Here is a 56,503-nt window from a genome sequence, read left to right as displayed (position 1 = left end):
GTGACGATGGCCACCGGGTAGCCGTCGAGCTTCTTGCGCAGGCGATGGATGTAGATCTCGATAGCGTCGGGGCTAGCCTCCTCGTCCAGGCCGAACACCTGGGACGCCAGCTGCTCCTTGCTCATCACCCGCCCCGGCCGAGCAATCAGCGCCTCCAGTACGCCCTGTTCGCGGGAGGTCAGGGCCAGCAGGTCATCGCCCAGGCTGAAGCGCCGGGTATCCAGGTCATAGACCAGCGGGCCACAGCGCTGCTGGCGTTCACCCCCAAGCACGCTGCGCCGCAACAAGGCCTTGACCCGCGCCTCCAACTCGGTCAGCTCGAAGGGTTTGGCCAGGTAGTCGTCGGCGCCAAGGTTCAGGCCATGCACACGATCCTTCACGTCGCTGCGCGCGGTCAGCATCAGCACAGGCAGGGTCTTGCCACGGGCGCGCAAGCGGGCCAGCACCTCGAAGCCGTCCAGGCGTGGCAACCCCACGTCGAGCACGGCCACGGCGTAGTCTTCGCTGGCCAGGGCCAGGTCGGCGGCCACCCCATCGTGCAGCACGTCCACCGTCAGGCCGTTGCTTTTCAAGGCCTGGGCAACGCTTTCAGCCAGTTGCAGGTGGTCTTCGACCAGCAGCACACGCATCGATTTTTCCCCGCTCGGTTCTGGGTCAGTGGCGCGGAGTGTACCGCCCCCGGGCGACCTGTGAAGCCCCTTGTAACAATCCTGTTGCATTGAAAGGTTAGCGAAAGGTTCGTTACCTAGCATCGCTTCACGGCCCACCTCGCGTGCCGTGAAAAGCACCTTTAAAGGTGCAGTCCAAATAAGAACAATAACGGAGTCACTCGACGATGCTGTCCATGCAGCCGCAGGCGCTCACGCCTACCCGACGTTTGCCCACCCGCCCCCACGCCATTGCCAGCGCCTTCGCCCTTGCCGGCGTCGCACCGCTGAGCCAGGCCGCCTTCTTCGAAGACAGCACGGCCACCTTCGAAACCCGCAACATGTACTTCAACCGCGACTTCCGCGATGGCACCAGCAGCCAGCAGTCCAAGCGCGATGAATGGGCGCAGGGTTTCATACTCAATTTCGAGTCCGGCTATACCGACGGCACCGTAGGCTTCGGCCTCGATGCGCTGGGCATGCTCGGCATCAAGCTCGACTCCAGTCCCGACCGCACCGGTAGCGGCCTGTTGCCAACCCATGATGATGGCAAGGCCGCGAACGAGTACTCCAAACTCGGCCTGACCGGCAAGGTGAAGATTTCCCAGACCGAACTGAAGCTCGGCACCCTGATCCCGGAACTGCCGACCCTGCAGGCCAACGACGGGCGCATCCTGCCGCAGACCTTCGAAGGCGGCCTGCTGACCTCCAAGGAGATCAAGAACCTGACCTTCACTGGCGGGCGCATGGAGAAAGCCAAGGACCGCGATAACACCAACAAGGAAGACATCGCCCTCAACAACAAGAACAACCGCTTCCTCGGCAGCGTGGCCGGCGAGCACTACGACCTGGCCGGCCTGGACTACCAGTTCAGCGACCGCATCACCGGCAGCTACCATTTCGCCCAGCTCGATGAAGTCTACCGCCAGCACTTCGTTGGCCTGGTCGCAACCCAACCTTGGGGCCCGGGCACCTTCGGCGCCGACCTGCGCCTGTCGATCAGCGACGACCAGGGCCAGGCCCGTGGCGGCAAGATCGACAACACTGCGGCCAACGGCATGCTCAGCTATGCCCTCAAGGGCCACAAGTTCAGCGCCGCCTACCAGCATCTGTCCGGCGACAGTGCCTTCCCCTACGTCGATGGCTCCGACCCCTATCTGGTCAACTTCGTGCAGATCAACGACTTCGCCGGCGCCGACGAACGCTCCTGGCAAGTGCGCTACGACTTCAACTTCGCCCAGTTGGGCATCCCCGGCCTGACTTTCATGACCCGTTACCTGCGCGGTGACAATGTCAGCCTGGCCGATGGCGGCGAAGGCAAGGAGTGGGAACGCAATACCGAGTTCAAGTACGTGGTGCAAAGCGGAGCGTTGAAAAACGTCGCCGTGCGTCTGCGTAACGCCACCTTCCGCTCGAATTTTGCCCGCGATGCCGACGAAGTGCGGCTGCTGGTGAGCTACAGCGTGGCCCTGTGGTAACCCATAAAAACAACACCTACGGAGATAGACGATGACCTTTTCACTGCGCCGCCTCGTCCTCGCCACCGGCTGCTTGCTGCTGGCGGGCCATGCCCTCGCTGCTGAACCGAAACGCCCTGAATGCATCGCCCCGGCCTCCCCCGGTGGCGGCTTCGACCTGACCTGCAAGCTGGTGCAGAGCGCCCTGGTCAACGAGAAGATCCTCAGCAAACCCATGCGCGTGACCTACATGCCAGGCGGCGTGGGCGCGGTGGCCTACAACGCCGTGGTCGCCCAGCGCCCGGCTGATGCCGGGACCCTCGTGGCATGGTCCAGCGGTTCGCTGCTGAATCTGGCCCAAGGCAAGTTCGGCCGCTTCGACGAAAACGCCGTGCGCTGGCTGGCGGCGGTGGGCACCAGCTACGGCGCCATCGCGGTGAAGAACGACTCGCCCTACAAGTCCCTCGACGACCTGGTCGCCGCGCTGAAGAAAGACCCGAGCAAAGTAGTGATCGGCTCCGGCGGCACCGTCGGCAGCCAGGACTGGATGCAGACCGCCCTGATCGCCAAGGCCGCCGGCATCAACCCACGCGACCTGCGCTACGTGGCCCTGGAGGGCGGCGGTGAAATCGCCACCGCACTGCTCGGCGGGCACATCCAGGTCGGCAGTACCGACATCTCCGACTCCATGCCGCACATCCAGAGCGGCGACATGCGCATCCTCGCGGTGTTCTCCGAGAACCGCCTGGGCGAGTCGTCGATGAAAGACATCCCCACCGCCAAGGAGCAGGGCTACGACATCGTCTGGCCAGTGGTGCGCGGCTTCTACCTGGGACCGAAGGTCAGCGACGAGGACTATGCCTGGTGGAAGGCTTCGTTCGACAAACTGCTGACGTCCGAGGAGTTCGCCAAGCTGCGTGACCAACGCGAGTTGTTCCCCTTCGCCATGACTGGCGAGGAACTGGACGGCTACGTGAAGAAACAGGTCGCCGACTACAAGAGCCTGGCCAGGGAATTCGGGCTGATCCAGTAACCGCCCTACACCGGCTCTAGCGTGAAACCTAAGGAGTGGGCTTGCCCGCTCCTACAAGGACTGCGCCCAAACTGGCGCCACAGAGGATTTCCTCCATGATCCTGCAACGCATCTTCGCCCTGGCCTTGTTGGCGGTCTGTGCCGCCCTGGCGGTCATGGCCTGGCCTTACCAGGCCGCGTTTTCCTACGAACCGGTAGGCCCACGCGCCTACCCCCTGTTGATGCTCGGCCTGATGAGCCTGGCCCTGCTCTACCTGATCTTCCGGCCGACGCCGATCGTGCACAAGGACGACGAGCCAGAGTTGGACCGCCAGACCCTGACCAAGATCGGGCTCTGCGTAGGCCTGCTGCTGGTCTTCGCCGCGACCTTCGAGCCGCTGGGCTTCATCCTCGCCAGTATCCTCGCCGGTGTCCCCATGGCCCGGCTGTACGGCGGACGCTGGCTGCACAGCGCGATCATCGTCGCGGCGATGAGCCTGTTCCTGTACTGGCTGTTCGACCATGTGATGGATGTGCCCCTGCCCCTCGGCCTGCTTGACGTTCTGGAGAACTGACACATGGATACCTTGAGCTACCTGGGCCAGGGCTTCGGCGTCGCCCTTAGCCCGTACAACCTGGCCACCGCCCTGGCCGGCACCCTGATCGGCACCGTGGTCGGCCTGCTGCCGGGCCTGGGCCCGATCAATGGCGTGGCGCTGCTGATCCCTATCGCCTTCGCCCTGGGTCTGCCGCCGGAGTCGGCGCTGATCCTGCTGGCAGCGGTCTACCTGGGCTGCGAGTATGGCGGTCGGATCAGTTCGATCCTGCTGAACATCCCCGGCGAAGCCTCCACCGTGATGACCACCCTCGACGGCTACCCCATGGCCCGCCAAGGCCTGGCCGGCGTGGCCCTGTCGCTGTCGGCCTGGAGTTCGTTCATCGGTGCCTTCATCGCCACCTGCGGCATGGTCCTGTTCGCGCCGCTGCTGGCGAAATGGGCGATCGCCTTCGGCCCGGCTGAGTACTTCGTGCTAATGGTCTTCGCCATCGTCTGCCTCGGCGGCATGGCAGGCGACAAGCCACTGAAGACCTTCATCGCCGCACTGATCGGCCTGTTCCTCTCCAGCGTCGGCATCGATGCCAACAGCGGCGTATACCGTTTCACCGGTGACAGCGTGCACTTGGCCGACGGCATCCAGTTCGTGGTACTGGTACTGGGCCTGTTCTCCATCAGCGAGATCCTCCTGCTCCTGGAGAAGACCCACCACGGCCACGAAGCGGTCAAAGCCACTGGGCGCATGCTGTTCAACCTCAAGGAAGCAGCCTCGGTATTCGCCGTCAACATCCGTTGCGGCCTGCTCGGCTTCATCATGGGCGTGCTGCCTGGCGCCGGCGCGACCTTGGCCAGCGCCGTGGCCTACATGACCGAAAAACGCATCGCCGGCACCAAAGGCACCTTCGGCAAGGGCGACAAACGTGGCCTGGCCGCACCGGAAACCGCCATCGGTGCCTCCTGCTGCGGCGCCCTGGTGCCAATGCTGACCCTCGGCGTACCGGGCTCGGGCACCACCGCCGTAATGATCGGCGCCTTGACCCTGTACAACATCACCCCCGGCCCACTGCTGTTCGAACAGCAGCCCGACATCGTCTGGGGCCTGATCGCCTCGCTGTTCATCGCCAACATCATGCTGGTGATCCTGAACATCCCGATGATCCGCATCTTCACCCGCATCCTCGCCGTGCCGAACTGGGCGCTGGTGCCGGTGATCGCCATCATCACCGCGATCGGTGTCTACGCCGTGCACGCCACTACCTTCGACCTGTTCCTCATGGTCGGCATCGGTATCCTCGGCTACATCCTGCGCAAGCTGGACTTCCCACTGTCGCCGATCCTGCTTGGCTTCATCCTCGGCGGTCTGATGGAACAGAACCTGCGCCGTGCCCTGTCGATCTCCAATGGCGAGCTGGGCATCCTCTGGTCGAGCCCGATCAGCATGTCGGTATGGGGCCTGACCCTGTGCATGCTGAGCCTGCCGCTGCTGCGCATCTGGCGCCGACGCGCCCAGCAACGCCGTGCCCTGGCTGATGTCTGAGCGGTCACTGCCACTGTACTGGGCAACCGGGCTGGTCGGCCTTGCAGGCGGGTTTCTCGCCAGCAAGGTAGGCTGGCCGCTGCCCTGGATGGTTGGCTCGTTGCTGTCGATCATCCTGGTGCGCTGCCTGACCCCCTGGCAGCTCACGGAAATCCCCAATGGCCGCAAATGCGGCCAATGGATCATCGGTATCGGCATCGGCCTGCACTTCACCCCGGCGGTGATCGAACAGGTCGCCAGCCACTTCGGCCTGATCTTCTTCGGCGCACTGCTCACTACCCTATCCAGCGTGATCGGTGTCTGGTTGCTGCGGCGCACAGGCGAAGACCGTGCCACGGCGTTCTTCGCCAGCATGCCGGGTGGTTCGGGAGAGATGGTCAACCTCGGCGCGCGCAACGGCGCGGTGCTCAGCCAGGTCGCTGCGGCCCAGAGCCTACGAGTACTGGCAGTGGTGCTGTGCGTGCCGGCGGTGTTCAAGTTCCTTCTCGGCGATGGCGTGCCGCTGAGCCATGCGGGCAGCGTCAGTTGGGGCTGGCTGGCGCTGATCGCACCGCTGGGGGTTGCCTGTGCGCTGCTCTGGCAACGCTTGCATCAACCCAACCCCTGGTTGTTCGGGCCCTTGCTGGTGGCCGCGGTCGCGAGCCTCGCCGGCAACCTGCAGATCGCCCTGCCCGATGGCGCCAGCCAGATCGGCCAATGGCTGATCGGCAGCGGCCTGGCCTGCCACTTCAACCGTGCGTTCTTTCGTCGCGCACCGTCCTTCCTTGGCCGCACCCTGGTGGCCACAGGCCTGAGCATGGTGATCGCGGCCAGCGCGGCCTGGGTGCTCAGTGGCCTGACCTCGCTGGACCTGCGTTCGCTGACCTTGGGCATGATGCCAGGCGGTATTGCCGAGATGAGCCTGACGGCGGAGACCCTACAACTGTCGGTGCCGCTGGTCACGGCCTTGCAGGTGATGCGTCTGTTGTTCGTGTTGTTTCTGGCGGAGCCGTTGTTTCGGCATTGGGTTGGTGGACAGCCTGAGGCCGATAGGGACGGAAAAAAGGGTAATTGAGGGTGGTTTGGCGGTTTGTGGTTGACCCTGACCCTGACCCTGACATCGAGAGCATATCCATTTGCTTTGGTGGCCTTGAGTCACCAAAGCAAATGGATGTTCACCCCACCCGCAACGCCAATACCCCAGTACGAAACAGGCCAATATCACTCGGTCGACGTGAGGTAACGCATCGCCCCAGCCCACCATCAAGCGTCAAGCCAAGGGCGGCAAAGCCCATTCGATAGGCGCAATCCCACGCTGCTGAAGAAAGCTGTTGGTCCGGCTGAAGTGCCCGCAACCAAAGAATCCACGGTAGGCCGACAGCGGCGACGGGTGCACCGACTTGAGGATCAGGTGCTTGGTCCCGTCGATCAGCTTCTGTTTGCTCTGGGCATGCGATCCCCAAAGCAGGAACACGACATCGGACCGCTGCTCGCTGACCACCTGGATGATCCGGTCAGTGAAGATCTGCCAGCCCTTGTTGGCATGGGAGGCCGCATTGCCCCTTTCCACGGTCATGGTGGTGTTGAGCAGCAAGACACCCTGGTCGGCCCAGCTCTGCAGGTAGCCATGGTTGGGGATGCCGATGTTCAGGTCGCGCTGCAGCTCTTTGTAGATGTTTACCAACGATGGCGGTGTGGGAACGCCCGGCTGCACCGAGAAGCACAGGCCGTGGGCCTGCCCCGGGCCGTGGTACGGGTCCTGGCCGAGGATGACCACCTTGACGTTGTCCAGCGGCGTGGAGTTGAGGGCGTTGAAGATCAGGGGCCCAGGTGGGTAGATCTGCTTGCCGGCGGCGTACTCCTGGCGCAGGAATTCACGCAGTTGCTGCATGTAGGGCTGGTCGAACTCGGCGCGCAACGCGGCCTTCCAGCTTGGTTCGAGTTTGATGCGGTCGTCGTCAGTCATGGGGCCATCCGTAAACAATGGCGCGACACTAGGAAAGCTGCTGCGCCTTGTCAATCGATCCGACCGACGACCGGCAGGATTGCAGGGGCAAGCCATACTTGTGCGCATAGCTCCAGCGAGGTTGTCCATGTCTATCCATTGCGAGGTGCACATCGGCGTCGATGGTGCGCGTATCGGCATCGCCACCCTGGATGCACCCAAGGCACTCAATGCCCTGAACCTACGAATGATCGAGGTGCTCGATGAACAGCTACGGGCCTGGGCCAACGACCCAGGCATCGTCTGTGTGCTGTTGCGCGGCAATGGCCCAAAAGCGTTCTGCGCCGGGGGCGATGTACGCAGCCTGGCCCAGGCCTGCCGCGAGAAGCCGGGCGACGTGCCAACGCTGGCCGCACGCTTCTTCGCCGCCGAGTACCGACTCGACTATCACCTGCACACCTTCCCCAAGCCACTGCTGTGCTGGGGCCATGGCCATGTGCTGGGCGGCGGCATGGGGCTGCTGCAAGGTGCCAGTGTGCGCATCGTCACACCAAGCACTCGCCTGGCCATGCCCGAGATCAGCATCGGCCTGTACCCGGATGTCGGCGCCAGTTGGTTCCTCGCCCGTCTGCCCGGCAAACTGGGACTGTTCCTCGGCCTGACCGGCGCGCCGATCAACGCTCGCGATGCCTTGGACCTGGACCTGGCCGACCGGTTTCTCGGCGAACAACAGCAGGACGCCCTGACCGAGGAACTGCTGCAACTGAATTGGCAGGAACAGACGATCCTGCAACTGAACAGTCTGCTCAAGGCGGAACAACACCGCGCCTGCGCCGAGCTGCCGGAGCCGCAATGGCTGCCACGGCGGGCACTGATCGACGAACTGCTGGATGTGGCTGACCCAGTCGCCGCGTGGCGCGCGTTGTCCGGCCTGCGCCGGCACCCCGACCCGCTGCTGGCCGAGGCCGGGCAACGCCTGCATGAGGGCAGCCCGCTGACTGCGCGCCTGGTCTGGGAACAGATCCGCCGGGCGCGCTACCTGTCGCTGGCCCAGGTGTTCCAGATGGAATACGCGATGAGCCTGAATTGCTGCCGCCACCCCGAGTTCAGCGAAGGCGTGCGCGCCCGCCTGCTGGACAAGGACAACCTGCCGCGCTGGCACTGGCCGGATATCGCCCAGGTGCCCGCAGCGGTGGTCGAGGCGCACTTCAGCAAGGTGTGGGAAGGCCGCCATCCGCTGGCGGACCTGGCCTGACTTCAGCGTTGCCAGTTGCGGTTGGCGGGCCGTCCATCACGGCGCTGGCCGTGCAGGCTGCGATCATCCTGATAGCGGCGATCGTTGCGGTAGTCATGGCGATTGCGGTCACGGCCATAGTCGTAGCGCTGCCGGTCACTGTTGTAGCGATGGTCGTAACGAGGGCCATCCTGCCAATGACGGTTCACCCCAGGCGGCGGATAAGGCTTGTAGTGAGGCACGGGCGCAGGCCGGTAGTAACGGACCGGCGGACTGTAGTAATGGCGTGGCTGGGGTGCGACATAGTAGCCGCGGTTGTAGGGATAGGCCGGCCGGTAGTAACCCGGATAGACATAGCGATCAGCGGTATAGTACTGCGTGCGGTAGTAGCCACTACCGCCGTAGGGAACACAAGCGGTGGTGATCAGGCCCAACAATGCGATCAACAGAATTCGAGGGTGCATGGCGGCCTCCCGGACCGCTTGAGTGCCTGGCCCAGCGGCGCTGGCAGGCGTCGGACAACAAGCGTTCGTCGACACTGAATCAGACCTTCGCCCTGGGGTGCAGTGCCCTTCTTGCAATAAATTGATACAAGGCCCTTTTTCTTTCCGCGCTGTTTTCGCTTTTCCGTCTTCACCCACCAGCACAGAGATGCCCAGATCCGACCATGAATGACACCCAGCACTGCCCCGCCTGTGGCGCCCTCAACCACTGCAGTCTGGCCGATCCGCGCAGCGCCACGCACAGTTGCTGGTGCTATGGCGTGAGTATCGACCCGGCGGTGCTGGAAGCCTTGCCCGCCGAGCTGCGCGACAAGGCCTGCCTGTGCCCGCGCTGCGCCGCCGTCGAAGAGCAGCTCAGGGCAGCGCAAAACCCGCCAGCCCGGTAGACTGCCTCTCCCTTTCAATACATGTCCCTATGCGCCTCGACCGTTTCCTCGGCAATCTGCCCTGCTACAACCGCCAGCAAGTCCGCCTGTTGCTGGTGGAGCGGCGCGTGCATGTGGATGGCCAGGTGGTCGCGGATCCGCGCATGGAAGTGCGAGCGTTCAGCCGCATTGAGGTCGATGGCCAACTGCTGCAAGCCGGGCGCCCTGCGCGCTACCTCATGCTGCACAAGCCCGCCGGCTGCGTCAGCGCCACCCAGGACCCTCAGCACCGCACCGTGCTCGACCTGCTGCCGGCCGACCAGCGCGACGACCTACATATCGCAGGCCGCCTGGACTACAACACCACCGGCCTGATGCTGCTGACCAACGACGGGCAATGGTCGCGCCGCCTGACCCAACCCCGGACCAAGTTGCCCAAAATCTACTACGTGGAAACCGAAGACGAGATCGGCGCGCATTGCATCGACAAATTCCGCGAAGGGTTCTACTTCGCCTTCGAAGACCTGACCACCCTACCCGCCGACCTGACCCTGCTGGGCCCACGCCAGGCACGCTTGTCCATCGTCGAAGGGCGTTACCACCAGGTCAAGCGCATGTTCGGCCACTTCGATAACAAGGTGCTGCGCCTGCACCGGGAGAGCATGGGGCCGCTGGTACTGGACCCACGGCTAGCGCCTGGGGAATTCCGGGCACTGAGCGAAGAAGAGATCGCTGCGGTCTGATGCCTCACTGACTGCCTGCAAAGCGGTCGTCCCCTCAAATACAGGGTCAAGGCATACAGCACCGGCCTACCGCCCAGCGTTTTTTTCAACGAACCCCCTAAATGGCACTTGCAGGTTGGCCAGCCGCCTGCTTGAATCCAAATCGTCAGTCTGCATGTGACTCATCGGTCACGACCGCAGTCCAAGACGCCTTTTTGCCGACTACCCGAGGCCTCGAAGCAGCGGGGTACGGCAGATTGCCCGCCTACAACAATACCCGTCGACCACGCGTACCAAGGATCGACAAAGGGCCCCGGTTCTCTTCTAGGCGTATGCCTACCTGTCATAAAGAACGTGCACCCTAGGTGACGCGAATACCCTTTTTGCGCCAGGAGTCGACGACATGAGGCCAGAAATTGCTGTACTTGATCTACAAGGTCAGTATCGGGTTTACACGGAGTTCCATCGCGCGGATGCCGCTGAGAAGACAATCATCCTGGTCAACGGCTCCCTGGCCACGACGGCCTCCTTTGCCCAAACCGTGCGCAGTCTGCACCCACAGTTCAACGTGGTGCTCTACGATCAGCCCTATGCCGGAAAGTCCAAGCCGCACAACCGCCATGAGCGCCTGCTGACCAAGGAAACCGAGGCACACATCCTCCTGGAGCTGATCGAGCATTTCCACGCCGATCACGTAATGTCCTTTTCCTGGGGAGGGGCCTGTACCCTGCTGGCCTTGGCGCACCAGCCACGGCAGGTGAAGAAGGCCGTGGTCAGCTCCTTCTCACCCGTGATCAACGAACCCATGCGCGATTACCTGGAGCGTGGCAGCCGGTACCTGAGCACCTGCGACCGTTATCAGGTCGGCAACCTGGTCAACGACACCATCGGCAAGCATCTGCCCTCGCTGTTCAAGCGCTTCAACTACCGGCACGTCAGCAGCCTGGACAGCCACGAGTACGCCCAGATGCACTTCCACATCAACCAAGTGCTCAACCATGACCTGGCCAGGGCACTCAAGGGCGCACGCAACATCGATATCCCGGTGCTGTTCGTCAACGGAGACCGCGACGAGTACACCACCGTCGAGGATGCGCGGCAGTTCAAGGAGCATGTGCGCAACAGCCACTTCAGCGAGATCCGCGGTGCCGGTCACTTCCTCGACATGGAGCACAAAGCCGCCTGCGAGGCCACCCGCGAGGCATTCCTGGGTTTCCTCAAGCCGGCTACGGTCCGCGAGTCCCGCCCACGCAACCACTACATGCAGGGCCACCATGCGCTGGCCATCTGATGGGCAAGGCAGCCTGCAGCGTGCCCCGTACCCACGCGCTGCAGGTCACCGACAGGCTTTTTTTGCGCCCAAGGCTTCTCATGGCCAGACGGTTCTGGTAAAAAGTCGGGCTCCGAAGCGGGTATAGTTTATTGGTAAAACTATAGCTTCCCAAGCTATTGAGGAGGGTTCGATTCCCTCTACCCGCTCCACCTCCTCCCCTTGCTCCAGCAAACTTTTCGAGCGCCGTCAGCCATGATCGGCTGCGGTACCCGCTCAATCCATAATATTCCGTGAAAACAGAGCCCTGCCCCAAAGCCCCACCGGCTCAGGCCCTACTGTGCGTGATGGTCATGCCTCAGAACACGTCGATGGGATATTCGGTGATAACCCGAAACTGATCTTGAGTGCCACCAGTACTCGCATCTCCACGGTGCCAGGCCAGGCGCAGGCGTACTGCAAGATCCTTCGCCGGTCCCGACTGAACCACGTACTTCGCTTCGGCATCAGTTTCGAACTCACTGTCATCCGCCCCGTATTTGTTGAGGTACGCGCCGGACTTCACGTTCGTTCCGTCGATGTCTTTGCCATTCAGGTAGCGCAGCATGAACGTCAATCCTGGAACGCCGAAAGCCGCCATGTTGACGTCATAACGCAACTGCCATGATTTCTCGCCTGGGCCATTGAAGTCTGAATACTGGACGGAGTTGGGGAGGTAAATAGATCCTCCAGCGCGTCCTGTATCACCGAATCCGACGTAATCGAAGGGCTGGTCACCATGGATGGATTGATGCGCCAGCGTCAGGGTATGGGCCGAGAACCTGTACGCCACCTGCATGCCTACGGCTGTCGTGTTGATCGTTCCGGCACCGGCCTGGCCGCTGTCTGTGGTGCGATATAGGTTGAAGTCAAAGGCCAGGCCTTGATTCTCGCCCAGCGGCAGGGCGTAGTTGAGGTTCCCGTAATACTGGTCCCAGACATCCTTGAAGCGACTGGCATATAGGCTTGCGCTCAAGCCTTGGCTGAATGCGTACTTGCCGCCGACATAGCTGACCGAAGGTGTCGCGACATGGGCGTACGTCGCCCAGAGTTCGCCATCGCTATTGGTGTTGACCTGATCCGTGCCTGCCGTGAAATGCCCGGCATCCAAGGACAAACGAGCGAAATCATTGCTCACCAGATGCAGGCCTGTAGCGGTTTGAGGAAATAGTCGGCTCGTGCTCTGGGCGAAAACGGGTGCAGTCGGGATCATTTCCCCATAGCGCAAGACCGTTGACCCGAATCGTGCTTTGATAGCGCCACCGGCTCGCCCGTACTCGTCATCCGGATGTCGGTCATCGCCGACCGGAAGATTGCCGGTTCCGCTTCGGCCACTCCCGGCATCGAGCTTCAGGCCCCAGTAGCCAAAAAGATCAACCCCGAACCCCACCGGCCCTGGCGTGAAACCAGATTGGAAAGTAGCCAGAAAAGCCTGGGTCCAGTCGACTTGGTCAGAGCGGTGCTCGCCCTGGCTTGTGTTGTAGTAATAGTTCTTTGCCAACACAGTCAGCGTGCCAAACTTCTCAGGCTCTTCAGCGCCCTGCTGCTCGGCCGCAACCACAAGTGTGGACTGGGAGACTATCAAAGCCCATAAAGACGGCAGAAGGAAAAAAACCTTCACTTTCGATCTGATGGAATGAACCGGACTGGAAACCAGAGCCAAAGCCCCAAGACTTTCAATCAAAACCATGACTACCTCTTTCACGCTTTGTTTATTGTTAATCCGGGCGCAAGAGGAAGCGCCCGAACGTTATCACGCTCAGAGAATTTATTGCCGTTTGCATATAGACGCCCGCACCAGGCGATGACCAAGCCATTGCCCGATTTTGCTTGAGGGCTACACTTGGTACGCAACGTCAAATTGGCTGTGGCACACACCCAGCCCGGGAACTACTCAAACTTTTCTATTTACCAAGAAATGCATAAGCATAACTAACGACACTTGCATCCTCAGCGTACCTCCCTAAAAAAGAAACACCAACGGAGAGCCCTCCGCCTATGTTCCCGGCCGGAACGGTAATTTCAGGAAAGCCGGTGGCCGAAGCAATGTAAGACGCCGCGTAGGTATCGTCGGACTTGCAGATATAACTGTCATCCTTCTGCCCGTGCACTACCGAAGGAGGGCAATTAATCGTGGCAAACATAAGCGTATCGATACCTGGGCTACGCATCAGACGTTGAAGGTCGTCGCGAAGGTCAGGGATCTTTCTGGAGAGAATGGAGATATAGCCTGGCGTATCCGTCTCAGCGCTTCTGGCGATGGCTTCAAGCGCGGCCAAACGCTTGGGATTCATCCTGTATCCGTTTGGCCTGGATTGCTCGGCACTTGCCTGCTCAAGGAACTGCAGCAGCGTCCTGGGCTGTCCGCCAGGCAACGAGGAGAGATAACGCTCAAACTGCGGCTTGAACTCACTATCGCCTACAGGCCCCAGCACCTCCGCCCACAGATTTTCATAGGCCCGGGGCAGTCTGATGCTGATTACCTTCGCGCCTTTTTCCTTGAGTCTTTCCTGAGCCGCCAGGAAGACCTTGTCCACTTCAGGGTTAGCGCCTTCAAAGTTGGACACCACACCGACTGTCTTGCCACTCAACGCATTCGGGCTAAGCGACTTCACGAATTCGATGCGCTCCGAATCAATGTTCTGGGTGGCAGCATCGTTGGGGTCTTGGCCTTTAAGCGCATCGAGAACAATGGCCTGGTCGTAAACGCCCTTCGTGATGACGCCTGGTGTATCAAAGGTGAGGGACAACGGAATGACACCGCTCCGGCTGATCAGGCCCAATGAGGGCCGCAAACCGACGGTTCCCGTCACACTCGCCGGCCCTCGAATCGAACCACTGGTGTCAGACCCCAGGGCAAACGGAGCAAAGCTGGCGGCGACTGCTGCAGCCGAGCCGCTGCTCGAGCCCGAGGCGTCTCGCTTGGTGTTTAAGGGGTTGAGCGTCTGTCCGCCCAGTGAGCTGTAGCCGAACCAGCCAAAGGACGCGGCCAGTTCGGACATGTTCGCTTTACCAAGCAGGATCGCGCCGCTGTCGAGCAAACGCTGGATGGCGAACGCATCCTGTACCGGGATGGAAGCGCGAAGAACGTAGGAGCCTCCACTGGTGACGATACCGCGCGAATCGAAGTTGTCTTTCGCCAGGAAGGGGATGCCCGACAGCGCGCCACGTTTGAATTGAGGGTTGCGCGAACGCTCAGCGTCCCATGCCTTGGCCTGCTGAAGCGCCTGGGCGTTTACGCTGATCACCGCATTAATGTGCTGTCCTTGGCGATTGTTCTTCCGGATATTTTCCTGGAAGTGGCGCACCAGCTGTTCCGAGGTCACCTGTCCATTATCGAGGGATTGACGGAGTTGCAATAGACTCATCGAGTCGATGTCAGCCGTCATTGCCTGTGAATTAACTGCCGCGAGCATTAATACAGCCCCCATGACTCTATGCTTGTAGACCATAGTCAATCCCAACGTTGGTGAAAGCAGGTTACCGGCGCCCTGGTGCCGGGCGCTTGTCCAATAACAAGTCAGCGATACTGAAACCCGAGCACGGGCAGCCCGCACAGAAACGATCGTGAGCCAGCCTTGCGTCTTTCATGCTTCGGCGCTACCGCACCGACTATTCAAGAACCCGACTGTGGAGCTGAAGTCTCAATCACCGTTGGCTACCAGGAGATGATTCTTCGACAGGTATTCACGGGCCACCTTCTCGATGGATTCCCTGCCCACATCCACACGTGAATTCAGCGCTGCCATGATGTCGCTGGTGAGGGTCGCGGACAGCTTGTTGAGCGCTTGAGCGACATCAGGATTCGACTCCAGGAACTTGGTGCGAACCACCGGGGTCAGCGCATAACTCGGGAAAAAGCCTTTGTCGTCGTTGAGGATCACAAATCCAAAGGCTGGTACACGACCATCCGTGGACAACACCAAGGCAATGTCAGCCTGCCCCTCACGAAGTGCCTGGTAGGTCAGGCCGCCATCCATACGGATGATATCGTCACGTTCGAACTTGAACTCGTAGAGATCCTGAAGAGGCCGCAGGCCGTCGGGGCGGGAATAGAACTCGGCGTTCGACGCGAACTTCAAGTGCTCGCCTCCCTGAACGCGACTCGCCAGATCACTCAACGATGCAATACCTTTTGCGGCGGCCTCTTCCTTCCGCATCGCGAAAGCATAGGTATTGTTGGCCCTGGAAGGCTGTAGCCAAGTCAATCCTTTCGCAGCGTCGAGGCTTTTAACTCGCTCGTAGGTTTCCTCTGCATCGAGGCGCTCTTCGACTTTGTTATAAATGATCAGCGATGTACCGGTGTACTCCCAGTAGATATCCACCTGGCCATTCTCCTGCGCAGAGCGCAAAACCGAGGACCCCAGGTCTGGGCGCTTGTCCACTCGATAACCTTGATCGCGGAGCAACTGTGCCGTCATCTCGGCGACCAATTGCTGCTCGGTGAACTTCTTACCCCCCACCACAACCGCTGGCTGGGCGGCCTGCACAGCCCCCAGGAATGCCATCGTAAAAAGCGCGACAAGACCTCGTATGAACATACAGCACCTATTCGTTATAAGTTGTTATCAGGACTATCGCGCCGCCAGTCGCAATCCACGGGATACCGTCGCGTACTGAACGAAGCTGCACAGCAGATCCACTGCAATGGCCAGGCCTGCCGTCGATACAGCGCCGGCGAGCATCATGCCGTAGTTGTTCAAGTCAATCCCGGTGAAGATGAGCTCACCCAAACCACCACCGCCGACCAGAAAGGCGAGCGGCGCCGTGCCTACGTTGATGGCCAGGGCCGTGCGAACACCCGCGAAAATCACGTTGAGCGCATTCGGAATCTCGACCTTGAACAAGGTCTCGCGAGGCGTCATTCCCATCGCTTCGGCGGCCTCGACGAGATGACGCGGTACAGTCCGCAACCCTTCGTAGGTATTCACCGTGATCGGCAACAGTGTGGCGACCCACAACGCGAAAATTGCGGCAGGCCCACCCACGCCCACGAAACTCATGGCCAGGGCGAGCAAGGCGAGCTTGGGTATCGCTTGCCCGACGTTCAGCACCTGCATGACCGCCAACGCATACTTCTGGTTTTTCGGACGGCTCATCCAGATACCGACTGGCAGCGCCACGATCAAAGCCAAGGCACTGCTGACCGCAACGATGTGCATATGCTGGATGGAGAGATAAACGATTTCACTCCAGTAGCCCTGAAGCCATTCCCACATTTGGGCGACATTGTTCATCACTGCACCACCGGCGTCGTATTCTCGACCAAGCGAGCGAGAATGTCCTGCTGGTGCACAAAGCCTACGAACTTGCCGTTCTTGTCATTGCACACGGCCCAGTCGCGTCCTTGGCCCAGCAACTGCGACAACACTTGGCGCAAGTCGTCCGTATGTAGAACGACCAAAGGTGTGAACGAAGAGGCTCCGCCATTGCTACCCACCACCTGCATTTGCTCTTGAGGTGGCGTCTGCCGCGCGATATCACCTGCTCGTAGAAGCCTCAGGCGCTTCATGATGCGATCACCGCCCATGAAGTTGGCGACGAACTCACTCGCCGGGCGGGCCAGCAGGTCATCCGGAGTACCAAACTGCTCGACCCGGCCGGCATTGAACAAGGCCACGCAGTCAGCCATCTTCACCGCTTCATCAATATCATGGCTGACGAAGAGGACAGTCTTGCCCACTTGGCGCTGAATGCGCATGAACTCATCTTGAATGATGTCCCGGTTGATCGGGTCAATGGCCCCGAAAGGCTCGTCCATCAGCATGACGGGAGGGTCGGCAGCCAGTGCGCGAGCGACGCCTACACGTTGCTGCTGGCCTCCAGAAAGTTCGCAAGGAAAGCGTCGAGAGAATGTCGACGGCTCCAATGCAACCACTTCCAGAAGCTCAGCGGCGCGCTTGCGACTCTTGGTCTTATCCCAGCCCAAGAGATCAGGAACGACACAAATGTTGTCTTCCACGGTCATGTTCGGGAAGAGCCCTACCTGCTGAATGACATAGCCGATCGACCGGCGCAACGTCACCGTGTCGAGTTCGGCGGTGTCACGGCCACCGATCAAGATGCGTCCGGAGGTTGGAGAGATCAGCCGGTTGATCATTTTCAGCGTGGTTGTTTTACCGCACCCCGAAGGGCCGAGAAGTACACAGATCTGCCCTTCCTCCACGGTGAAGGAAACATCTTCCACAGCCGTGACAGAGCCGAATTTCTTATTCAAATTATTAATCTGGATCACACTGTGGCTTCCTTCATGCTCGGGTTATTCAGTTTGACAAGCCCTTTCGGAGTCAACACACGCTGCAGGACGGACAAGGCATAATCAGCGGCTACCGCAATGATGCTGATCAATATCGCCCCTGCTAGCAGTTGGCGCGTATCGGTTTGGGAAATGCCACGCACAATTAAACTTCCCAGGCCGCCCGCGCCGATATAAGCGGCGATCGCCGCGATACCAATATTGATAACCGTCGCAACACGCACGCCGGCCATGATCAGCGGGATCGCCAACGGCAGCTCCACCTTCCAAAGTCTCTGCCAGGACGACATGCCCATGCCCCTGGCTGCCTCGCGAAGAGCCGGGTCGACGTTGGAAATAGCTGTGTGGGTATTGCGGATGATGGGGAGCTGGGAATAGAGGAAGAGCGCAATGATCGCAGGCACCACCCCAATCCCCTGCCCGATGATAGAGAGGATGGGGATCATCAGCCCAAAAAGCGCGGCTGAAGGGATCGTCATCAACATCGCCGCAAACGATAGAACCCAACGGCTGGTACGAGGGTGCTGAGAAATGAAGATGCCTACTGGCACACCTGTCAAGATTGCCAGTCCGACGGCCACGAAGACGATAAACAGGTGTTGCCCGAGTAATTGAGCGACAAGCTCAACGTTCGAGAGAATGAAACTCAGCGTTTCCATTTTTATGCCTTTCTCCGCAAGATTCTTGTGATTTCCGGAGTCATCTGGGAGCGGATGCCGGATTGATAGTGACCTTACCCCGCCCTCCTCCTTGGGCTGAGCTTCAGGTTCGACGACCTTTATCAAAAAATCGACATTACGCTGACTGCACCGCTCTGGCGCAGGCCCAGCAGAACCGCGCCATGGAGGGCTCCAGGGTGGAGGCTGGAAAAAGATCCCACAGATGCCTCAGGCTGCATTGCAAGACATAAGCAGAGTTGCCCGAAAGCCAGCACTGTATAGTTACTAAGCCACCTAACTTACGTCGCAACAAGGTAATGACGGGAGCTTAAGAAGCAGGAAAGTTGACGGGATGGAACAACCGCAAATCAAGAAATCGTTCTGCTAGCGCTCAGGCCTGGCCCATATCAAATTTCCGCCGCTCTTCGCCTGGGCTACAGCCCCAGGCTTTCCGGTACGCACTGCCCAAATGGGAGGCAGATACAAATCCGCATGAATAGGCGATAGACGCAATGGACTTGCTACTTTCCCGGAGTAGCCTGCGCGCCTCCGTCAAGCGCAGCTCAAGGTAGAAACGCTGAGGCGTCATGCCGAAATGCTGGTGCCATAGCCTTTCCAGCTGACGCTGGGAAAGATTGCAGCTCTCTGCCACCTGTTCAATGCTGATGACATGCTCAAAGTTATCTTCCATATGAGCGATCGCCGCCGTGATCCGTCGGTCGTGAACGCCAAACCGCCACTGAATGGACATCCGTTGCTGTTCTTCCGGCCCTCTGATTCTGGCATGCAGGAATTGTTCAGCAACGGCTGCTGCGAGCTTTCCACCGTAATCAACCGATATCTGAGCGAGCATCAGATCGATTGCTGCCGTGCCCCCGGCGCAGGTCCAGCGGTTGTAGTGATTGACGTACAGCTCACGGGTAACTTCGATAGTGGGAAACTCTTCTGCAAACTGGTTTATCGATTCCCAGTGCAGGGTACATTTTTTACCTTCCAGCAACCCTGCCCGGGCCAGAATGAAAGTTCCGGTGCTAAAAGCGCCTACGGTTCTACCCTTCGATGCCGTCTTCTGCAGGAATCGAATCATTCTGGGTGGGCGCTGGTGCTCGATATCCAGGCTTGCAAGTACGAATACACGATCAAGCTCGGGCGCGTTCTCCAGCGACTCGGTATTGATCTCGACACCGCTGCTCGAACTCACGGTTCCGCCCGTTTCGGATAGCAAGCACCACTCATAAAGGGGCTTTCCAGCCAGTCTGTTCGCCGCCCGCAATGGCTCGCTGGCTCCAGCCAGGGCCATCATGGAAAACTGCGGAAGAATGAGCAATCCGATTCGTTTGGGTGCTTCACATTGCGCATTGGCGATCGCTGAGTTGAGCATATCTTCTTTCTTTGAAGCTTCTTGGGGGCGAGATACGCGGAACATTTGCATACCGCCTGGATGGCACGCCAGCCAAGTGGGCGACTTCACTGGGCCATACGGTTCTGGTCGCAGCGCAACGGCAGGTGAATACTGCCAACTGACTCAAGACGAGCAATGTGGACTGCGCTCGCACTTAGCGACCTACAGGGGGAGTTGGCAGGCCAAGAATGGGGGGAAGGTACAATGGGGGGTGCGGGGAGGCAAGCGCTTTTCCGCTACGAGGCCCGAAACTCTAGGCCTCGCAGTTCACGCGTTGAGGCTCAGATATACCGGCGCACAGCTTCGTCGATGTTCTCAATGATGGCCTGGAAAACCGGATGGTCGGCCTGGTTTTGCTGGCCATGCTGCATGTCCGACAGAATAAGCACACCATCACCCGCATCACCGGGGTAGATGCGATGCAGACGTTCGGACTCGCTTGGCATGTGCAGGGTGTTTTGGGCGCCATGGATGATCAGTGCCGGCGGGAAGCCCTGGGCACCCTCGATCGCCTGCTCAGGATCGAACGCAACGTAGGACGTGTACGATTTCGCGGTGACATGGGTGCAGCCTGGCCAGCGGTCGGCTCCGCCTGCCTCGGTGTAGCCTCCCAGTTGAAGATCCACGTACTGCTGAGTCGCTGGGTCGAGCGGATAGTAGCCCAGGCGGGTCGCCTCGGTGCCGGTGTCGAATGGCGGAATCGGATCATCGCCGTTGAGTTCGCGGATAGCCGCGTCGGCGCCCTTCGCATCCGCACGCAGCGATTGCAAATCCCGAATGCTGGTGTAGCTCATCGGCACCCAGAACCTGATCTGCTCCTTGCCGCTTTTGGCCAGCTCGGAGACCGCAGCGAGGCTCGCGACCGAGCCCATTGCCCAGGAGGCCACTACGGGCATCTCACCAAAGTTTTCCCGTGCCCAGGCCACAGCGCCCAAGACCTCATCCTTCTGGTCCTGCAAGCTCACATTGGTCACGGTGATGTCGCCAACTTTGTGAGTATTACGAATGTCCTTGTTCGAGAAGAACCCGGCCACGTCGTAGGTCATCACTCGGTACCCCCTGGCCGCCAAGGCACGACCAAACAGCTGGCCATACATGGAAACCCCACCGGTGAAGCCAGAGTTGAAGACAACAGGCGGCAGTTTTCCAGAAGTTTCGTTGACGCTCTCGGGCTGGAATACTGTGCCTTTCAAGCGCACGGTTTCACCAGCGAAGTTAACGTCAAATTCAATGTCCTGCGTCGATACTTTATTGTTCATGTTTTTCCCGCTTCTCACTCTGGCTTAATCAAGATTGAATAATGTGGATACTGATCCACTAAGAATCTGTTTCGCAGGTACCGAGTTCTGTAGCGATAACGACTCGGCCAGGCGCTGGACAAACTCGAACGCCCTTATTGCATCAAAGTTACGTTCGAACGCTATTCCCCTACTGTCCGTCCCAACATGGGGCGCATCGCTAGCCTGAAGAATCAGCCTATCCGGCCCCAATTCGGACAAAAGGCGCGCAGCGAACGGAACGACTTTTTCCACTTCAATGGAGGTTCGATAACCAGGCCCCTTGAACCAGACGTTGCCGCGCTTTTTCGCCTCCTGTAGCAAAGAAGAAAAAGCCTCCGACTCCGCCCCCCTGGATGCCTGACAAGTTCCAAGGTGGTCGATCATCACTCGGATATGGCGAGGGATCTGCCTGAGCACCAGCAGGTTTGTCTCTGCGTCCTGGGCATATACATGAACGTGCTGGTGGTCACGAATGCGCTCATACAGGGCGTTCCAGACAGCCCCGCTATAGGCGCCCGTACCGATAGATTCAGGCTTCGCATCGTGCAAGACGATCCTCACCCCCGCGACCTGAGGATGACCCAGCCGAACATCCGTAGCATATTGCGGGTCCGCTTTGATCGTGCCGACCAGCCGAATTGCGCCATAAACAGCAGGGTTGCCTGCTTGCAGGACTTTCAGCTCTTCAAATGAAGCGAACACATTTTCGGAGTCAGGCAGAATACTCAGGTGAACGTTGTTCAAGAACCTCGGAACAAAACCAGACCGCTGCAACTGCCCCAGATAATCCGTGAGCGAATGCGGTTTCGGCATACTGTAGGGGAGCTTCCCCTGGACGTTAGCCAGATCCGCTTCTGTATAAAAATGAACATGACTATCGATAACAGATCTTTCGTTTTGCATGGCTGGCTTCCCGCTGTGTTGGCAAAACGATAAACGCAATTTTGCGACGACAACTCCCGTCAACCCGACGGGTCATATCATTTTTTCGCCATCGACTCGGTTTTCACTCTGGCAGGTCTCGGTACATGGCGCTCCTGCAGTCTCATGGCCGGTCATGGCTTTTTTACAGGAGAGACCCGGCTTGAATGCACCTCGCGAAAATCCACTTGCAACCGGCCCGGCTTAAGGCGCAAATAACCCCGCCCCTGTGAAGCACTCGAAAGGACCCGTGCATGTTTCTCTCCCGCTGGCTGCCCGGCTTGGCCAACCTGCTGCACTACCGCCGTGAATGGTTCCATGCCGACGTCCAGGCGGGCCTGTCGGTAGCCGCCATCCAGATTCCCATTGCCATCGCCTATGCGCAGATCGTTGGCCTGCCACCGCAGTACGGCCTGTACGCCTGCATCCTGCCGATGATCGTCTATGCCCTGGTTGGCAGTTCGCGGCAGTTGATGGTTGGCCCGGACGCAGCCACCTGCGCCATGGTCGCCGGAGCCGTGGCGCCCTTGGCCATGGGCGATCTGCAGCGCCTGGCGCAGTTGTCAGTGATCGTCACCGTCCTGGTCGGGGTGATGCTGATCGCCGCCGGGGTGGCGCGGGCCGGGTTCATTGCCAGCTTCTTCTCGCGGCCGATCCTGATCGGCTACCTGAACGGTATCGGCTTGAGTCTGCTGGCCGGGCAGTTGGGCAAGGTGGTGGGGTTCAAGATCGAAGGCGATGGCTTCATCCTCAGCCTGATCAATTTTTACCAACGCCTGGGCGAGATCCACTGGCTGACCTTGGTCATTGGCCTAGCCGGACTGGCCTTGCTGATCTGGCTGCCGCGCCGCCATCCGCGTCTGCCGGCGGCGCTGGTGACGGTGGCGGTGTTCACCCTGCTGGTCGGTGTGTTCGGCTTGGACCGCTTCGGCGTCGCGGTCCTCGGCCCAGTGCCTTCCGGCATGCCGACACTGGCCTGGCCACAAAGCAATCTCGCTGAGATGAAGAGCCTGCTGCGCGATGCCCTGGGTATCGCCACCGTCAGCTTCTGCAGCGCCATGCTCACCGCACGCAGCTTCGCCGCGCGTCACGGCTACGCCATCAACGCCAACCACGAGTTCGTCGCCCTCGGTGTGAGCAACCTGGCTGCCGGGGTGTCCCAGGGCTTCGCCATCAGCGGCGCCGACTCACGCACTGCGGTCAACGACATGGTTGGCGGCAAGAGCCAACTGGTGGGCATCATCGCTGCCCTGGTGATCGCCCTGATCCTGCTGCTGTTCACCGCCCCCATGGCCTGGATCCCCCAGGCCGTGCTCGGCGCGGTGCTGCTGATGGCCGGCTGGGGACTGATCGATGTGAAATCGCTGGGCAAAATCTACCGGCTCAGCCGCTTCGAATTCTGGCTGTGCCTGTTGACCACGGTCGGCGTGCTGGGCCTGGGGGTGTTGCCGGGCATTATCTTCGCCGTGACCTTGGCCATCCTGCGCCTGCTCTACAGCATCTACCAGCCGACCGATGCCGTGCTCGGCTGGGTGCCGGGCATCGAAGGCCAGGTCGACATCAACCGCCACAAGGACGCCCGCACCGTACCGGGCCTGGTGGTATACCGCTTCGACGATGCCATCCTGTTCTTCAATGCCGACTACTTCAAAATGCGCCTACTCGACGCCGTGCAACGTGAAGCCGAGCCCCGCGCCGTACTGTTCGACGCCGAAGCCGTGACCAGCATCGATGTCAGCGGCATCTCCGCCCTGCGCGAAGTCCGCGATACCCTGGCCGCCCAAGGCATCCACTTCGCCATCGCCCGGGCACGGGGACGCTTCCTGCGCATGCTGGTGCGCTCCGGCCTGGCCAGGGAGATGGAGGAAGGCTTGCTGTTCGGCTCGGTGCGGGCCGGGATACGAGCGTACCGGGTGTGGCGCAATCGGACTCGGCGCGAGGCGGTGAGCGACTGAAGGAAAACACCGGTGTCATTCGGGGAGGCTCCTATCTAGGCACACAGGCCTCCGGCACCGCCGCGCTGCCCTTCCCGATCAAGCTGATCAACCCACACGGCAAGCTGCCGCGCCATTGCAGGTAATCATGCCCGGCAGGGTACTCCACCTGTTCGACCGCATACCCCTTGGCCAGCAACACATCACGCATATGCCGGGTGGTGTCGAGGATCTTCGGCCCCTCGAACAGGCCGGAGTGCAGGTAGAAGCGCAACGGCTGGCGCGCTGCCTTGACGTACTCGCGGGTCAGCCAGCCCGGCTCCATGCCTTCCGGGGCCCACCAGTAAGACCCCGAGAGACTCAGCACATTGCCGAACAGCTCCGGATGCTTGAGGCCCAGGTAAGTCGAGGCCAAGCCACCATAGCTGGACCCGGCGATCACGGTGCGCGAAGCGGGGGCCGAGAGGCCATGGCCCCGCGCCCAGGGCATCAACTCTTCAGCCATGAAGCGGGCGAACCGCGGGTTTGGGGGTAGTTCCTGCTGGCGGCTGAGGTCGGTTGGGTTGGCGATGATCAGGGCGGCGGTCGGTGGGATCAGGCCGTCGGCAATCAGGTTGTCCAGCAAGGTCGGGGTCGGCACCTGACGTGTGTAGGCATGGGCGTCGAACAGCACCAGTAGGCTCTGGTCGGCCTTGCCCGGGCGCCAGCCCGCCGGGCGGTACAGGTAGACATCGCGCTCGTTGCCCAGCAACTTGCTGGCCAGGCGCTGGCGCTCCAGGCTGCCGCGCGCCACGCCTGGCCGCTCAGCCACCCAGGGTTGCGGCGCAGCGTCGGGCAGTTCCAGGCGCGAGCGCGACAGCCAAGGGTCGCCGCTGGCATCGGCGAAGGTGTTGGGGTTGAGCGGATCGCGCCGGGTGGTGGCGAGTATCACCCGGCGATCATCGGATGACGGTACATCGGCGGCCATCTGGTAGCTCAAGCGAGCGCCGGCCGGCACTTCGAAACTGCGGTACCAGACGTCGCTGTCACCCAGCCGTAGCAGCGGATCATGGTTGCCCGAGGGTGCGCCGAATACCCGCACATTGTCGCGGGCACCCCGCCAGAGGAAGGTCACCAAGCGCTGTTGCGGCTTGCCTGGGATGGCCTCGACCAGTGGCGTGCCCTGGTCGGCGCGGGCTTGCCAGAAGGCATCCGTGTCCTTGCCCGCTTCGAGTTCACGGACCAGTTCGCGCAAGACCGGGCTGGCCAGCGGTGCAGCCCTATGACGCTGCGCGCTGGCTGCCTGCACCTGGTTCAGGCTCAAGCTGAAACGGGCATCAGGGCGGATCTTCAGTGCCTCGGCGCGCAGGCCATAGTCGCCGTCATGATCGACGACGAACATGAAGTCCCGTGGCTGGTCCAGGCCATCGATCAGCAGGCGCAGCGGACGGCCCTGGCCATCGAGCAAACGCAGGCTGATATCACCCTCCACCCGACCCCGTACAAAATCCCCGGCCTTGAGCGCCAGGCGCCAGACTGGCTGGCCCCCGGCGGTATCGCCGCTGACGGTCTGCCCAGGTTGCAGTAGCGGGCGGCCCGCAGCCATAGCGCTGCCAGCGCAGGTCGCGGCCAGGACCAGGGCGCAGCCCAGGCGTGTGAATCTGTGCATGATCACCTCAGAAGTCGATACTGGCGGAAAGCTTGAGGGTGCGCGGCTCGCTGACCGTGGCGTAGCCGTCGTTGAACACACCGGCCCAGTAGGCTCGGTTCTCCACGTTCTCCAGGCTGGCGCGCAGCATCACCGCCTTGCTCAAGACCTTAGTGCTGTAACGCGCGCCCAGGTCGTATCGGGTCCACTGCGGGATCTTCAACTGGTTGGCGCTATCCAGGTACTGCGAGCTACTGTGGATGCCCAGGGCAGTCAGGGTCAGGCCCTCGACCCAGGGAGTGTCCCACTCGGCGCCGAGGTTGGCCGACCAAGCCGGCACACCGCGTGCGGTGTTGCCATCGAAGGTACCGTCGGCCGTGCGAGTAAGTTCAGCGCGGGTGTAGGTCACGCCACCGAGCAGGCGCACATTCGGGGTGAGCGAGCCGAACATGTTCCACTCGACGCCACGGTTGCGCTGCTCGGCATCGTCGGTGTACCGGTTGCTGGCACTGTCGAGCATCATGCTCGGTTTCTCGATCTGAAACACCGCCAGGGTATGGGTGAACTCGCCCAGGTCCCACTTGACCCCGGCTTCCACCTGCTTGGCCTTGTACGGAGCGAACTGCTCACCATAGTTGGCGGCCGCCTGGTCAGTGACCATGCCTCCTTGGGTCAAGCCCTCGATGTAGTTGGCGTACAGCGAGACCGGCGCGTCCCACGGTTTGAGCACCAGGCCCAGGGCCGGGGTCAGCTTGCGCTCGTCATAGGATGGATTGCTCATTTTCTGCCGCACCCGCTGCGACCGTACGCCCAAGGTCAACAGGACGCGCTCGTCGATAAAGCCCAGGGTGTCGGCCACGGCGAAGCTGGACAGGGTGTTGTCACCGGTCTTGTCGCTGGAGCCATGGTCGCCGGCAATGACCGGCTTGCCCGGATGATAGATGTTGGTCACGTACTTGGGACCTGTGACCGTAGCCGCACGGCCGATGTTCTGATGCAGCAGCGTGGTACTGAGCACCATTTGGTGACTGACCGAGCCGGTCATGAAGTTGCCGCGCACACCGGCTTCGGTGGAAAGGCTGTGGGTGTAGCCGGCCTGGTTATAGGTTTCGCCGCTAGCATCGCCGTTGGCGTTGGTGACGATCACCCGGGTGCCGTTGAGAAACCCCTTGTAGCGAGTGCGTGCGCTGCCGACGCTGGCAAAGGCGGTCCAATCGTCGTTGAGGTCGTATTCGCCGCGCAGCACCACGGCCTTGCTGACCTGCTTGGCATCGATACCCTCGAGGATATTGGTGTCAGGCTTGGGCGCCTTGGTCACGTAGCCCAGCTTGCTGAAGCCGGCCATCATCGGGCTGCCGTTGTCGAGCTTCTCATGGGTTTCGTAGGCATCCAGCTCGAGCTTCCAGCCGTCACCACGATAATCCAAGCCCAGGGAGGCCAGGGTGCGGTCCTTGGATTGCCCATCCACACCAGTGTCACCGCTGCCATAGACGCCGTTGAAGCGAATACCGAAACGTTGCTCGTCCCCCAAACGCCGGCCCAGGTCGATGTGCTCGGCCCAGTAGCCGTCGGAGACATAACTGGTGGTCAGGCGGGTCAGTGGCGCCTCGGCAGCGCGCTTGGGCACCAGGTTGATCACCCCGCCGACACCCCCATTGGGCGCCATGCCGGTGAGCAACGCGCCCGGCCCTTTGAGCACTTCGACCCGTTCGAGGAACTCGGTCGGCACATGGCCATCCGGCGCCAGGCCATAGAGGCCGTTGAGCGCCAGTTCGGTCGAGTCCAGCGCATAGCCGCGGATCATGAAGTTCTCGTAAGCATGCCCTTCGCCGGTGCTGAAGCGGATCGACGGGTCATTGCGCAATACAGCGCCAACGGTGCCGCTCTGCTGGTTCTCGATGTTCTGCGAGGTGTAGGCACTGATGTTGAATGGGGTGTCCATGATGTCGCGGTTGCCCAGCATACCCACCCGTGCGCCACGGGCAACCTGGCCGCCACTGTAGGCCTCCGGCAGGTCACTGCCCAGGCCGTTGGCGTCGATGTTGGTGGCACCGAGCGTCAGCGCGCCTTCCTCGGCCGTGCTGCGCAGGATGATCACGCCGTTCTCCTCGACCGCCGCCAGGTCACTGCCGAGCAGCAGTTGCTGGAGTGCCTGCAGCACCGTGTAGCGGCCCTGCAAGGCCGGAGCACTGCGCCCGGCGAGCAAACGGCTGTCAGCGGCGATGGCCACGCCGGATTCATGGGCCAGCGCATGCACCGTGGCTTCGAGGGACTGGCTCGGCAGGTCCAGGGCAATGGGCCGACTGTCGGCCAGGGCTACGGCAGTCGGCAACAGGCTGGCACTGCCCAGAGCGCAGGCCAGCGCCAGGCGACGCAGGGTGCCGGGGAACAGCGCGAGAGCGGCCGGGCGGGTGGCCTGGGCGGAGAAAAGCGACATGGTCTGTCCTTGCAGAAAGAGGGGTTCACTGCTGATGACGGCGTCGCAGCGCTTTACCCCTCAAAACTTTTTCGCCGATTTCAGCGCCGCTGCACCAGACGCCGCTGGCCTTGATCGACCAGGCGGACCGGCAGCACCCTCGGTAGCGCCTCGAGCAGCACCTGGGGCTGATGGCTAGGGAAACTGCCCGTCAGATGCAGGCTGGCGGCCGCAGGATCGACCACCAGGGGCTGCTCTACGTAGGCATTGAGCTCGGCAATCACCTCGTCCAATGGCGTATCGGTGAAAGACCACCAGCCGCGTTGCCAGTAGCGCACGTCAGGGCCGAACTGAGCGCCCTGCTGCAGCGGACCGAGACGGCCCTGGTCGTCGAGGCCGATGCGTTCTCCAGCCTGCAACACCTGTTCGCGCCCCTGCAGGTCACGTACCTGGACCCGTCCGCGGGCCACCGCCACCTGCACCCCGACACCCCGGTCCGTGACGCTGAACGCCGTACCCAGCACCTGCACCATGCCCAGGCGGGTACTGACCAGGAATGGCCGCAACAACTCGTGGGCGACGTCGAAGTAGGCATTGCCATGCAACAGCAACACCTCGCGCTGACCATGGCTGTAGCGCACGCGCAGGTTGGTTTCGGCGGCAACCAGCAGTTGGCTGCCGTCCGGTAGGCCGAGGCTGCGCGACGCCTCGGCATGGGCGGTCTGCAGGTCTTGCTCGAAAGGCTGGGTACGCTTGAACATCCAGCCCAGCCAGCCACCGGCGGCCAGCACCACGGCCAGCGCTCCGCCCTGACGCAGCACGCGCCGACGACCCGGGTCATAAGGTTCAGGCTGCACTGCACCGCGCAGTTGCGGGGCCAGGCGGTGTACCAATTGCCAACGCTGTTCGGCCTCCTGCCAGGCCAGTTCATGCTCCTCGCTCTTACTTCGCCAGCGCTGCACCTGGCCGCTGACCTGTCGCACACGGTCAAGATCGTCGCTGTGCAGCGCCGCCAGGTAGGCCAGTGCCTGCTGCACTTTGCGCGGAGAAACCGGCTCAGCCATGGCGGCCAGCCAGACGCAGTTCCGACAGGTCGAACACGGCACGGGCGATGTGCAACTCCACCGACTTGGCCGAGAGCCCCAGGGCCTCGCACACTTCACGGTGGCTCTGCCCGTGCAGACGCACCCGCACGAACACCTCGCGGCGCAGGCGCGGCATGCGTTCGATGCGCTCGATCAGTTGCTGCAACTGCTCGCGGGCGATGATGATCTCTTCCACACTCGGGCTCAGCAGCTCGGCCCGGTTCAGCCAGTCCTCCAGCGCGGCCAGCTCGGTGCTGCGCCGCCGGTACTGGTCGATGCACAGGTTGCGCGCGGCCTGGAACAACAACGCCCGGGCATTGAGCACCGGGGCGTTCAAGGCATGAGCATAGGCCTGGGCGAAGCTGGACTGGGCAATGTCAGCAGCATCGTGGGGGTTGCGCAGGCGGCCACAGAGGTAGCGGCGCAGGTCACTGTAATTGACCAGCAAGTCGTGGACGACCGCCTGGAAGGCCGGCGTGCCGCGGGTCCAGGGCATGGAAAGGGCAGTCATTGAGCGTGAGGTGAATGAATATCACTAATAGGAATTCATATCATTCTCACACATGTGATCCTACGCTTGCCAGCACCTCAATAACCGAGGCTGCGCAACAGTTGCGCTTCGCTCCGCTCGACGGGGCGCCCGTAGTAACGCAGCAAGGCACCGGCGCGGTTGGTGAAGAGGCCATCCACTCCGGCGGCCATGGCCTTCTCGAAGTCCACGGGTTCGTCCAGGGTGTAGACGTGCACCAGCAGGCCTTTGTCATGGCTGAGCTGGTTCATCCAGGGCTGGATCAGGTCGGCATAACTCTGTTCGCCACCGCCGGTGCGCGCCGCCGAGGGGCCAGTGCCGATGGCGCCAGCTTGTACCGCGAAGTCCAGCCATTCTTCGAATTCCGCGCGGTCCCTGGGTTGCTGGCGGGCGTAGAACGCCGCCTTGTCGTCCTCACCCGATTCGGCAAAGCTCTGCCCCGAAGCCGGTTCGATATAACCCTTGCCGACCCACAGCAACAGGACCTTCGGGGTTTGCGGCATGGCCTTGTGCAAGAGCACCAGGCTATTGCGGTCGAAGGTCTGCAACACCACCCGACCTGGCCGGTCCAGCCAGCCACGGGCCTGCAGGCGCGCCCTCAGGTCTTCTTCGATACCGGGGAACTGGCTCGGCACCTTGGTCTCGATGTACAGCCCCGGCTGGCGCTCGGGATTGCCCTCGGCGATGTCCAACACCTCGTCCAGGGTCAGGATCTGCAGCTTCCTGAACGATGCCCGGGCGCGTTCAGGATAGGCTTCGTTGAACCAACTGCCGGCGTCCAGGGCCTTGAGCTCCGCCAAGGTGAAGGCGCTGACCGGGCTGTCGTACCGCTCGGGGTAGCGTTCGGCGACATCGCTGGTGCGCTCCAGGGTATCGTCATGGACGGCCACCAGCACGCCGTCACGGGTGCGCTGCAAGTCCAGCTCCAGGTAATCGGCACCCAGTTCACGGGCCAGCAGGTAGGCCGGCGCCGTGGATTCCGGCGCGTCATGGGAAGCGCCGCGATGGGCGATCACCGCGGGATAGGGGATGCCTTGGACGGTGGCCAAGGCCTTGTTTTCCTCGGCGCTGGCCGATGCTGCCACCAGTAATGTGCTCATGGCCCACTGAATGATCCTGTTCATCGCTCTCCTGTTTTACCGCTGTCCTGGGGTTGCAGCATTGACGCAAGAGCCAAAGTCCGCGCCTGTCCATGGCAAGGCTTTGCCCTGCACCGCCAGCCTCGCACACAACCCATGACATGCTAAAGTCGCGGCGTTTGCTCGCCATGCCCACGGATGCCCCCATGCCCCACGCCACTCTCGACGCCCACCTGCCTTCCTGGCCGGAGCTGAACGATCGCTACCCTTGCCACGCCCTGCTGCTGGGCAATGGCGCCAGCCGCGCGCTGTGGAAGCTGTTCGGCTATTTCTCGCTGTTCGAGCAAGCCCAGCAGGTTCGCTACAAGGCATTGGGGGTGAGTGACCAGGCGCTGTTCAAGGCGCTGGGCACCGAGCTGTTCGAACCGGTGCTCAGCACCCTGAATACCACGGTGCGGGCCAACGCCGCCCTGGCAATCAGCTCCACCGCGCCGCTGAACCGCTACTACGCCATCAAGGAAGCGCTGATCCACGCCGTGCGCAGCCTGCACATCCCCTGGCCGTTACTGCCTGCCGACACCCTGCAGGCGCTCAACAGCGAGTTGCGCAATTACCGCAGCGTCTACACCAGCAATTACGACCTGCTGTGCCACTGGGCCATCGATCATCAGCCTGAAGGGTTCGCCAACCTGTTCGACGACCAAGGCTTCTTCGACGTGCGCCGCACCCTCGTCGAGGGCACGCGCCTGCTCTACCTCCACGGCGGTCTGCACCTGCTCAAGCAGGCCGATGGCACCACGCGCCAACGCAGCGCCGAAGGCAGCGAACTGCTCGACGGCTTCGCCATCAACACCCCAGGCGAGGTTCCCCTGTTCATCAACGAGAGCAGCAGCGACGACAAGTTACGGGCCATCCGCAGTTCAGACTACCTGTCTTGGTGCCTGGGCGAACTGGCCCGCGAAAGCCAAGGCCTGTGCCTGTTCGGCCAGCACCTAGGCAAGGCCGACCAACACCTGCTGCAGGCCATCAAACAAGCGCGCCCGGCGCATCTGTCCATCGCCATCCGCCCCTTGGGCGAGGCCTCGGTCGTCAGCCAGAAACAGCACTATAGGCAACAGTTCAGCGATACCCTAGACTTGCCTCTGTACTTCTTCGACGCCAGCAGCCACCCGCTGGGCCGTCCTGGGCAAGAGATCGATGTACCGCCCAACCATGGCAAGCGTCGTTGAGTGGTTGTTCAAGACCCCATAGCAAATAACAATTATTCTCGTTAACATCCGCACCCTTCTCTCTGGCCCGTTCCGGAAAAGCGTGCATGCAACGCCTCAAACCCGACCCTGTCGCCCATGACTCCTGCCGTGGGTTCTACGCCGATATCCTGCATTTCCTGCGCAAGCGCATGGACAATGCCAGCGATGCCGCCGATATGACCCAGGATGTGTTCACCCAATGGCTGGGCTACCGCGAACGGGCACAGGTCCAGCAACCACGGGCTTTCCTGTTCCAGATGGCGCGCAACCTGCTCAGTGATTACTGGCGCCGGCAGAAGGTCCGCCACGGCGTCCTGGCTGAAAACGACACTGGCGCCGAACACCCCGCAGCCCCGGCCAACGATCCGTTGGAGCATGCCCAGCGGCTGCAACGCCTGGAGCAGCTCAGGCAAGTGCTCGCCGAACTCTCGCCGCGACGCCGCGAAGCCCTTATGCTGCACCGCTTCGAAGGCTTGACCCAGGCACAGATCGCCGAACGCATGAACATTTCCGTAAGCATGGTGGAAAAGCACATCGCCGCCGCCCTACTGCATTGCAAACAACGCCTGGACAGCGACAACGGCAGGGAGCGACCAGAATGAACCCCTCCGACGAAATCGATAAGCGCCCGACCGACGCCCAGGCGGCGAGCTGGTTTGCCCGTAACCACAACACCCCATCGGAGGCCGACAGCAAGGCGTTCGCCCGCTGGCGGCAGGACCCGGAAAACGCCCGCGTCTACAGCCAGTTCGAACAGGTGTGGGACGACCTGGCAGCGCTAGAGGAATTGAACAAGCCTGTGCAGTTCCCGGTCCGGCGCGCGCCGCGCTGGCGGCCTGCTCTGGCCACAGCGGCGGCGCTGCTCTGCGCGCTACTGGTCGGCAATCCCGGCGCCTCCAATGCGCCTTACCAGGAACACCTGGCTGCCAGCGAAACCATGCGCAGCCTGCGCCTGCCGGACGGCAGCCAGTTGTCTGTCAATGCCCAGACCCGCCTGCGCCTGGATTTCAGCGCCGAGCGCCGGCTGATCCACCTCGACCAAGGCCAGCTGTACATCGACGTGGCCCCGGACAAAGAGCGTCCACTGTACATCGATGCCGGCAATGCCCGGGTACGGGTAGTCGGCACCGGCTTCGACCTGCGCCGTGGCCACAAGGAACTGGTGCTCAGCGTCGCTCATGGCCTGGTGGCCTTCGAGGCGTCCGGCGGTCAACATCCATCGCTGTTGCTCGGCGCCCGCCAGCGTGCCACCTACGACTTCGAACACGACAGCCTGGTCCGCCAGGAGCTCGGCGACCAGGAGGTAGCCGATTGGCGCAGCGGCCATGTCAGCTTCCGCAATCGAGAACTGGCCAGCCTGATCGACGAGATGAGCCTCTATCGCCAGGCCCCCGTGCTGCTCGCCGATCCGGCGCTAGGACGCTACAAGGTCTCCGGCAACCTCGACGTGCATGACCCCGATGCCCTGCTCAATGCCCTGCCAGCCCTGTTGCCGGTGAAGACCGCCAACCTGGCCGATGGCCGCCTACTGATCGAACGCCGATAGATTTTTGATAATATTTTTCATTCGCAGGTGAGGTATTTTCGCAAGCGCACGTCTTCCTCCCCGCCTGCCGTGCTGAACGGCAGGTTTTTTCTGGCCTTTGTCGCCGTATAGGGGGAAATCCATGTTGTCTGCGTTGCGTCCATTGCAAGCCTTGCCTGCCCGCCCAACCTTGCTCGCCTTGTGCCTGGCCGTGAGCCTGTCGGCCGAAGCGGCCCCAGTCCAGCTCGACCTGCCGGCCCAGCCACTGGCTCACTCGCTGAGCCAGCTGGCCCAGCAAGCCAAGGTTCAGTTGCTGTTCGACGAAGCGGTGTTGCGCGATGCCCAGGCACCAGCGCTCAATGGCGCCTTCGAAGCCGAAGTGGCGATCGCACGCTTGTTGGCCGGCAGCCGCTTCAACATGATCAAGATGGGCAATACCTACGTGGTACGGGTGCGCGAAGACGACCCTGATGCCGACAATAGCATCCAGCTCGGCGCCCTGAGCATCGTCGGCGATGGCCAGCAGGTCGACGCTAGCAATGTCGGCCGCTCGACCCTGAGCCAGGCCGAGATCGACCGCTACCAGCCAAGCAATATTCCCAGCGTCCTCGCCACCCTGCCCGGGGTGAACATGGGCGGTTCCTCCAAACCCGGTGGCCAGACCATCAACATCTGGGGTCTGGGGGATGCCGAAGATGTGCCCATGACCGTCGACGGCGCCGTCAAGAGCGGTTTCGAACGCTACCAGCAAGGCACCATCTTCATCGAGCCCGAGCTGATCAAGCACATCGAAGTAGAAAAAGGCCCGCACTCGGTGAAGACCGGTAACGGCGGCTTCGGCGGCAGCGTCAACATGACCACTAAGGACGCCACCGACCTGCTTCAGGAAGGCCGCAACAGCGGCGCCATGCTCAAGTACGGCTACGCCAGCAATGACCACCAACAAACCTACAGCTCGGCGCTATTCGGCCGCACCGACGATGGCCGTATCGACGTCCTGGCCTACCTGACCAAGCGTGACGGTGGCGACATGAAGCTGGCCGACAACCTGCCCGACCCGGAAAACCGCTACCCGGTGAACCCCAAGCGCCTACCCAATAGCGCCCTGGACCTGGAGGGCGGCCTGTTCAAGGCCAATATCCATTTCAACACCGAGCACAGCCTCGGCCTGTCCTGGTCGCGTTCCCAGAGCGAACGCTGGACGCCCTTCTCATCCACGGCCTACCCGACCCCGCCGACACAATCCAACATCGACCGCTATGGCTACGAGGCCGCTCTCAAGCGCTTTCTCGCCCTGCGCACCACGATCGACACCACCTGGTCGAGCACCTACAAGTACCAGCCGATCGACAACCCGCTGATCGACCTGGAGGTCAAGTACTCCGAGTCGGATACCGAGCAGACCGACGAACGTGACGCGACCGCCTTCTTCCAGGCCGCCACCGGCGGACGCAAGATGGACACCGAGTACAAGGACCGCATGCTCGATGTGAAGAACACCAGCCTGTTCGGCACCGGGCCACTGGAGCACGCCCTGACCGCCGGCATTCAGGTACGCCGACACGACCGCGACACGCAAATGTGGATGCCCGGCAGCACCTATGAAGTCCCCAAGTACAACTACGGCCACTACCAGCCGTACTTCATGCCCAGCGGCAAGGTGCAGAGCCAGGGCTACTACCTGCAGGACGCGATCACCCTGGGCGACGTGACCATCACCCCATCGCTGCGCTACGACCACGTCGTCAATGAAGGCAAGCCCAACCAAGCGCCCTACTACAACAACCCGGAAGCCGGCCACGACTATAGCGAGAAGACCTACAGCGGCTGGTCGCCGCGCCTGTCGGTGTTCTGGAAGGTCAACCCACAGACCGCCTTCTTCGCCGACTACAGCAAGACCTGGCGCGCTCCGGTGCTGGATGAGCAATACGAAGTCCAGGGCGTCGGCAGCCGCACCGCCACCAGCCGCAACCTTGACCCCGAACGCATCACGGCCCTGCGCCTAGGCAACATCACCGACTTCTCCGATGTGTTCACGGCGCAGGACAGCGTGCAAATCCGTACCACGCTGTTTCGTAACCACATCAAGGACGAGATCTTCAAAGCTACTGGCATCGGCTGCGCGGAACAGCTACAGACCGGCGGCACCATCGCCAACACCTGTGGCGACGGCCTGATGTCCAACTACCGCAACATCGGCGATGTGGTCATCAAGGGCTTTGAAGTCGAAAGCTTCTACGACTCGACCTACCTGTTCGGCTCCGCCTCGTTCTCCTGGATCAGCGGCCGTCATGAAGGCGCCTACACCAACCCTTGGGGGCCGGACGTCTGGGCCAAGGACATCCCCGCGCCGAAGTGGATCACCACCCTCGGCGTGAAGATCCCGGCGTGGGATGCCCGCGTAGGCTGGACCGCCCAGTTCGTGCGCAAGAGCGACCGCCTGCCCAGCGACAAGTACAACGAAGGCCCGGCCAGCGCCCTGGGGGACCGTTACTACGACCACTTTGCCAACGACGACTACCAGGTCCACGGCCTGTTCGCCAACTGGAAGCCACAACAACCCTATCTCAAAGGTACCGAGGTCAATTTCACGGTAGACAACTTGTTCAACGAGGCCGTGCGGCCGGAGCTCTCCGGAGAGAATGTGTATACCCAGGGACGCAATGCGAAGATCAGTGTGACGCGGTTTTTCTGAGGGGAGCGGCGGTTCGGCACCCCGACTCGCCCGCGAATGCAGCCGTGAATTTACCGACGCATTCGCGGGCAAGCCCGCTCCTACAGGTCCCTGCTAGATCAATGAGTTATGTATCGTGGCTATGAGGGCGGCGGTTGTGTCGGCCACGGGGTTCGAGGTGAGCAAGGCCAAGAAGGACTACGCCGCAATCAATCCATCGGCCCGCAACAACGTCTCCAGGCAATGCTCCTTCACCCCGTAGAACGCCTTGAGCTGCCCGATCTTCTCCAGCAGCGGCTTGGCATCGCCCGGCTGCCTGCGCTTGACCGCCAGGATCATCTTGTTCTTGTTGGTGTGCTCCAACGAGATGAACTCGAACACCTTGGTCTCGTATCCACAGGCTTCCAGGTACAGGGCACGCAGGCTGTCGGTGAGCATCTCGGCCTGCTGGCCCAGGTGCAGGCCGTATTGCAGCATGGGCTGGAGCAGACCTGGGCTGTGCATCTGCGGGCGGATCTGCTTGTGGCAGCACGGCGAGCACATGATGATCGAGGCGCCGCAGCGGATACCGGTGTGGATGGCGTAGTCGGTGGCAATGTCGCAGGCGTGCAGGGCGATCATCACGTCGATGGCCTCGGGCACCACGCTGCGCACATCGCCACATTCGAATACCAGCCCCGGATGCTCCAGGCGCCCGGCGGCGGCATTGCACAGGTCGACCATGTCCTGGCGCAACTCGACACCGGTGACCTGGGCCTGGCGCTGCAGACTGTTGCTCAGGTAGTCGTGCATGGCAAAGGTCAAGTAGCCCTTGCCCGAGCCGAAGTCGGCCACGCGCAACGCCTGGTCGGCCGCCAGCGGCGCGCTGGCCAGGGCATGGTCGAAGACCTCGATGAACTTGTTGATCTGCTTCCACTTGCGTGACATGGCCGGGATCAACGCGCCCTGGCGGTCGGTCACACCCAGGTCGCGCAGGAACGGCCGGGACAGCTCCAGGTAGCGTTTCTTCTCCCGGTCATGCTCTGTCACAGCGGCCTGGCGCGGTTGCTGCGCACCATGACGCTTGAGCATCGGCTTGCCTTTCTTGCTGAAGGTCAGCTGCACTTCCTCGTCCTGGTTGAACAAGTGGGCGTTGCGAAAGCTGCCAGGTAGCAGTTCGCCGACCAATGCCTGTGCCTGCTCCAGCGGCAGGTTGCGGGTGATGTCGCGGGTCTGGTGGCGGTAGACCAGCGACAGGCAGGCCTGCCCCTTGACCACCAACGGCTTGGCAATGATGCGCTGCAAGGTGTCGTCGTCACCGACATGGCGCGCCAGCACCAGCTTGACCAGGGTGTTGCCCTGCAGGCTGGCGTCCAACAGGCTCAGGAACTGGGCACGCGCATCCGGCGCGGTGGAAGCGGAGGGTGTGGCGGACATCGGGAATGGGTGCCTCGGATTGCGGAGGGCGCGCTGGGCGCAGTGCCGGGCATTTTACGTCGATGCCCGGCCTGCGCACAGGTTTTCTCGATGGGCGTGGCTCAGTCGAGGATCACCAGGCGGTTGGGCAGTTCGTTGCGCGCATGGGTCGATGGCACATGGGTGCGCAGCAACTCACCGCAGGCTTCGATACAGGTGACGAAGCCTTGCAGGGTCTGGCCCTGGCGTACCTGCTCGGTGAAGCGCGCGACGATGGCCGCCCAAGCCTGGTTGTCCAGGCGTTGGGCAATGCCGTCGTCGACCAGGATTTCCACGTAGCGCTCGGCCTCGCTAACGAAGATCAGCACACCGGTGGCGCCGGCGGTGTGGTGCAGGTTCTGTTCGAGAAACTGCCGCCGCGCCAGGTTCGAGGCCCGCCAGTGCCGGACCGAGCGCGGGATCAGCCGGGTGGTCAGGCGCGGGATGCGGAACACCAGGCACAGCACCATGAAGGTCACCCACTGGGTCAGCAGCAGCTCGTTGATACTGAGCCAGCCGACCAGGTAATGCAGCAACCCCGGCACCACCAGCGCCACCAGGCTGGCCCAGAGCAAGGGGATGTAGGTGTAGTCGTCGGCGCGCCGGGCCAGCACGGTGACCAGTTCGGCATCGGTATGTTGCTCGACCCGAGCGATAGCCTCGGCCACCTGGCGCTGGTCGTATTCGTTGAGCAATGTCATGCAATCGCTATCTCGTTGGTTATCGTTCTACCAGCCACCGGATGAACCGCCGCCGCCAAAGCCTCCGCCTCCACCACTGAAGCCGCCACCCCCGCCGCCCCCACCAAAGCCGCCGAAACCGCCCCCAAAACCACCTCCACCACGTCCTCGGCCACCACCATCGCCAAGGCCATCCAAGCCAAACACCATGATCACCAGCAACACGAGCAGGCCCGCCGCCCAGCCGGGGGTCTTGTTCCCCCTGGGCTCACCGACAACCTGGGCCGGCTCCTGCAACGGCTCGCCACCGAGCACCTGGAGCATGGCACTGGCGCCAGCGATGATGCCTTCTCTGAAGGCCCCGCGGCGGAAGGCGGGCGTGATCACACTGTTGATGATCACCGAGGACTGGGCATCGGTCAGGCGGTCCTCGAGGCCATAGCCGACCTCGATGCGCAAGCGCCGCTCGTTCGGCGCGACAATCAACAGCGCGCCATTGTCCTTGCCCTTCTGGCCTATTCCCCAGTGGCGGCCGAGCTGGTAGCCGAATTCCTCGATGCTCTGGCCCTGCAGGTCGGCCAGAGTCACGACCACGATCTGGTCGCTGGTGGCCTGTTCATGGGCGGCGAGCAGACGCTCCAACTGCTGGCGGCTGGCGCCGTCGAGCAGGTGAGCGTTGTCCACCACCCGCCCGGTCAGGGCCGGAAATACCGGCTCGGCGCGTGCCAGCCCGCAGGCCAGCAGCGTTGCCAGCCACAGGGCGACGATGAGCGCCCGCATCAGAATTTCACTTCAGGCGCCTTGTCGGCGTTCTCACTGGTGGCTTCGAAGCTCTCGCGCACCTTCAGGTCGCTGTACATGACACTGTGCCAGATGCGCCCGGGGAAGGTTCGGATCTCGGTGTTATAGAGCTGCACAGCGGTGATGAAGTCCCGGCGTGCCACCGCGATACGGTTCTCGGTGCCTTCGAGCTGCGATTGCAAGGCGAGGAAGTTCTGGTTGGACTTGAGGTCCGGGTAGCGCTCGACGACCACCATCAGGCGGCTGAGCGCCCCGGTAAGCTGGGCCTGGGCCTGCTGGAACTGCTGCAGTTTCTGTGGGTCGTCCAGGGTGTTGGCATCGACCTGGATCGACGTGGCCTTGGCCCGCGCCTCGATCACTGCGGTAAGGGTTTCCTGCTCCTGGCGGGCATAGCCCTTGACCGTCTCCACCAGATTGGGGATCAGGTCGGCCCGGCGCTGGTATTGGTTCTGCACCTGGCCCCAGGCCGCCTTGACCTGCTCATCGTACTGCGGAATGTTGTTGATCCCGCACCCGGCCAACAGGCTGCCGAGCATCAACAACAACCACAACCGCAAAGACCTGGACTGAATGACCTGCATGTTCGGCACACTCCTTTGTTTTCAAATGTTTCATATAAGGCATAATCCGCCGCTATCGCTGGATCGGGCGGACCTGATCGGCTGAAAGATACCCCAGAACAATAGCCGTTTCCCAATTTCGGCCCAAGCGTATCACCGTGGATACCGCCACGGCCTAGAGAACAGAATTCATGAACAAGTCGTGTTTGCTGGGCCTTGTCATCGGCCTGGCCAGTCAGGCTGTCCTGGCCGCGCCTGCCTCCCCGCCCTTGCAGGACAAGCAAGCCTTCATCGAACACCTGATCGGGCAAATGACCGTCGATGAGAAGATCGGCCAGTTGCGCCTGGTCAGCATCGGCCCTGACATGCCCCGCGAGACGATCCGCAAGGAGATCGCCGCCGGACGCATCGGCGGCACCTTCAACTCCATCACCCGTGGCGAGAACCGGCCGATGCAGGATGCCGCCCAGCGCAGCCGCCTGAAAATCCCGATGTTCTTCGCCTACGACGTGATCCATGGCCACCGCACCCTGTTCCCGATCAGCCTGGGCCTGGCGGCGACCTGGGACATGGACGCCATCGCCAAAGTCGGACGCACCTCGGCCATTGAAGCGGCCGCCGACAGCATCGACATGACCTTCGCCCCCATGGTCGACATCGCCCGCGACCCGCGCTGGGGCCGCACCAGCGAAGGCTTCGGCGAAGACACCTACCTGACCTCACGGATTTCCAGGGTGATGGTCGAGTCACTCCAGGGCAAGCGCCCGGCCAATGCCGACAGCGTCATGGCGGTGGTCAAGCACTTCGCCTTGTATGGCGCGGTGGAAGGCGGCCGGGACTACAACACGGTCGATATGAGCGCGCCGAAGATGTACAACGACTACCTGCCCCCTTACCGCGCCGCTATCGACGCCGGTGCTGGCGGAGTGATGGTGGCGCTGAACTCGATCAATGGCGTGCCGGCCACGTCCAATACCTGGCTGATGCACGACCTCCTGCGCAAGGCGTGGGGCTTCAAAGGCGTGACCATCAGCGACCACGGCGCCATCCAGGAACTGATCTTCCACGGTGTCGCCCGCGACGGCCGCGAAGCCGCCAAGCTGGCGATCAAGGCCGGCATCGACATGAGCATGAACGACTCGCTCTATGGCCAAGAGCTGCCCGGCCTGCTCGAGTCCGGTGAGGTCAGCCAGACCGAGTTGGACAACGCCGTGCGCGAAGTGCTCGGCGCCAAGTACGACATGGGCCTGTTCGAAGACCCTTACCGGCGCATCGGCAAGGCTGAGGACGATCCCCAGGACGCCTATGCCGAGGCGCGCCTGCACCGCGACGCCGCCCGTGACGTCGCCCGCCGCAGCCTGGTGCTGCTGGAGAACCACAACCAGGCGCTGCCGCTGAAGAAGGCCGGTACCATCGCCCTGGTCGGCCCTCTGGCCGATGCGCCCATCGACATAATGGGCAGTTGGGGCGCCGCCGGCCGGCCCAGGTATTCGGTCACCGTGCGCGAAGGTATCCGCCGCGCCCTGGGCGACCAGGGCAAGCTGATCTACGCCAAGGGCTCGAACATCACTGCCGACAAAGCCGTCATCGACTACCTCAACCACCTCAACCTCGATGCACCGGAAATCATCGAAGACCGGCGGCCGGCGGCGGTGATGATCGACGAGGCGGTCAAGGCCGCTCGGCAGTCCGACGTCGTGGTGGCCGTGGTCGGTGAATCACGCGGCATGTCTCATGAGTCTTCGAGCCGCACCAGCCTGGAAATCCCCGCCAGCCAGCGCGACCTGATCAAGGCCCTCAAGGCCACCGGCAAGCCGCTGGTACTGGTGCTGATGAATGGCCGGCCGCTGTCGCTGGTCCGGGAGCGCGAACAGGCCGATGCCATCCTGGAAACCTGGTTCAGCGGCACCGAGGGCGGCAATGCCATCGCCGACGTGCTGTTCGGCGACTACAACCCCTCCGGCAAACTGGCCATCACCTTTCCACGCTCGGTCGGGCAGATTCCGATGTACTACAACCATTTGAGCATCGGTCGCCCCTATACGCCGGGCAAGCGGGGTAACTACACCTCGCAGTACTTCGAGGAGCCCAACGGCCCGCTTTATCCGTTCGGTTATGGTCTGAGCTACAGCGACTTCAGCCTGTCAGGCCTGACACTGTCGAAACAGACGCTCAAACGCGGCGAGACCCTGGACGCCCAGGTAACGGTGAAGAACACTGGCCCGCGTGACGGCGAGACCGTGGTGCAGCTGTACCTGCAGGATGTCGCCGCGTCCATGAGCCGCCCGGTCAAGGAGCTGAAGAACTTCCAGAAGGTCATGCTCAAGGCCGGAGAGTCCCGGACCTTGACCTTCCGCATCCGCGAGAATGACCTGAAGTTCTACAATGGCCAACTGCAATGGGCCGCCGAACCTGGCCAGTTCAATGTCCAAGTCGGGCTCGATTCCCAGACCGTGCAACAACAGCACTTCGAACTGCTGTAAACCGTCGATACGCCCCAAAGGGAGGGTCTCAAGGCCCTCCCGATAGCCAGGATCCGCACCATGCCATTTTCCTTTCGCACCCTGCGTCTGGGGTTGATCATCCTGCTGATCGTTATCGGCACCGTCCTCAGTGCGAGCTGGGCCATGCACCAGGCCAAACGCAAGGCCATGGTCACCGACGCACGCCGCGCCAGCCTGCAACTGGGGCTGTACGCCAATTCGCTGCAAACCCTGATCGAGCGCTATCGCGCCCTGCCCGCCGTGCTGGCCCTGGACCCGGAGCTGATCAACGCCCTGCGTGGGCCGGTCGATGAGAAGGTGCAGGATGCCCTGAACCGCAAACTCGAACTCATCAACGGCGCGGCCAACTCCTCCACCCTGGAACTGCTGGACCGTACCGGGCTCGCCGTGGCGGCCAGCAACTGGCGCCTGCCGACCACCTACGTCGGCTCCAACTATGGCTTTCGCCCCTACTTCAAGCAGACCCGCAGCCAGGGCAGCGGCCGCTTCTATGCGGTGGGCGTAACCAGTGGCGTGCCGGGCTATTTCCTCTCCAGCGCGGTCAACGACGAGCACGGGCGCTTTCTCGGCGCCATGGTGGTCAAGCTGGAGTTTCCCGAACTGGAACGTGAATGGCGCCAGGGCAGCGATGTGCTGCTGGTCAGCGATGCCCGCGGCATTATCTTCATCGCCAACCAAGACGGCTGGCGCTACCGCGAACTGCAGCCACTGAGCGTTGCCGACCGCGCCGAACTGGCCGAGACCCGCCAGTACGACAAACAACCGCTGGTGCCCCTGCAACATCAAGTGCTCACCCAGTTCGCCGACAACAGCCGCCTCAGCCGTGTGCAAGGGCCGGAGGGCAACACCGAATACCTCTGGGAGAGCCTGCCGCTGGAGACCGAAGGTTGGACCCTGCACCTGTTGCGCAAGCCGCAGGTCAGCGAGGATGGGCGCAATGCCGCGCTGGCCGCTGCGGCGATCTGGTTGAGTCTGGTGTTCGCCTTACTGTTCATCAGCCAACGCCTGCGCCTGGCACGCCTGCGCCAGCGAAGCCGCGAAGAGCTCGAACGCCTGGTCGAGGTGCGCACCCGCGATCTGCGCACCGCCCAGGAAGGCCTGGTGCAATCGGCCAAGCTGGCGGCGCTGGGGCAGATGTCGGCCGCCCTGGCCCACGAGATCAATCAGCCGCTGACCACCCAACGTATGCAACTGGCGACGTTGCGCCTACTGCTCGACAGCGGCCAGGTGGAGCAAGCGCGCCAGGCCTTGGAACCACTGGACCAGATGCTCACACGCATGGCCGCGCTGACCGGCCACCTCAAGACCTTCGCCCGCAACAGCCCCGGCGGCCTGCGCGAGCGCCTGGACCTGGCCACGGTGGTCGATCAGGCCCTGCACCTGCTGGAAGCGCGGATCCGCAGCGAAGGGGTCGAAGTAGCCCAGTACCTGGCGCGTCCGGCCTGGGTTCGGGGCGATGCAATCCGCCTGGAACAGGTGCTGATCAATCTGCTGCACAATGCTCTCGACGCCATGACCGGGAAAAGCTACAAACGCTTGGAAATCCGTATCGAAGCCGATGCCGGGCACTGGCGCCTCAGCGTGCTGGACAGCGGTGGCGGTATCCCCGAGGCGGACCTGGCCAAAGTCTTCGACCCCTTCTTCACCACCAAGCCGGTGGGCGAAGGCCTGGGCCTTGGCCTGGCGATTTCCTACGGCATCGTCCACGAGGCCGGCGGCCAACTGCAGGTCGAGAACCTGCCTGGCGGCGCGCGCTTCAGCCTTACCCTGCCCCGCGATCTGGAGCCTGTATGTTGAATTCAGTGATCGTCGTCGATGATGAAGCCAGTATCCGCACGGCGGTGGAACAGTGGCTGAGCCTGTCGGGCTTCAGCGTGCAGCTGTTCAGTCGTGCCGATGAGTGCCTGGCGCAACTGCCACGGCACTTCCCCGGGGTGATCATCAGCGATGTGCGCATGCCCGGCATGGATGGCCTGCAACTGCTCGAACAGCTTCAGGCAGACGACCCCGACCTGCCTGTGATTCTGCTGACCGGCCATGGCGACGTGCCAATGGCTGTCGAGGCCATGCGCAACGGCGCCTATGACTTCCTGGAAAAACCCTTCAGCCCGCAAAGCCTGCTCGGTAGCCTGCGTCGAGCCCTGGAAAAGCGCCAACTGGTGCTGGAGAACCGGCGCCTGCACGAACAAGCTGACCTCAAGGCGCGCCTGGAGAACACCCTGCTGGGCATGTCCCACGGCCTGCAACAGTTGCGCCGCCAGGTTCTGGACCTGGCGGCGCTGCCGGTCAACGTGCTGATCCGGGGCGAAACCGGCAGCGGCAAGGAACGCGTGGCGCGTTGCCTGCACGACTTCGGCCCGCGCGCCAGCAAGCCCTTCGTCGCCCTGAATTGCGCGGCGATCCCTGAATCGCTGTTCGAGGCCGAACTGTTCGGCCACGAGAGCGGCGCCTTCACCGGAGCCCAGGGCAAACGCATCGGCAAACTGGAGTACGCCAACGGCGGCACAGTGTTCCTCGACGAGATCGAAAGCATGCCGCTGGCCCAGCAGGCCAAGCTGCTGCGGGTGATCCAGGAGCAGAAGCTGGAACGCCTAGGCGCTAACCAGAGCATCAACGTCGACCTACGCATCATCGCCGCGACCAAGCCCGACTTGCTCGAAGAAGCCCGTGCCGGGCGCTTCCGCGAAGACTTGGCCTACCGCCTGAACGTCGCCGAACTGCGCCTGGCTCCCCTGCGCGAGCGGCGCGAGGATATCCCCTTGCTGTTCGAGTTCTTCGCCCGCCAGGCCGCCGAACGCCTGGGCCGCAGCGCCCCGCCGCTGGGCGGCGCCCAACTGGCGCGGCTGCTAGGCCATGACTGGCCAGGCAATGTCCGCGAGCTGGCCAACGCCGCCGAGCGCCACGCCCTCGGCCTGGACTCGCCCGCACTCGAAGATTCCCCCGCCGGGCAATCCCTGGCCGAACAGATAGAGGCGTTCGAAGCCCAATGCCTGCGTGCCGCCCTGCGCCAGCATAAGGGCGAGATCAAGGCAGTGATGGAAAGCCTGCAACTGCCTCGCCGCACCCTCAACGAAAAGATGCAGCGCCACGGCATTTCCCGCGAGGACTTCATCGAGCGCGAATGAGCGAAATCTTGCCTATAGGCCAACAGCAATAAGCGGAAATCCGCTTATCCATCACCCAAGACCGCCTTCACATCCAAGTGAGCACAGCCTCGGCAAGCGGGGCTGCGTGCAGCCCATCACGGCATGAAGCCCCTCCCAGAATGTCCCTGCAAGCCTTGGATTGAGCGGTTGCCCATAGGAGCGGCTTGTGCCGCGAGGGGGTGCCCGACTGCGCCAAAACGCGAGACCAGCATCGAGATGACTTCCGTTGGCACAGCTTCTGCAAACGCCCCTGCAAGCTGCGCTACGGCGCGCTCCACAAAAACAACGAGAAGGTTACCTCTGATGGATAACGCCACCACCCTGCCAGCCGGGGCGGCCCTTGCGCCCGCTGCGGAAAAGACCACCTCTAGCCGTCTCAAGTCGATCTTCAGTGGTTCCATCGGCAATATGGTCGAATGGTACGACTGGTACGTCTACGCCGCGTTTTCGCTGTACTTCGCCAAGGCCTTCTTCCCGGCCGGCGACACCACCGCACAACTGCTCAACACCGCTGCGATCTTCGCCGTGGGCTTCCTCATGCGCCCGATCGGCGGATGGTTGATGGGCCTGTACGCCGACCGCAAGGGGCGCAAGGCCGCGCTGATGGCCTCGGTACTGCTGATGTGCGCCGGCTCCCTGGTCATCGCCCTGACCCCCGGCTATGAGACCATCGGCGTCGCTGCGCCGATCCTGCTGGTCATCGCCCGCCTAATGCAGGGCCTGTCGGTTGGCGGTGAATACGGCACCTCGGCCACCTACCTCAGCGAGATGGCCACCAAGGACCGCCGTGGCTTCTTCTCCAGCTTCCAGTACGTGACGCTGATCTCCGGCCAGCTCATCGCCCTGGCGGTGCTGATCATCCTGCAGCAGACCCTGACCACCGAACAGCTGTACGCCTGGGGCTGGCGCGTACCTTTCGTGATCGGCGCTCTGTGCGCGGTCGTTGCCCTGTACCTGCGCCGTGGCATGGAAGAAACCAGCTCCTTCACCAAGAAGGAAAAGTCCAAGGAAAGCCTGATGCGCACCCTGATGCGCCATCCCAAGGAACTGGCGACCGTGGTCGGCCTGACTATGGGCGGCACCCTGGCCTTCTACACCTACACCACCTACATGCAGAAGTACCTGGTCAACACCGTAGGCATGAGCATCACCGACTCGACCACCATCTCGGCGGCCACGTTGTTCCTGTTCATGTGCCTGCAACCGGTGATCGGCAGCCTCTCCGACAAGATCGGCCGCCGTCCGATCCTGATCGCCTTCGGTGTGCTCGGCACCCTGTGCACCGTACCGATCCTCACCACCCTGCACACCATCCAGAGCTGGTGGGGCGCGTTCTTCCTGATCATGGCAGCACTGATCATCGTCAGCGGCTATACCTCGATCAACGCCGTGGTGAAAGCCGAGCTGTTCCCCACCGAGATCCGCGCCCTGGGCGTCGGCCTGCCCTACGCCCTGACCGTATCGATCTTCGGCGGCACCGCCGAGTATGTGGCCCTGTGGTTCAAGAGCATCGGCATGGAGACCGGTTTCTACTGGTACGTGACGGCCTGCATCGCCTGCTCGCTGCTGGTGTACGTGTTCATGAAAGACACCCGTACCCACTCGCGGATCACCACTGACTGATCTTGTCGGACGGGTAGAAAAAGGGGCGAACCGCCAGGCGGTTCGCCCCTTTTTTCGTCCCATGCATGGCCTTCGCTGGATCTGGCCACAGCCACCCGCCACTTGGCCGACCTTCTCGAGAAGAGATGCCTCATCAAGCTGTCCGCAGCACTCGCGACCAAATCAACCCTTCCATGAACGACCAGCCCACTCCGCTCGATGAGTGATCGAACGCAGCCTTGCCTATGTACTGGCCGCTAAACGGGCAGCCTTGGCGCCATAGAGCGTTTTTTCCGCTTCTGATTCCCTAATGGTATTTCCAGTTAACCCGGAATTAATCCCCGGGCGGCACCCTGTCATGGCTGGTGAAAACCTTGCCTTCAATCCAGCGCTGAACATCTGACAAGCAATCGCGGGAGCGGGCTGACCCTACGATCGAGGGCTGAACATTGCCACAAACATCGAATAAATCGATTTTTAGACGCTAATTTTTGCGTTTTTATATCAATTTAATCGGAGTAGCATTAAACCCATAGAAACAAGACATCCCTTCATCTACTTGGAGCAACGACCATGAAAAACAAACTGATCCTGGCCATAGCCCTTTCTGTAATGGCTGCTGGTGCTTTCGCCGAAGACGGTTTCGATCGTACTAACGCCCACGAATTCGCCGCGGCCCAAACCCAATCGGCCACCTATGCGGAAGATGGTTTTGACCGCACTGGCGGTGCACGCTTCGCTGAAGACGGTTTTGACCGCACCGGCGGTGCACGCTTCGCTGAAGACGGTTTTGACCGCACCGGCGGTGCACGCTTCGCTGAAGATGGCTTCGACCGCACCGGCGGCGCACGTTTCGCTGAAGACGGATTCGACCGCACCAACGCTCACCGCATCAGCTGATCGCTGATGCGAGTACCCAGCCCGGCTTCGGCCGGGCTTGATCATTTTCAGCCAGGCAAAGGCTTGGCACACTAAGCGCCTCGTTCATCCAGAGGAAGGGCCACCCGGCCTGCGCAGATGTACTACTACGAACCCGCGAAAGGCCACGGCCTGCCCCACGACCCCTTCAATGCCATCGTCGGCCCACGGCCAATCGGCTGGATTTCCTCACAGGACCGCGAAGGCCACCTGAACCTCGCGCCCTACAGCTTCTTCAATGCCTTCAACTACATCCCGCCGATCATCGGGTTCTGCAGTGTCGGGCGCAAAGACAGCCTGAACAACATCGAGCAGACCGGTGAATTCGTCTGGAACCTGGCCACCAAGCCATTGGCCGAGGCTATGAACCAGAGCTGCGCAGCGGTGCCAGCGCAGGTCGACGAATTCGCCCTGAGCGGACTGACCGCGGCGCCATCGCGGGTGGTCAGCGTGCCCCGGGTCGGTGAAAGCCCAGTGTCCTTTGAGTGCAAGGTGACCCAGATCGTCCAACTGCAGCGTGCCGATCAGGAACGGGTCCCGAGCTGGCTGATCCTGGGAGAGGTAGTGGCAGTGCATATCGCCGAGCATCTGCTCAAGGATGGTATCTACGACACCGCCGCGGCCGAGCCCATCCTGCGTGGTGGTGGCCCGGCCGACTACTTCGAACTGGGCAACCTGTTCAAGATGGTCCGGCCACAGGTCAACGGCTGATCACCAGATCAGCTCGCCCTCGTCGCTGACGCTCTGCAGGCGCGCAAGCTCGGCACAGGCGGCCTCATCGGCCGCCAGCGCGGTCTTGAAAAGCTGCCCATCGAGCACCTTGTGAAAACGCGGCGCGCCTCCCATGCCCAGGCTCTTCACGGCAATCGCGGCGCTATAGCCGCCTTCGCCCGGGACCATCGCCGATACCGCTTCGAAGTGGGAAAACTCTCTACGTGCCATGCCTGACATTCCAAACCGTTTGAAAAAAGGCCTGCATTCTAACCCGAGCCGAAGGTGTGCAGGTCCAGGCTGGCGACCACCTGGGCCTGGACCAACTCGCCGAACAGGTCCAGGGTCGGCGAGGCAAAGTAACCGCTCATCGCCTGCTGGTCGCGCCAACTGCCGCTGAGCAGCCAGAGGTCGGTATCGGCCAGGGAGCGCTGCACGCTGAAGCTCAGGCAACCGGGAGCCTGCAAGGAAGGCTCCAGCAGGTCGCGCAGGCGGGCGCCCAGCTCTGCCGAACGACCACTGCTGGCACGGATGAAAGCAAGGTGTGTGACCGGTTGAAGCTGGGTCATGGGGAGTTCTCCTTGAAGCACGCGGACAGAAAAGCCAGGCTGCCAAGGTTAGGTCCTCGCCCGCACGCGTGGTTAGGCCATTCCTGCAGCCCGCTTGCCTGATCCTGCCGCCGTGCAGGATCAGGCAAGCGGGCTGCAGCTTTGGACTAGCGCCCTCCCTTGCACAAACCTATGCTGCAGCCGTCAGCAGAGGAAAACCGCCATGACCACGCCATCGCCCGCCCCATCGTTTCTCGACCCGCCCCTGGAGGCGCAGCGCCAGGAACTGGCCGGGCTGATCCGCCGACATGCCGGCGAACCCAGCGGCACCGAGTCGGCCATCGAAGACCTGTACCTGGTCAGCTACCGGGAAAACATCCGCTCGATGCCCACCCTGGCCCAACCGGCCCTGTGCATCCTTGCCCACGGCAGCAAGACCCTGTTCCTCGGCGATGAACGCTACGCCTACGACCCATTGCACTACATGGTGGTCTCGGTCACCTTGCCGATCAGAGGGGCCATGCTCGAAGCCAGCGAGGATAACCCGAGCCTGGGCCTGCGCCTGGACATCGACCCGGCCGAGATCAGCCAACTGATCGCCGAAGCGGGGCCGATGGCAGTGCCGAACCTGCCCTCCGGACGTGGGCTCTACGTGGAACGCAGCGACCCACAATTGCTCGATGCCCTGCTACGCCTGGTGCGCCTGCTGGACACGCCACGGGACATCGCGATGCTGTCGCCCTTGATCCGCCGCGAAATCCTCTACCGCCTGTTACGCGGGCCGCAAGGCTACCGGCTGTATGAAATCGCCCTGGCCAACAGCCAGACCCACCGTGTCTGTCAGGCTATCGCCTGGCTCAACCAGCATTTCCAGCAGCCATTGCGTATCGAAGACCTGGCCCGGGAGGTCAACCTGAGCACTTCCACCCTGCACCACAGGTTCAAGGCAGTGACCTCCATGAGCCCCTTGCAGTACCAAAAGCAGTTGCGCCTGCAAGAAGCCCGGCGCCTGATGCTCAGCGATGGCCTGGAGGCGGCAGTGGCGGGTTACCGGGTCGGCTATGAAAGCCCCTCGCAGTTCAGCCGTGAGTACAGCCGCCTGTATGGCGCGCCGCCCATCCGCGACCTCGCCCGGCTGCGCACCAGCGCCAGCTGATCAGCTCAGGCCGGCACCGCCTGTTGCCATTGCGCCTGGTCGATTTGGATCAGCGTCGGCCCCTGGCGGTCACAGGCCTGGCGCAAGGCCTCGCGCAGCTGCGCCACGTCGCAGACCGTCTGCGCAGCACCGCCCAGGGCGCGGGCGACGCCGATGAAGTCCGGAGTATGGATGTCCACGCCCACTGGTTTAATGGCGCGGTTGACCATGTACTTCTTGATTTCCTCATAGCCCTGGTTGTTCCACAGCAGCACGATCAGCGGCGCCTGCGCCTCCACCGCGCTGGCCAACTCGGACAGGGTGAACTGCAGACCGCCATCGCCGATCAAGCACACCGCCGGGACACGCTCGGCAGCCGCCTCGGCACTGCCCAGCCAAGCGCCCATCGCTGCCGGCAGGGCATAACCGAGGGTACCGTAGCCGGTCGAAGCGTTGAACCAGCGGCGTGGCCGGTCCATGTCCAGGGTCAGGTTGCCGGTGTACACCGGTTGGGTCGAATCGCCGATCAACACTGCGTCGGGCAGGGTTTCCAGTACGGTAGTGAGCAGGCGGGTCTGGCTGCGGGTCGGCTGGTCCCACTCAGCGGCGAGGGTCTGGCGCAAGCCTGCGGCGCGGACGGCGCCCCAAGTGCTTTCACGCACCGGCTGTGGTTGTGCCTGCAAGGCGTCCAGCAAGGCCTCGGCAGCCAGATCGGCATCGGCCACCAGGGCCAGCTCCGGCATGTAGTTGCGCACGGTCTGGTCCGGGTCGATGTCGATACGCAGCAGGCTGCCAGGAATCTCGAAGCCCCCCTTGAAGGTCACGTCGTAGTCGGTTTCCGCCAGTTCAGTGCCAATGGCCAGCACCACGTCGGCCTCGGCGACCAGAGCACGGGTTGCCGGCAGTGACTGGGTCGAGCCGATCTGCAACGGATGCTGCGCCGGCAGCAGGCCCTTGGCGTTGATGGTCAGTGCCACCGGCGCCTGAAGGTGTTCAGCGAGCCGGGTAATGGCCGCGCCGGCGGCCAACGCACCGCCACCGGCGAGGACCAGCGGACGCTGAGCCCGCACCAGACGCTCGGCCATCTGCATCACCGCCTGGGGCGCGGCACCGGCCCGCGACGTACGTACCGGGCGGCTGGTCAACAAGTGGTCAGCAGGTTCGACCAGCACATCCAGAGGAATCTCGATATGCACCGGGCGCGGCCGCCCGCCATCGAATACGGCAAAGGCCCGCGCCAGCACCTGAGGCAGGTCGTCGACACTCATCAAGGTGTGGGAAAACGCCGCCACGCCAGCGACCAGGCTGGCCTGGTTGGGCAACTCGTGCAGCTTGCCACGCCCGCCTCCCAGCTGGCCGCGGGACTGGACGCTGGAGATCACCAGCATCGGAATCGAGTCGGCATAGGCCTGGCCCATGGCGGTGGTGATGTTGGTCATGCCCGGGCCGGTGATGATGAAGCACACCCCAGGCTTGGCGCGCGTGCGTGCGTAGCCATCGGCCATGAACCCGGCGCCCTGCTCGTGGCGCGGCGTGATGTGCCGGATCGAGGAGTCCGCCAGCCCCCGGTAAAGCTCCACGGTATGCACACCAGGAATCCCAAAGACATGGTCGACGCCATAGCCTTCGAGGAGTTTCACCAATACTTCGCCACAGGTCGCCATGTCGTTCACCCTGATTCTTGTTGAGACCAGGCATCATTGGAACCGTCGTGCGGCTACCGGCACAATGCAAAAAAACACATACTAGCCATGTCCATAGATCATGGCTAAAGACAATGAAACGCTTGCCTCCCCTACCCGCCCTGCACACCTTCCTGGTCACCGCCCAGTGCTGCAACTTCACCCGCGCCGCCCAGCAACTGCACATCACACAAGGTGCGGTGAGCCGGCAGATCGCCGGGCTCGAAGAGCACTTGGGCTATGCCCTGTTCCAGCGCCAGGCCCGGGGCCTGAGCCTGACCCGCGAAGGCCAGGACTGGCTGCCGCGGGTGCAACAGGTGTTCGCTCTGATCGAAGATGGTGTACGGGAGGTCGGCGGCCGCAGCAGCACCCTGCAGCTCAAGGCGCCGACCTGCGTGATGCGCTGGCTGCTGCCGCGCCTGATGGAATGGCAGGCCCTGCGCCCGGACGTGCCGGTGGAGCTGACCACCACAGTGCAGCACGGCGTGGATTTTCGCCGTGAGGGCTTCGATGCGGCGGTGGTCTACGGCAACGCGCCGAACCACGGGTTGCAGGTCCGCAAGTTGTTCGACGAACAGCTAACGCCGGTGTGCGCACCGTCCTTGCTGGCCGGGGCATTGCCACTGGTCAACCTTGAGGACTTGGCCCGGCACATGCTGCTGCACCCATCGCGGGACGAACATGACTGGCGGCTCTGGCTGCGGGCCGCCGGTGCCGAACTCGGCCAACATGGGCCACGGCAGCATTTCGAGACCCTGGACATGGCCATGGCCATGGCGTCCCAGGGCACTGGCGTGGCCATTGGCGATTGGGCGCTGATCGCTGACGATCTGCGCAGTGGACGGCTGTGCACGCCCTTCGAGCTGAAGGTGGCGACCGGCAAGAGCTATTACCTGGCCTGCCCACCGAAAGCCGCGACACCGGCATTGCTTGAGTTGCTGGACTGGTTGCAAGAGCGTGCCAGACAGTAAACCTATTCACCGGCAAGCAACGGCATGTGCGGCCTTGTGTCGCGATGGGGCGCGCAGCGGCCGTAAACCAAACGACTGATGTCTAGAGAGAGCAACATTACCCTGCTCCCACAGACAACACTGGCTCCTACCTCACTCCTGCATGCCCCGGTCCTGGGAAATGGATTCGCCTCAATACCCGACAGTAAACCGCTGCCGCGAATGCGCCGGCTTATCCAGCTCATCGAGCATGGCGATGGCATAGTCGGCAAAGGTGATCCAACTCTTGCCATCGGCGCCGATCAGCAGGTGGTCCTTGCCCAGTTGGTAATGCCCGCTACGCTCGCCTTCGACGAACTCGGCCGAAGGCGACAGGAAGGTCCAATCGAGTTGTTGCTCCTGGCGCAGCTCATCGAGGAAGAGCACGCCTGCATTGGACTCAGCCTTGTAGGCTTCAGGAAAGTCCGGGCTGTCGATCACCCGGTGGCCCGAGGGCAGCAACAAGCTGCCTGCGCCGCCAACCACCAGCAGGCGCTTAACCCCGGCACGCTTCACCGGCTCGATAATGGCGTGCGGCGAGAGCGTCGAGAAATGCGCTGCGCTCAATACAGCGTCGCAGCCAGTCACCGCCTCCTGCAACGCGGTGCTGTCCTTGGCATCCAACGCCTTGACCGTGACGCCTGGGCGCCCTTCCAGCTTCGAAGGGTCGCGGGCGATGGCGATGACACTGTGGCCCCGACGCAGGGCCTCTTCCAGCAACTGGCTGCCGGCACGGCCGGTGGCGCCGATGATTGCGATCTTGCTCATGGGAACAACTCCATCAGGGTTGAAAGGGATTACCACTTCATTTCGCCCTTGGCGACCTTGGCACTGAGCTCCAGGGAGCTTTCCTCACCCAGGTCCGGGTAGAGCTGCTGCATGGCCGCGATCAGCTCGGCGGCATCCGCCGATTTGGCTGTTTCGGCATCAAAGGCACGGATGTAGTCGGCCGTGAAGCGCACGGCGGCCAGCGAACGGCTGCTCTGGCCCAAGTAGTGGCCGGGAACCACGGTCTGCGGGGCCATCTGCTCGATACGCTCAAGAGTCTTGAGCCAGTCCGTGTGGGACTTGGCCGATTGGGTATCGGCCATCCACACATGAAGATTCTCCGCCACCACCACACCTCCGACCACCGCTTTGATCGACGGGATCCAGACAAAACTGCGGTCCGGCTGCGGCCCATCCAGACCGATGATGTCCAGCGCCTGGCCTTCCAGGCTCAGGTGGTTGCCTTCGAGCACCTGCGGCACGACCAACTGCGCCGGTTTGTCAGCCCCCATCTGCGGGCCCCAATAGGCCAGCTTGTCGTTCATGGTCTTGCGGATATGCGCCACGGTGGCTGCCGAGGCGACGACCTTGGCGTCCGGATAGGCCTGGGTCAGCGTCGGCAGGCCGAAGTAGTAGTCCGGGTCGCCGTGGCTGATGTAGATGGTGGTCAAGCGCTTGCCGCTGGCGCGCAATCTGGCCACCACTTGCTCAGCCTGGCCCTTGCCGAACTGGGCGTCGACCAGAATGGCGTCATGCTTGCCGCTGACGATCACCGAACTGACCGGGAACAGCGCTTCGTGCCCAGGGTTGTAGACGTCCAGTTGCAATGGCGGCTCGGTAGCCGCCACCTGGGAGGCCAGGCCGAAGCCGGCACACACCAGCAGCACAGTGCGCAAGGCGGAAGAAAAGGACATCGGGGCATTTCCTGTGAAAGAGAGGATGGGCAACAGCTTAGTTGCCTGTTCCATCACAAAAAATGCGATGCTTGGACATAGTTTGTTTCTGAAACCGGGCAAATCATGGACCGTCTGAACGCCATGCGCGTTTTCGTCACCGTCGTCGACCTGGGCAGCCAGTCGGCAGCGGCCGACCACCTGGAGCTGTCACGGCCCGTGGTCTCGCGTTACTTGGCTGAACTGGAAGACTGGGTCGGCGCGAGGCTGATGCAGCGCACCACGCGCAAGCTGAGCCTGACCGCCGCCGGCCAGGAGACCCTGCCCCGCTGCCGCCAGATGCTGGAACTGGCCGGCGACCTGCAAGCAGCCGTGCGCCAGCCCGACGAGGCGCCACGCGGTGAACTGCGCATCAGCGTCAGCACTTCGTTCGGCCAGGCCCAGTTGGTGGATGCGGTGGCGGACTACGTCAAGCGCTACCCGGGCGTGAAGGTCGAGTTGCAGATGCTCGACCGCACCGTCAACCTGGTCGATGAGCGCATCGACCTGGCTATCCGCACCAGCAACGACCTGGACCCGAACTTGATCGCCCGGCGTCTGACCGTCTGCCGCTCGGTGATCTGCGCCTCGCCCAGCTACCTGCGCCAACATCCCGCGCCGCAACGGGTCGAAGACCTCAGCCAGCACAACTGCCTGACCCATGCCTATTTCGGCCACAGCCTCTGGCATTTCGAGGTGGAGGGCCAGTGCGTCGCAGTCCCCGTGCAAGGCAACGTCAGTGCCAACGAAGCCATGACCCTGCAACGGGCGGTCCTGGCCGGAATCGGCATCGCCATGCTACCGACCTACCAGGCCGCCGCCGCGTTGCGCAGTGGTGAACTGGTCTGCCTACTGCCCGATGCCCGGCCACGGGAGCTGAACCTCAACGCCGTCTACACCTCACGCAAGCACATGCCGGCGACCTTGCGCAGCATGCTCGACTTTCTGGCCGAACGCTTCACCGATGAACCGGCCTGGGACCACGGCCTGCCATGGAAGCAGCCACCATCAAGCTGATCTATGCTTTAAACAGCACCAATATGCTGTGGCAGGAGGTGAGCATCATGGGCATCAAATCCAGGAAATGCGCCGTCATCTGTGCCCTGGCCGCGGTGGTCGGGCTCTACGCCACGGCAGCCTGGCGAGTCGAAATGCTGCGCAACCAGCCTAGTTCGGCAGCCAGTTGCAGCCTGGCCCATTGTGTGCCGCACACCGCAACGCTGAGCGCCGTCAGGTAAGGTGACAGCGCCGGGCTGTCACTCCTCGACGCTCATGTATTCCTTGGCCCAGACGATGTAATCCTCGGGCTGGGTGTAGGTGTGCGCCAACTCCGTGGCACTGAGCCCTTCGGCCTTGTTCTGCAGCTTGCGTTGCTCGCGCAGACAGTCGTAGGTCGCCTTGATCGCAGCGAAGTAGGCGCCATGGCCATCGACGGCAACGCGCACGCCCAAGCTCGCCAGGCGCTCGTCGTCGTGCAGGTTCGGGTTGCCGTAGGTGACCAGCATCAGCGGCACCGACAGGTGTTCGGCGATCTTCTCCAACTGCTCGAAATCCTTGACCCCTACCATGCAGATACCATCGGCGCCCGCGCGCTGGTAGCTCTGGGTGCGCACGATCAGTTCCTCAGTCGACAGCACACCGGCGTTGGTTCTGGCGATGATCGACAAAGCCGAATCGACACGCGCCTCCAACGCCGCACGGATCTTGCCGACGCCCTCCTCGACCGGGATCAGGTCGGTGGACTTGCGCCCGAACTGCGCGGGCAGCAGGGTGTCTTCGATGGTCAGCGCGGCCACGCCGGCACGCTCCAGCTCAACGACAGTACGCATCACATTGAGGGCGTTGCCATAGCCGTGGTCGGCGTCGGCGATCACCGGCAATTGCGCCACGCGCCCGATGCGGGTGGCCTGCTCGACGAATTCGCTCAGGGTGATGAGGGCGAAGTCAGGTGCGGCCAGGACCTGCAGCGAAGCGACCGAACCACCGAGGATGCCGACCTCGAAGCCCAGGTCGGCGGCAATGCGCGCAGACATGGGGTCGAACACCGAAGCGGTGTGGTAGCACGAACCTGAAGCCAGAAGTTCGCGAAAGGCAAAACGCAAATCTTGGTGGGAAGCCTTGGGCATGATCACTCCGCAATAACCGTGAAATTGAACTGGTTGACTACCGACCCCTGAAGCGGGTCTACCT

At 62.4% G+C, this 56,503-nt stretch carries 51 protein-coding genes and 1 tRNA gene (1 of these 52 only partly in view); 25 read left to right on the top strand and 27 right to left on the bottom strand.

Translation table 11 applies throughout. From position 1 onward, the window contains the following. Nucleotides 1-629: the 5' portion of a response regulator gene (locus ACYU03_RS05875; protein WP_461888806.1), read on the bottom strand. Its footprint begins 43 nt before the window's first position; the window shows 629 of its 672 coding nt (coding positions 1-629); the start codon lies at nucleotides 627-629; the stop codon falls past the left edge of the window. A gap of 206 nt (nucleotides 630-835) precedes the next feature. Between ACYU03_RS05875 and ACYU03_RS05870 the strand changes: the two genes are divergently transcribed. From ACYU03_RS05870 to ACYU03_RS05850, 5 genes are all read left to right on the top strand, one after another. After that, nucleotides 836-2,125, top strand: a complete 1,290-nt coding sequence (locus tag ACYU03_RS05870; protein WP_461888804.1) for an OprD family porin — start codon at nucleotides 836-838, stop codon at nucleotides 2,123-2,125. Between the two features lie 31 nt (nucleotides 2,126-2,156). Further along, complete coding sequence (locus ACYU03_RS05865; protein WP_461888802.1) at nucleotides 2,157-3,137, top strand: Bug family tripartite tricarboxylate transporter substrate binding protein; 981 nt, start codon at nucleotides 2,157-2,159, stop codon at nucleotides 3,135-3,137. 95 nt (nucleotides 3,138-3,232) lie between these two features. Then, nucleotides 3,233-3,691, top strand: coding sequence for a tripartite tricarboxylate transporter TctB family protein (locus ACYU03_RS05860; protein WP_461888800.1), 459 nt, complete (start codon nucleotides 3,233-3,235; stop codon nucleotides 3,689-3,691). A 3-nt stretch (nucleotides 3,692-3,694) separates the two neighbouring features. Beyond that, on the top strand, nucleotides 3,695-5,209 hold the full coding sequence (locus ACYU03_RS05855) for a tripartite tricarboxylate transporter permease (protein WP_461888798.1): 1,515 nt from the start codon (nucleotides 3,695-3,697) through the stop codon (nucleotides 5,207-5,209). After that, nucleotides 5,202-6,263 carry an AbrB family transcriptional regulator gene (locus ACYU03_RS05850; protein WP_461888797.1) on the top strand — a complete coding sequence of 354 codons (1,062 nt, stop codon included), beginning with the start codon at nucleotides 5,202-5,204 and terminating at the stop codon, nucleotides 6,261-6,263. The genes ACYU03_RS05855 and ACYU03_RS05850 overlap by 8 nt, the downstream gene beginning before the upstream one ends. A gap of 195 nt (nucleotides 6,264-6,458) precedes the next feature. Here the strand turns inward: ACYU03_RS05850 and ung are convergent, their stop codons facing one another. After that, nucleotides 6,459-7,154, bottom strand: a complete 696-nt coding sequence (gene ung, locus ACYU03_RS05845; RefSeq protein ID WP_461888795.1) for a uracil-DNA glycosylase — start codon at nucleotides 7,152-7,154, stop codon at nucleotides 6,459-6,461. 127 nt (nucleotides 7,155-7,281) lie between these two features. Between ung and ACYU03_RS05840 the strand changes: the two genes are divergently transcribed. After that, entirely contained in the window at nucleotides 7,282-8,388 is a 1,107-nt protein-coding gene (locus tag ACYU03_RS05840) for an enoyl-CoA hydratase/isomerase family protein (RefSeq protein ID WP_461888793.1), read from the top strand. Between the two features lie 2 nt (nucleotides 8,389-8,390). Here ACYU03_RS05840 and ACYU03_RS05835 read toward each other — a convergent pair whose 3' ends face one another. Further along, entirely contained in the window at nucleotides 8,391-8,831 is a 441-nt protein-coding gene (locus ACYU03_RS05835; RefSeq protein WP_461888791.1) for a hypothetical protein, read from the bottom strand. 203 nt (nucleotides 8,832-9,034) lie between these two features. Between ACYU03_RS05835 and ACYU03_RS05830 the strand changes: the two genes are divergently transcribed. The 4 genes from ACYU03_RS05830 to ACYU03_RS05815 all read left to right on the top strand — a co-directional run bounded on the left by ACYU03_RS05830 (nucleotide 9,035) and on the right by ACYU03_RS05815 (nucleotide 11,439). Then, nucleotides 9,035-9,256: a cysteine-rich CWC family protein gene (locus ACYU03_RS05830; protein WP_461888789.1), complete on the top strand. Its 222-nt coding sequence runs from the start codon at nucleotides 9,035-9,037 to the stop codon at nucleotides 9,254-9,256. A 29-nt stretch (nucleotides 9,257-9,285) separates the two neighbouring features. After that, nucleotides 9,286-9,978 carry a pseudouridine synthase gene (locus ACYU03_RS05825; protein ID WP_461888787.1) on the top strand — a complete coding sequence of 231 codons (693 nt, stop codon included), beginning with the start codon at nucleotides 9,286-9,288 and terminating at the stop codon, nucleotides 9,976-9,978. Nucleotides 9,979-10,360: 382 nt separating this feature from the next. Beyond that, on the top strand, nucleotides 10,361-11,248 hold the full coding sequence (locus ACYU03_RS05820) for an alpha/beta fold hydrolase (RefSeq protein WP_461888786.1): 888 nt from the start codon (nucleotides 10,361-10,363) through the stop codon (nucleotides 11,246-11,248). A gap of 117 nt (nucleotides 11,249-11,365) precedes the next feature. Beyond that, a tRNA-Gly gene (locus ACYU03_RS05815) sits at nucleotides 11,366-11,439 on the top strand. A gap of 146 nt (nucleotides 11,440-11,585) precedes the next feature. Here ACYU03_RS05815 and ACYU03_RS05810 read toward each other — a convergent pair. The 9 genes from ACYU03_RS05810 to ACYU03_RS05770 form a co-directional block, all read right to left on the bottom strand. After that, nucleotides 11,586-12,956 (bottom strand): OprD family porin, encoded by a 1,371-nt coding sequence (locus ACYU03_RS05810; protein ID WP_461888784.1) that lies wholly within the window; start codon nucleotides 12,954-12,956, stop codon nucleotides 11,586-11,588. A 214-nt stretch (nucleotides 12,957-13,170) separates the two neighbouring features. Beyond that, a complete protein-coding gene (locus ACYU03_RS05805) occupies nucleotides 13,171-14,718 on the bottom strand; it encodes an amidase family protein (protein ID WP_461888782.1) in 1,548 nt (515 codons plus the stop codon). A 192-nt stretch (nucleotides 14,719-14,910) separates the two neighbouring features. After that, on the bottom strand, nucleotides 14,911-15,807 hold the full coding sequence (locus ACYU03_RS05800; protein WP_461888780.1) for a glycine betaine ABC transporter substrate-binding protein: 897 nt from the start codon (nucleotides 15,805-15,807) through the stop codon (nucleotides 14,911-14,913). 33 nt (nucleotides 15,808-15,840) lie between these two features. Then, nucleotides 15,841-16,503 carry an ABC transporter permease gene (locus tag ACYU03_RS05795; protein ID WP_461888778.1) on the bottom strand — a complete coding sequence of 221 codons (663 nt, stop codon included), beginning with the start codon at nucleotides 16,501-16,503 and terminating at the stop codon, nucleotides 15,841-15,843. After that, the gene (locus tag ACYU03_RS05790; protein WP_461888776.1) at nucleotides 16,503-17,501 is read right to left on the bottom strand and encodes an ABC transporter ATP-binding protein; all 999 of its coding nucleotides are present in this window, start codon (nucleotides 17,499-17,501) and stop codon (nucleotides 16,503-16,505) included. The genes ACYU03_RS05795 and ACYU03_RS05790 overlap by 1 nt, the downstream gene beginning before the upstream one ends. Further along, nucleotides 17,498-18,181: an ABC transporter permease gene (locus ACYU03_RS05785; RefSeq protein WP_461888774.1), complete on the bottom strand. Its 684-nt coding sequence runs from the start codon at nucleotides 18,179-18,181 to the stop codon at nucleotides 17,498-17,500. Before ACYU03_RS05785 ends, ACYU03_RS05790 begins: the two co-directional genes overlap by 4 nt. A gap of 391 nt (nucleotides 18,182-18,572) precedes the next feature. After that, complete coding sequence (locus ACYU03_RS05780) at nucleotides 18,573-19,607, bottom strand: GlxA family transcriptional regulator (protein WP_461888772.1); 1,035 nt, start codon at nucleotides 19,605-19,607, stop codon at nucleotides 18,573-18,575. A gap of 257 nt (nucleotides 19,608-19,864) precedes the next feature. Continuing rightward, nucleotides 19,865-20,842 carry an alpha/beta hydrolase family protein gene (locus ACYU03_RS05775; RefSeq protein ID WP_461888770.1) on the bottom strand — a complete coding sequence of 326 codons (978 nt, stop codon included), beginning with the start codon at nucleotides 20,840-20,842 and terminating at the stop codon, nucleotides 19,865-19,867. A 24-nt stretch (nucleotides 20,843-20,866) separates the two neighbouring features. Further along, nucleotides 20,867-21,766, bottom strand: coding sequence for an amidohydrolase family protein (locus tag ACYU03_RS05770; protein WP_461888768.1), 900 nt, complete (start codon nucleotides 21,764-21,766; stop codon nucleotides 20,867-20,869). A gap of 272 nt (nucleotides 21,767-22,038) precedes the next feature. Between ACYU03_RS05770 and ACYU03_RS05765 the strand changes: the two genes are divergently transcribed. Further along, the gene (locus tag ACYU03_RS05765; protein ID WP_461888766.1) at nucleotides 22,039-23,739 is read left to right on the top strand and encodes a SulP family inorganic anion transporter; all 1,701 of its coding nucleotides are present in this window, start codon (nucleotides 22,039-22,041) and stop codon (nucleotides 23,737-23,739) included. A gap of 31 nt (nucleotides 23,740-23,770) precedes the next feature. Here the strand turns inward: ACYU03_RS05765 and ACYU03_RS05760 are convergent, their stop codons facing one another. The 5 genes from ACYU03_RS05760 to ACYU03_RS05740 form a co-directional block, all read right to left on the bottom strand. Then, a complete protein-coding gene (locus ACYU03_RS05760) occupies nucleotides 23,771-25,366 on the bottom strand; it encodes an alpha/beta hydrolase-fold protein (protein WP_461888764.1) in 1,596 nt (531 codons plus the stop codon). A gap of 7 nt (nucleotides 25,367-25,373) precedes the next feature. Then, nucleotides 25,374-27,782 (bottom strand): TonB-dependent receptor, encoded by a 2,409-nt coding sequence (locus ACYU03_RS05755; protein ID WP_461888762.1) that lies wholly within the window; start codon nucleotides 27,780-27,782, stop codon nucleotides 25,374-25,376. Between the two features lie 80 nt (nucleotides 27,783-27,862). After that, on the bottom strand, nucleotides 27,863-28,825 hold the full coding sequence (locus ACYU03_RS05750) for a FecR family protein (protein ID WP_461888761.1): 963 nt from the start codon (nucleotides 28,823-28,825) through the stop codon (nucleotides 27,863-27,865). Next, complete coding sequence (locus ACYU03_RS05745; RefSeq protein ID WP_461888759.1) at nucleotides 28,818-29,342, bottom strand: RNA polymerase sigma factor; 525 nt, start codon at nucleotides 29,340-29,342, stop codon at nucleotides 28,818-28,820. The genes ACYU03_RS05750 and ACYU03_RS05745 overlap by 8 nt, the downstream gene beginning before the upstream one ends. Before the next feature lie 92 nt (nucleotides 29,343-29,434). Continuing rightward, entirely contained in the window at nucleotides 29,435-30,475 is a 1,041-nt protein-coding gene (locus ACYU03_RS05740; protein WP_461891404.1) for a glycerophosphodiester phosphodiesterase, read from the bottom strand. 185 nt (nucleotides 30,476-30,660) lie between these two features. Between ACYU03_RS05740 and ACYU03_RS05735 the strand changes: the two genes are divergently transcribed. The 4 genes from ACYU03_RS05735 to ACYU03_RS05720 all read left to right on the top strand — a co-directional run bounded on the left by ACYU03_RS05735 (nucleotide 30,661) and on the right by ACYU03_RS05720 (nucleotide 35,924). After that, nucleotides 30,661-31,683 (top strand): DUF4917 family protein, encoded by a 1,023-nt coding sequence (locus ACYU03_RS05735; RefSeq protein ID WP_461888757.1) that lies wholly within the window; start codon nucleotides 30,661-30,663, stop codon nucleotides 31,681-31,683. Between the two features lie 86 nt (nucleotides 31,684-31,769). After that, on the top strand, nucleotides 31,770-32,306 hold the full coding sequence (locus ACYU03_RS05730; protein ID WP_461888755.1) for an RNA polymerase sigma factor: 537 nt from the start codon (nucleotides 31,770-31,772) through the stop codon (nucleotides 32,304-32,306). Next, nucleotides 32,303-33,250, top strand: coding sequence for a FecR family protein (locus ACYU03_RS05725; RefSeq protein ID WP_461888753.1), 948 nt, complete (start codon nucleotides 32,303-32,305; stop codon nucleotides 33,248-33,250). The genes ACYU03_RS05730 and ACYU03_RS05725 overlap by 4 nt, the downstream gene beginning before the upstream one ends. Before the next feature lie 121 nt (nucleotides 33,251-33,371). Then, nucleotides 33,372-35,924 carry a TonB-dependent receptor gene (locus ACYU03_RS05720; protein ID WP_461888751.1) on the top strand — a complete coding sequence of 851 codons (2,553 nt, stop codon included), beginning with the start codon at nucleotides 33,372-33,374 and terminating at the stop codon, nucleotides 35,922-35,924. A 177-nt stretch (nucleotides 35,925-36,101) separates the two neighbouring features. Here ACYU03_RS05720 and ACYU03_RS05715 read toward each other — a convergent pair whose 3' ends face one another. The 4 genes from ACYU03_RS05715 to ACYU03_RS05700 form a co-directional block, all read right to left on the bottom strand. Beyond that, nucleotides 36,102-37,319, bottom strand: coding sequence for a class I SAM-dependent methyltransferase (locus tag ACYU03_RS05715; RefSeq protein WP_461888749.1), 1,218 nt, complete (start codon nucleotides 37,317-37,319; stop codon nucleotides 36,102-36,104). Between the two features lie 101 nt (nucleotides 37,320-37,420). Next, nucleotides 37,421-38,038, bottom strand: coding sequence for a TPM domain-containing protein (locus ACYU03_RS05710; protein ID WP_461888747.1), 618 nt, complete (start codon nucleotides 38,036-38,038; stop codon nucleotides 37,421-37,423). A gap of 27 nt (nucleotides 38,039-38,065) precedes the next feature. Continuing rightward, complete coding sequence (locus ACYU03_RS05705) at nucleotides 38,066-38,797, bottom strand: TPM domain-containing protein (RefSeq protein WP_461888745.1); 732 nt, start codon at nucleotides 38,795-38,797, stop codon at nucleotides 38,066-38,068. After that, nucleotides 38,797-39,399: a LemA family protein gene (locus ACYU03_RS05700; RefSeq protein WP_461888743.1), complete on the bottom strand. Its 603-nt coding sequence runs from the start codon at nucleotides 39,397-39,399 to the stop codon at nucleotides 38,797-38,799. Before ACYU03_RS05700 ends, ACYU03_RS05705 begins: the two co-directional genes overlap by 1 nt. 170 nt (nucleotides 39,400-39,569) lie before the next feature. Between ACYU03_RS05700 and bglX the strand changes: the two genes are divergently transcribed. From bglX to ACYU03_RS05670, 6 genes are all read left to right on the top strand, one after another. Further along, the gene (gene bglX, locus ACYU03_RS05695; protein WP_461888741.1) at nucleotides 39,570-41,861 is read left to right on the top strand and encodes a beta-glucosidase BglX; all 2,292 of its coding nucleotides are present in this window, start codon (nucleotides 39,570-39,572) and stop codon (nucleotides 41,859-41,861) included. Between the two features lie 60 nt (nucleotides 41,862-41,921). Further along, entirely contained in the window at nucleotides 41,922-43,679 is a 1,758-nt protein-coding gene (locus ACYU03_RS05690) for a sensor histidine kinase (protein WP_461888739.1), read from the top strand. Next, on the top strand, nucleotides 43,673-45,007 hold the full coding sequence (locus tag ACYU03_RS05685) for a sigma-54-dependent transcriptional regulator (RefSeq protein ID WP_461888737.1): 1,335 nt from the start codon (nucleotides 43,673-43,675) through the stop codon (nucleotides 45,005-45,007). The genes ACYU03_RS05690 and ACYU03_RS05685 overlap by 7 nt, the downstream gene beginning before the upstream one ends. Before the next feature lie 324 nt (nucleotides 45,008-45,331). Further along, on the top strand, nucleotides 45,332-46,651 hold the full coding sequence (locus ACYU03_RS05680) for an MFS transporter (RefSeq protein WP_461888735.1): 1,320 nt from the start codon (nucleotides 45,332-45,334) through the stop codon (nucleotides 46,649-46,651). A 552-nt stretch (nucleotides 46,652-47,203) separates the two neighbouring features. Further along, the gene (locus tag ACYU03_RS05675) at nucleotides 47,204-47,530 is read left to right on the top strand and encodes a hypothetical protein (RefSeq protein ID WP_461888733.1); all 327 of its coding nucleotides are present in this window, start codon (nucleotides 47,204-47,206) and stop codon (nucleotides 47,528-47,530) included. Nucleotides 47,531-47,647: 117 nt separating this feature from the next. Beyond that, nucleotides 47,648-48,259 carry a flavin reductase family protein gene (locus tag ACYU03_RS05670; RefSeq protein ID WP_461888731.1) on the top strand — a complete coding sequence of 204 codons (612 nt, stop codon included), beginning with the start codon at nucleotides 47,648-47,650 and terminating at the stop codon, nucleotides 48,257-48,259. On the opposite strand, the gene ACYU03_RS05665 is transcribed toward ACYU03_RS05670, so the two are convergent. Both ACYU03_RS05665 and ACYU03_RS05660 read right to left on the bottom strand, forming a co-directional pair. Next, nucleotides 48,260-48,499, bottom strand: a complete 240-nt coding sequence (locus ACYU03_RS05665; RefSeq protein ID WP_461888729.1) for a hypothetical protein — start codon at nucleotides 48,497-48,499, stop codon at nucleotides 48,260-48,262. Between the two features lie 29 nt (nucleotides 48,500-48,528). Then, nucleotides 48,529-48,828, bottom strand: a complete 300-nt coding sequence (locus ACYU03_RS05660) for an antibiotic biosynthesis monooxygenase family protein (RefSeq protein WP_461888727.1) — start codon at nucleotides 48,826-48,828, stop codon at nucleotides 48,529-48,531. 202 nt (nucleotides 48,829-49,030) lie between these two features. On the opposite strand from ACYU03_RS05660, the gene ACYU03_RS05655 reads away from it, so the two are divergent. Beyond that, complete coding sequence (locus tag ACYU03_RS05655) at nucleotides 49,031-49,963, top strand: AraC family transcriptional regulator (RefSeq protein WP_461888725.1); 933 nt, start codon at nucleotides 49,031-49,033, stop codon at nucleotides 49,961-49,963. Between the two features lie 5 nt (nucleotides 49,964-49,968). On the opposite strand, the gene ACYU03_RS05650 is transcribed toward ACYU03_RS05655, so the two are convergent. Continuing rightward, nucleotides 49,969-51,606 (bottom strand): 5-guanidino-2-oxopentanoate decarboxylase, encoded by a 1,638-nt coding sequence (locus tag ACYU03_RS05650; protein ID WP_461888723.1) that lies wholly within the window; start codon nucleotides 51,604-51,606, stop codon nucleotides 49,969-49,971. Nucleotides 51,607-51,719: 113 nt separating this feature from the next. Here ACYU03_RS05650 and ACYU03_RS05645 point away from each other — a divergent pair, with 113 nt between their 5' ends. Next, a complete protein-coding gene (locus ACYU03_RS05645) occupies nucleotides 51,720-52,595 on the top strand; it encodes a LysR substrate-binding domain-containing protein (RefSeq protein WP_461888721.1) in 876 nt (291 codons plus the stop codon). Nucleotides 52,596-52,766: 171 nt separating this feature from the next. Here the strand turns inward: ACYU03_RS05645 and ACYU03_RS05640 are convergent, their stop codons facing one another. Both ACYU03_RS05640 and ACYU03_RS05635 read right to left on the bottom strand, forming a co-directional pair. Then, nucleotides 52,767-53,381: an NAD(P)-dependent oxidoreductase gene (locus ACYU03_RS05640; RefSeq protein ID WP_461888719.1), complete on the bottom strand. Its 615-nt coding sequence runs from the start codon at nucleotides 53,379-53,381 to the stop codon at nucleotides 52,767-52,769. A 29-nt stretch (nucleotides 53,382-53,410) separates the two neighbouring features. Beyond that, nucleotides 53,411-54,295 (bottom strand): MBL fold metallo-hydrolase, encoded by an 885-nt coding sequence (locus ACYU03_RS05635; protein ID WP_461888717.1) that lies wholly within the window; start codon nucleotides 54,293-54,295, stop codon nucleotides 53,411-53,413. A 105-nt stretch (nucleotides 54,296-54,400) separates the two neighbouring features. On the opposite strand from ACYU03_RS05635, the gene ACYU03_RS05630 reads away from it, so the two are divergent. Together ACYU03_RS05630 and ACYU03_RS05625 are read left to right on the top strand one after the other, a co-directional pair. Continuing rightward, nucleotides 54,401-55,330, top strand: coding sequence for a LysR family transcriptional regulator (locus tag ACYU03_RS05630; RefSeq protein WP_461888715.1), 930 nt, complete (start codon nucleotides 54,401-54,403; stop codon nucleotides 55,328-55,330). Beyond that, complete coding sequence (locus tag ACYU03_RS05625; RefSeq protein WP_461888714.1) at nucleotides 55,306-55,551, top strand: hypothetical protein; 246 nt, start codon at nucleotides 55,306-55,308, stop codon at nucleotides 55,549-55,551. The genes ACYU03_RS05630 and ACYU03_RS05625 overlap by 25 nt, the downstream gene beginning before the upstream one ends. Before the next feature lie 18 nt (nucleotides 55,552-55,569). Here ACYU03_RS05625 and ACYU03_RS05620 read toward each other — a convergent pair whose 3' ends face one another. Continuing rightward, nucleotides 55,570-56,439: an isocitrate lyase/PEP mutase family protein gene (locus ACYU03_RS05620; RefSeq protein WP_461888712.1), complete on the bottom strand. Its 870-nt coding sequence runs from the start codon at nucleotides 56,437-56,439 to the stop codon at nucleotides 55,570-55,572. Nucleotides 56,440-56,503 lie beyond the last annotated feature (64 nt).

It is taken from the genome of Pseudomonas sp. X10, from assembly GCF_054889225.1.
The sequence above is the reverse complement of the archived record's forward strand: the minus strand, read 5'-3'. Positions and strand labels throughout refer to the sequence as shown.

Coding starts and splice junctions, on each gene's coding strand:
- ACYU03_RS05825 (WP_461888787.1), top strand. CDS start 9,286: ATGCGCCTCGACCGTTTCCTCGGCAATCTGCCCTGCTACAACCGCCAG.
- ACYU03_RS05795 (WP_461888778.1), bottom strand. CDS start 16,503: ATGAACAATGTCGCCCAAATGTGGGAATGGCTTCAGGGCTACTGGAGT.
- ACYU03_RS05780 (WP_461888772.1), bottom strand. CDS start 19,607: ATGTTCCGCGTATCTCGCCCCCAAGAAGCTTCAAAGAAAGAAGATATG.
- ACYU03_RS05665 (WP_461888729.1), bottom strand. CDS start 48,499: ATGTCAGGCATGGCACGTAGAGAGTTTTCCCACTTCGAAGCGGTATCG.
- ACYU03_RS05635 (WP_461888717.1), bottom strand. CDS start 54,295: ATGTCCTTTTCTTCCGCCTTGCGCACTGTGCTGCTGGTGTGTGCCGGC.
- ACYU03_RS05715 (WP_461888749.1), bottom strand. CDS start 37,319: ATGTCCGCCACACCCTCCGCTTCCACCGCGCCGGATGCGCGTGCCCAG.
- ACYU03_RS05820 (WP_461888786.1), top strand. CDS start 10,361: ATGAGGCCAGAAATTGCTGTACTTGATCTACAAGGTCAGTATCGGGTT.
- ACYU03_RS05870 (WP_461888804.1), top strand. CDS start 836: ATGCTGTCCATGCAGCCGCAGGCGCTCACGCCTACCCGACGTTTGCCC.
- ACYU03_RS05725 (WP_461888753.1), top strand. CDS start 32,303: ATGAACCCCTCCGACGAAATCGATAAGCGCCCGACCGACGCCCAGGCG.
- ACYU03_RS05655 (WP_461888725.1), top strand. CDS start 49,031: ATGACCACGCCATCGCCCGCCCCATCGTTTCTCGACCCGCCCCTGGAG.
- ACYU03_RS05685 (WP_461888737.1), top strand. CDS start 43,673: ATGTTGAATTCAGTGATCGTCGTCGATGATGAAGCCAGTATCCGCACG.
- ACYU03_RS05745 (WP_461888759.1), bottom strand. CDS start 29,342: ATGCCCTGGACCCGCGGCACGCCGGCCTTCCAGGCGGTCGTCCACGAC.
- ACYU03_RS05675 (WP_461888733.1), top strand. CDS start 47,204: ATGAAAAACAAACTGATCCTGGCCATAGCCCTTTCTGTAATGGCTGCT.
- ACYU03_RS05705 (WP_461888745.1), bottom strand. CDS start 38,797: ATGCGGGCGCTCATCGTCGCCCTGTGGCTGGCAACGCTGCTGGCCTGC.
- ung (WP_461888795.1), bottom strand. CDS start 7,154: ATGACTGACGACGACCGCATCAAACTCGAACCAAGCTGGAAGGCCGCG.
- ACYU03_RS05800 (WP_461888780.1), bottom strand. CDS start 15,807: ATGTTCATACGAGGTCTTGTCGCGCTTTTTACGATGGCATTCCTGGGG.
- ACYU03_RS05670 (WP_461888731.1), top strand. CDS start 47,648: ATGTACTACTACGAACCCGCGAAAGGCCACGGCCTGCCCCACGACCCC.
- ACYU03_RS05830 (WP_461888789.1), top strand. CDS start 9,035: ATGAATGACACCCAGCACTGCCCCGCCTGTGGCGCCCTCAACCACTGC.
- ACYU03_RS05625 (WP_461888714.1), top strand. CDS start 55,306: ATGGAAGCAGCCACCATCAAGCTGATCTATGCTTTAAACAGCACCAAT.
- ACYU03_RS05785 (WP_461888774.1), bottom strand. CDS start 18,181: ATGGAAACGCTGAGTTTCATTCTCTCGAACGTTGAGCTTGTCGCTCAA.
- ACYU03_RS05765 (WP_461888766.1), top strand. CDS start 22,039: ATGTTTCTCTCCCGCTGGCTGCCCGGCTTGGCCAACCTGCTGCACTAC.
- bglX (WP_461888741.1), top strand. CDS start 39,570: ATGAACAAGTCGTGTTTGCTGGGCCTTGTCATCGGCCTGGCCAGTCAG.
- ACYU03_RS05645 (WP_461888721.1), top strand. CDS start 51,720: ATGAAACGCTTGCCTCCCCTACCCGCCCTGCACACCTTCCTGGTCACC.
- ACYU03_RS05680 (WP_461888735.1), top strand. CDS start 45,332: ATGGATAACGCCACCACCCTGCCAGCCGGGGCGGCCCTTGCGCCCGCT.
- ACYU03_RS05730 (WP_461888755.1), top strand. CDS start 31,770: ATGCAACGCCTCAAACCCGACCCTGTCGCCCATGACTCCTGCCGTGGG.
- ACYU03_RS05805 (WP_461888782.1), bottom strand. CDS start 14,718: ATGGTCTACAAGCATAGAGTCATGGGGGCTGTATTAATGCTCGCGGCA.
- ACYU03_RS05850 (WP_461888797.1), top strand. CDS start 5,202: ATGTCTGAGCGGTCACTGCCACTGTACTGGGCAACCGGGCTGGTCGGC.
- ACYU03_RS05620 (WP_461888712.1), bottom strand. CDS start 56,439: ATGCCCAAGGCTTCCCACCAAGATTTGCGTTTTGCCTTTCGCGAACTT.
- ACYU03_RS05640 (WP_461888719.1), bottom strand. CDS start 53,381: ATGAGCAAGATCGCAATCATCGGCGCCACCGGCCGTGCCGGCAGCCAG.
- ACYU03_RS05740 (WP_461891404.1), bottom strand. CDS start 30,475: ATGAGCACATTACTGGTGGCAGCATCGGCCAGCGCCGAGGAAAACAAG.
- ACYU03_RS05690 (WP_461888739.1), top strand. CDS start 41,922: ATGCCATTTTCCTTTCGCACCCTGCGTCTGGGGTTGATCATCCTGCTG.
- ACYU03_RS05630 (WP_461888715.1), top strand. CDS start 54,401: ATGGACCGTCTGAACGCCATGCGCGTTTTCGTCACCGTCGTCGACCTG.
- ACYU03_RS05810 (WP_461888784.1), bottom strand. CDS start 12,956: ATGGTTTTGATTGAAAGTCTTGGGGCTTTGGCTCTGGTTTCCAGTCCG.
- ACYU03_RS05760 (WP_461888764.1), bottom strand. CDS start 25,366: ATGCACAGATTCACACGCCTGGGCTGCGCCCTGGTCCTGGCCGCGACC.
- ACYU03_RS05710 (WP_461888747.1), bottom strand. CDS start 38,038: ATGACATTGCTCAACGAATACGACCAGCGCCAGGTGGCCGAGGCTATC.
- ACYU03_RS05700 (WP_461888743.1), bottom strand. CDS start 39,399: ATGCAGGTCATTCAGTCCAGGTCTTTGCGGTTGTGGTTGTTGTTGATG.
- ACYU03_RS05835 (WP_461888791.1), bottom strand. CDS start 8,831: ATGCACCCTCGAATTCTGTTGATCGCATTGTTGGGCCTGATCACCACC.
- ACYU03_RS05650 (WP_461888723.1), bottom strand. CDS start 51,606: ATGGCGACCTGTGGCGAAGTATTGGTGAAACTCCTCGAAGGCTATGGC.
- ACYU03_RS05735 (WP_461888757.1), top strand. CDS start 30,661: ATGCCCCACGCCACTCTCGACGCCCACCTGCCTTCCTGGCCGGAGCTG.
- ACYU03_RS05855 (WP_461888798.1), top strand. CDS start 3,695: ATGGATACCTTGAGCTACCTGGGCCAGGGCTTCGGCGTCGCCCTTAGC.
- ACYU03_RS05860 (WP_461888800.1), top strand. CDS start 3,233: ATGATCCTGCAACGCATCTTCGCCCTGGCCTTGTTGGCGGTCTGTGCC.
- ACYU03_RS05775 (WP_461888770.1), bottom strand. CDS start 20,842: ATGAACAATAAAGTATCGACGCAGGACATTGAATTTGACGTTAACTTC.
- ACYU03_RS05840 (WP_461888793.1), top strand. CDS start 7,282: ATGTCTATCCATTGCGAGGTGCACATCGGCGTCGATGGTGCGCGTATC.
- ACYU03_RS05770 (WP_461888768.1), bottom strand. CDS start 21,766: ATGCAAAACGAAAGATCTGTTATCGATAGTCATGTTCATTTTTATACA.
- ACYU03_RS05865 (WP_461888802.1), top strand. CDS start 2,157: ATGACCTTTTCACTGCGCCGCCTCGTCCTCGCCACCGGCTGCTTGCTG.
- ACYU03_RS05660 (WP_461888727.1), bottom strand. CDS start 48,828: ATGACCCAGCTTCAACCGGTCACACACCTTGCTTTCATCCGTGCCAGC.
- ACYU03_RS05750 (WP_461888761.1), bottom strand. CDS start 28,825: ATGGCTGAGCCGGTTTCTCCGCGCAAAGTGCAGCAGGCACTGGCCTAC.
- ACYU03_RS05720 (WP_461888751.1), top strand. CDS start 33,372: ATGTTGTCTGCGTTGCGTCCATTGCAAGCCTTGCCTGCCCGCCCAACC.
- ACYU03_RS05755 (WP_461888762.1), bottom strand. CDS start 27,782: ATGTCGCTTTTCTCCGCCCAGGCCACCCGCCCGGCCGCTCTCGCGCTG.